This window comes from Azospirillum halopraeferens DSM 3675, assembly GCF_000429625.1.
GTDB lineage: Bacteria > Pseudomonadota > Alphaproteobacteria > Azospirillales > Azospirillaceae > Azospirillum > Azospirillum halopraeferens.
The window spans coordinates 1-40,775 of the sequence record NZ_KE386930.1; the positions used below are offsets into that span (position 1 = coordinate 1).

31 protein-coding genes and 1 rRNA gene are annotated in these 40,775 nt (G+C 72.9%); 20 read left to right on the forward strand and 12 right to left on the reverse strand.

The window, feature by feature from the left end:
- From G472_RS0129450 to G472_RS0129460, 3 genes are all read left to right on the forward strand, one after another.
- Positions 1-415: ribosomal RNA gene (locus tag G472_RS0129450) — 23S ribosomal RNA — on the forward strand; the annotation flags it as partial.
- A 229-nt stretch (positions 416-644) separates the two neighbouring features.
- On the forward strand, positions 645-1,217 hold the full coding sequence (locus tag G472_RS0129455; protein ID WP_029011268.1) for a sigma-70 family RNA polymerase sigma factor: 573 nt from the start codon (positions 645-647) through the stop codon (positions 1,215-1,217).
- Positions 1,214-1,873 (forward strand): ChrR family anti-sigma-E factor, encoded by a 660-nt coding sequence (locus tag G472_RS0129460; RefSeq protein WP_029011269.1) that lies wholly within the window; start codon positions 1,214-1,216, stop codon positions 1,871-1,873. The genes G472_RS0129455 and G472_RS0129460 overlap by 4 nt, the downstream gene beginning before the upstream one ends.
- Here the strand turns inward: G472_RS0129460 and G472_RS0129465 are convergent.
- Together G472_RS0129465 and G472_RS36395 are read right to left on the reverse strand one after the other, a co-directional pair.
- Entirely contained in the window at positions 1,857-4,931 is a 3,075-nt protein-coding gene (locus tag G472_RS0129465; protein ID WP_029011270.1) for an efflux RND transporter permease subunit, read from the reverse strand. The genes G472_RS0129460 and G472_RS0129465 overlap by 17 nt on opposite strands.
- 14 nt (positions 4,932-4,945) lie before the next feature.
- Positions 4,946-6,082 carry an efflux RND transporter periplasmic adaptor subunit gene (locus tag G472_RS36395; RefSeq protein WP_051341571.1) on the reverse strand — a complete coding sequence of 379 codons (1,137 nt, stop codon included), beginning with the start codon at positions 6,080-6,082 and terminating at the stop codon, positions 4,946-4,948.
- Between the two features lie 171 nt (positions 6,083-6,253).
- Between G472_RS36395 and G472_RS0129475 the strand changes: the two genes are divergently transcribed.
- Both G472_RS0129475 and G472_RS0129480 read left to right on the forward strand, forming a co-directional pair.
- A complete protein-coding gene (locus tag G472_RS0129475) occupies positions 6,254-7,510 on the forward strand; it encodes an Hsp70 family protein (RefSeq protein WP_029011271.1) in 1,257 nt (418 codons plus the stop codon).
- Positions 7,511-7,571: 61 nt separating this feature from the next.
- Positions 7,572-7,994 carry a DUF1622 domain-containing protein gene (locus G472_RS0129480; protein WP_029011272.1) on the forward strand — a complete coding sequence of 141 codons (423 nt, stop codon included), beginning with the start codon at positions 7,572-7,574 and terminating at the stop codon, positions 7,992-7,994.
- A 9-nt stretch (positions 7,995-8,003) separates the two neighbouring features.
- On the opposite strand, the gene G472_RS0129485 is transcribed toward G472_RS0129480, so the two are convergent.
- From G472_RS0129485 to G472_RS0129505, 5 genes are all read right to left on the reverse strand, one after another.
- Complete coding sequence (locus G472_RS0129485) at positions 8,004-9,290, reverse strand: TRAP transporter large permease (RefSeq protein WP_029011273.1); 1,287 nt, start codon at positions 9,288-9,290, stop codon at positions 8,004-8,006.
- A complete protein-coding gene (locus G472_RS0129490) occupies positions 9,284-9,796 on the reverse strand; it encodes a TRAP transporter small permease (RefSeq protein ID WP_029011274.1) in 513 nt (170 codons plus the stop codon). The genes G472_RS0129485 and G472_RS0129490 overlap by 7 nt, the downstream gene beginning before the upstream one ends.
- A 73-nt stretch (positions 9,797-9,869) precedes the next feature.
- Positions 9,870-10,862 (reverse strand): C4-dicarboxylate TRAP transporter substrate-binding protein, encoded by a 993-nt coding sequence (locus G472_RS0129495; protein ID WP_029011275.1) that lies wholly within the window; start codon positions 10,860-10,862, stop codon positions 9,870-9,872.
- Positions 10,863-10,911: 49 nt separating this feature from the next.
- On the reverse strand, positions 10,912-11,997 hold the full coding sequence (locus G472_RS0129500) for an Ldh family oxidoreductase (protein WP_245593625.1): 1,086 nt from the start codon (positions 11,995-11,997) through the stop codon (positions 10,912-10,914).
- Positions 11,994-12,737, reverse strand: a complete 744-nt coding sequence (locus tag G472_RS0129505) for an SDR family oxidoreductase (protein ID WP_029011277.1) — start codon at positions 12,735-12,737, stop codon at positions 11,994-11,996. The genes G472_RS0129500 and G472_RS0129505 overlap by 4 nt, the downstream gene beginning before the upstream one ends.
- A 214-nt stretch (positions 12,738-12,951) precedes the next feature.
- Here G472_RS0129505 and G472_RS0129510 point away from each other — a divergent pair, with 214 nt between their 5' ends.
- The 6 genes from G472_RS0129510 (at position 12,952) to G472_RS0129535 (ending at position 19,588) form a co-directional block, all read left to right on the forward strand.
- Complete coding sequence (locus G472_RS0129510) at positions 12,952-13,692, forward strand: substrate-binding periplasmic protein (RefSeq protein ID WP_029011278.1); 741 nt, start codon at positions 12,952-12,954, stop codon at positions 13,690-13,692.
- A 34-nt stretch (positions 13,693-13,726) separates the two neighbouring features.
- Positions 13,727-15,307, forward strand: a complete 1,581-nt coding sequence (locus tag G472_RS36400; protein ID WP_051341573.1) for a methyl-accepting chemotaxis protein — start codon at positions 13,727-13,729, stop codon at positions 15,305-15,307.
- 122 nt (positions 15,308-15,429) lie between these two features.
- On the forward strand, positions 15,430-16,191 hold the full coding sequence (locus G472_RS0129520; RefSeq protein WP_029011279.1) for a 2-keto-4-pentenoate hydratase: 762 nt from the start codon (positions 15,430-15,432) through the stop codon (positions 16,189-16,191).
- Between the two features lie 119 nt (positions 16,192-16,310).
- On the forward strand, positions 16,311-17,732 hold the full coding sequence (locus tag G472_RS0129525; protein ID WP_211100275.1) for an NfeD family protein: 1,422 nt from the start codon (positions 16,311-16,313) through the stop codon (positions 17,730-17,732).
- Positions 17,729-18,505: a slipin family protein gene (locus tag G472_RS0129530; RefSeq protein ID WP_029011281.1), complete on the forward strand. Its 777-nt coding sequence runs from the start codon at positions 17,729-17,731 to the stop codon at positions 18,503-18,505. Before G472_RS0129525 ends, G472_RS0129530 begins: the two co-directional genes overlap by 4 nt.
- Positions 18,506-18,655: 150 nt before the next feature.
- Positions 18,656-19,588, forward strand: coding sequence for an SDR family NAD(P)-dependent oxidoreductase (locus G472_RS0129535; protein WP_211100276.1), 933 nt, complete (start codon positions 18,656-18,658; stop codon positions 19,586-19,588).
- Positions 19,589-19,695: 107 nt separating this feature from the next.
- Here the strand turns inward: G472_RS0129535 and acsA are convergent, their stop codons facing one another.
- On the reverse strand, positions 19,696-21,405 hold the full coding sequence (gene acsA, locus G472_RS36405) for an acetate--CoA ligase (protein WP_051341574.1): 1,710 nt from the start codon (positions 21,403-21,405) through the stop codon (positions 19,696-19,698).
- A gap of 214 nt (positions 21,406-21,619) precedes the next feature.
- Between acsA and G472_RS0129545 the strand changes: the two genes are divergently transcribed.
- The 3 genes from G472_RS0129545 (at position 21,620) to G472_RS0129555 (ending at position 25,170) form a co-directional block, all read left to right on the forward strand.
- Positions 21,620-23,203 carry a gamma-glutamyltransferase family protein gene (locus G472_RS0129545; protein WP_029011283.1) on the forward strand — a complete coding sequence of 528 codons (1,584 nt, stop codon included), beginning with the start codon at positions 21,620-21,622 and terminating at the stop codon, positions 23,201-23,203.
- A gap of 88 nt (positions 23,204-23,291) precedes the next feature.
- A complete protein-coding gene (locus G472_RS36410) occupies positions 23,292-24,278 on the forward strand; it encodes a DJ-1/PfpI family protein (RefSeq protein ID WP_245593626.1) in 987 nt (328 codons plus the stop codon).
- Between the two features lie 28 nt (positions 24,279-24,306).
- Positions 24,307-25,170 (forward strand): LOG family protein, encoded by an 864-nt coding sequence (locus tag G472_RS0129555; protein WP_029011284.1) that lies wholly within the window; start codon positions 24,307-24,309, stop codon positions 25,168-25,170.
- 123 nt (positions 25,171-25,293) lie between these two features.
- On the opposite strand, the gene putA is transcribed toward G472_RS0129555, so the two are convergent.
- Complete coding sequence (gene putA, locus G472_RS0129560) at positions 25,294-28,947, reverse strand: trifunctional transcriptional regulator/proline dehydrogenase/L-glutamate gamma-semialdehyde dehydrogenase (protein ID WP_029011285.1); 3,654 nt, start codon at positions 28,945-28,947, stop codon at positions 25,294-25,296.
- A gap of 127 nt (positions 28,948-29,074) precedes the next feature.
- Between putA and G472_RS0129565 the strand changes: the two genes are divergently transcribed.
- Positions 29,075-29,539, forward strand: coding sequence for an Lrp/AsnC ligand binding domain-containing protein (locus tag G472_RS0129565; RefSeq protein ID WP_029011286.1), 465 nt, complete (start codon positions 29,075-29,077; stop codon positions 29,537-29,539).
- 43 nt (positions 29,540-29,582) lie between these two features.
- Here G472_RS0129565 and amaB read toward each other — a convergent pair whose 3' ends face one another.
- From amaB to G472_RS0129580, 3 genes are all read right to left on the reverse strand, one after another.
- The gene (gene amaB / locus G472_RS0129570) at positions 29,583-31,082 is read right to left on the reverse strand and encodes an L-piperidine-6-carboxylate dehydrogenase (RefSeq protein WP_029011287.1); all 1,500 of its coding nucleotides are present in this window, start codon (positions 31,080-31,082) and stop codon (positions 29,583-29,585) included.
- 46 nt (positions 31,083-31,128) lie between these two features.
- Complete coding sequence (locus tag G472_RS0129575; protein WP_342667970.1) at positions 31,129-32,781, reverse strand: thiamine pyrophosphate-binding protein; 1,653 nt, start codon at positions 32,779-32,781, stop codon at positions 31,129-31,131.
- A gap of 102 nt (positions 32,782-32,883) precedes the next feature.
- Complete coding sequence (locus G472_RS0129580; protein ID WP_029011289.1) at positions 32,884-34,167, reverse strand: NAD(P)/FAD-dependent oxidoreductase; 1,284 nt, start codon at positions 34,165-34,167, stop codon at positions 32,884-32,886.
- 128 nt (positions 34,168-34,295) lie between these two features.
- On the opposite strand from G472_RS0129580, the gene G472_RS36415 reads away from it, so the two are divergent.
- From G472_RS36415 to G472_RS39630, 5 genes are all read left to right on the forward strand, one after another.
- Positions 34,296-35,231, forward strand: a complete 936-nt coding sequence (locus G472_RS36415; RefSeq protein ID WP_051341579.1) for a LysR family transcriptional regulator — start codon at positions 34,296-34,298, stop codon at positions 35,229-35,231.
- A gap of 58 nt (positions 35,232-35,289) precedes the next feature.
- On the forward strand, positions 35,290-36,237 hold the full coding sequence (locus G472_RS39275) for a hypothetical protein (RefSeq protein WP_051341581.1): 948 nt from the start codon (positions 35,290-35,292) through the stop codon (positions 36,235-36,237).
- The gene (locus G472_RS38470; RefSeq protein WP_084536987.1) at positions 36,234-36,851 is read left to right on the forward strand and encodes an RES family NAD+ phosphorylase; all 618 of its coding nucleotides are present in this window, start codon (positions 36,234-36,236) and stop codon (positions 36,849-36,851) included. The genes G472_RS39275 and G472_RS38470 overlap by 4 nt, the downstream gene beginning before the upstream one ends.
- Before the next feature lie 157 nt (positions 36,852-37,008).
- Entirely contained in the window at positions 37,009-38,718 is a 1,710-nt protein-coding gene (locus G472_RS36425) for a catalase (RefSeq protein ID WP_035694224.1), read from the forward strand.
- 131 nt (positions 38,719-38,849) lie between these two features.
- The coding region (locus tag G472_RS39630) for a hypothetical protein (RefSeq protein WP_029011291.1) at positions 38,850-40,775 on the forward strand (1,926 nt) is incomplete at its 3' end.

Consider the following 40,775-nt stretch of genomic DNA (forward strand, 5'->3'; position numbering starts at 1 on the left):
GTCCATATCGACGGAGTCGTTTGGCACCTCGATGTCGGCTCATCACATCCTGGGGCTGGAGCAGGTCCCAAGGGTTCGGCTGTTCGCCGATTAAAGTGGTACGTGAGCTGGGTTTAGAACGTCGTGAGACAGTTCGGTCCCTATCTGCCGTGGGTGTAGGAATGTTGCGAGGATCTGTCCCTAGTACGAGAGGACCGGGATGGACGCACCTCTGGTGTACCGGTTGTCGCGCCAGCGGCACCGCCGGGTAGCTAAGTGCGGACGGGATAACCGCTGAAAGCATCTAAGCGGGAAACCCACCTCCAAACAAGCATTCCCCGAGAGCCGTGATAGACCATCACGTCGATAGGAGGCATGTGGACGCGTGGCAACACGTGAAGCTGAGCCTTACTAATCGCTCGATCGGCTTGATCTCGCCGCGCGCGCCATGCGCAGCAGCAAGCTCGCAACACACGCACCCTACGCTTCGTCCCGTCACAGAACCTTCTCATTGCACACGACGACACCGCGCGCCGGCCTGCCATGGCCGGCGCGCGGTGTCGTCGTGTGCTGAGCAAGCGGCGCAAGGCACGGCAATGAACCGCTTGCTCCGCGGTTCCCGACGGGCTTACCGTGCTCGGGTGGCGGAGGATGGCAGGCGGACCATGCCGGAGAGCGGGAACAGCGAGACGCCGGAGACCGCTCCGGAACGGTGGCTGCTGGCGGTGGCCCGCGATGGCGACCGGGCGGCGTTCGCCGCCCTGTACCGGCATTTTGCACCGCGGGTGAAGAGTTACGCCATGCGCCTGGGCCTCGACACCGGCGCGGCGGAGGAACTGGTGCAGGATGTGATGCTCACGGTGTGGCAGCGCGCCGCCACCTATGATCCGGCGCTTGCCGGGGCAGCCACCTGGATCTTCACCATCACCCGCAACCGCCGGATCGACCGGCTGCGGCGTGAACGGCGGCCGGAGTTCGATCCGGAGGACCCCGCCCTGGTTCCCGATCCCGCCGTTCCCGCGGACAGCGCCGTCGCCGCGGCGCAGGAGGCGGCCCGTCTGCGCCGGGCGCTGAAAACCCTTTCGGCCCCGCAATCCGAGGTGTTGCGCCTGGCGTACTTCGAGGAGAAGTCGCACAGCACCATCGCCGCCGAACGGGACATCCCGCTGGGCACCGTCAAAACCAGGGTGCGCGCGGCGTTGGCCCATCTCCGGCGCAGCATAGAGGAGCAGGTGTGAACGGCCCGTCCCACCATCCCGATGACGACCTCCTCCTCGCCTACGCCGCCGGCGGACCGGGCGGCGTGAAGGCGTTGCTGGTGGCGACCCACCTGGCGTTCTGCCCGGACTGCCGGCGCCGCGTCGCGGCCTTCGAGGCGGAGTGCGGTGCGTGGCTGGAGACGCTGCCGCCGTCCGACGGGACCGACGACGGGCTGACGGCGCTGCTGGCCCGCCTGGACGACCAACCCCGGTCTCCGGCCCCGCCGGTGCCGGCGTCGCGCCGCCGCACCGTTCCGCTCCACAACCCGACGATTCCGGAACCGCTGCGCAGCCGCCTGGGCGGCCCGGTCGAGGGGTTCGCCTGGACGCCGGTCAGCGAGGGCGTCGATCTCTCCGTATGGTCGCAGGCCGACGGCGGGTCCAGCGTGTGCCTGCTGCGCATGGCCGCCGGCCATCCGGTGCCGCCCCACCACCACACGGCGGGGGAAATGCTGCTGGTGCTCAAGGGCGGCTTCCGGGATGAGTACGGGCATTTTGTCCGGGGCGACGTGGCGAGCTATGTCGGCGACAGCGACCATCACGCCGTCGCCGATACGGACGGCGAGTGCCTGTGCCTGTTCCTGCTCGACGGCCCCATCGAGTTCCTGGATGCGCCGGCTACTCCGCCGGCCTGACGCTGCTTGCCGGTACCCGGCCGGCGCGGCGCGGGCGCAGCATGGTGTAGACGGCGGGCAGCAGCAGCAGCGTCAGCACCGTGGCCAGCCCGATGCCCGCCAGGATCACCACCCCGATCACCGCCCGCGCCTCCGACCCCGCCCCGGTGGAGATCACCAGCGGCACCGCCCCGGCGGCGGTGGACAGGGCGGTCATCAGCACCGGCCGCAAGCGCACGGCCGCCGCCTCGATGGCGGCGCTGCGCGGGTCCAACCCTTCCTCCTCCTCCAGGCGGGAGGCGAACTCCAGCATCAGGATGCCGTTCTTGGCGGCGATCCCCACCAGCATGATCAGGCCGATCTGGCTGTAGAGGTTCAGGCTCATCCCCGCCGCCCACAGCCCGGCCAGGGCGCCGGTGACCGCCAGCGGCACCGTCAGCATGATGCCGACGGGCAGGCGCAGGCTCTCGAACTGGGCGGTCAGCACCAGGAAGGCGATCAGCAGCGCCAGGGCGAAGGTGTAGACGCCCTCGGCGCGGGTCTCCAGGAACTCCCGCGCCTCGCCGCGGGTGTCCAGGCGGGCGGACGCCGCCGGCAGTTCCTCGCGGGCCAGGGCCTGCAGGTACTCCAGCGCCTCGCCCAGGCTGTAGCCCGGCGCCAGCCCGGCGGAGATGGTGACCGACCGCATGCGGTTGAACCGGTTCAGCCGGTCCGGCCCCGCCTCCTCGGTCAGGGCGACCAGGTTGGACAGGGGGATGGCGGCGCCGGTTGCGGCGGAGCGGACGTAGACGTTGTCCAGGTCGCGCGGTGCGGCGCGGTCCCCGGGGCGGAGCTGGAGGATGACGTCGTACTCCTCGCCGCGGTCGAGAAAGGTGGTGACGGTGCGCGACCCGAACAGTGTCTGCAACGTGGCGCCCACCGCCTGCACCGGCACCCCCAGCTCGGCCGCGCGTTCGCGGTCGACGGCGACGGCGAGCTGTGGCCGCCGCTCCTCATAGTCGGAATCGAGCCCGACCAGGCCGGGGTTCTCGCCGGCGCGCTCCAGGATGCGGTCCCGCCACACGGCCAGATCCTCGTAGGAGGGGCCGCCGATGACGAACTGCACCGGCCGCCCGCCGCCCTGGCGCCCCAGCGACGGCCGTCCGCGGGCGAACCCGGAGGTGCCGGGCAGGGAGCGCACGAAGGCGGACAGTTCGGCGACCAGCTCCTGCTGGCTGACGTCCCGATCCCGCCAGTCGGACAGGGCGACGATGGCCCGCGGTTCCGGCCGCCAGCCGCCGGCCACCGCCAGCACATTGGCGACCGTGCCCTCCTCCACATGGGCCAGCAGGGCGCGTTCCAGAACGTCGAGATAGCCGGCGGCGTAGTCGAAGCCGGTCCCCGGCCCGGTGTCCAGCAGGACGAACAGGCCGCCGCGGTCCTCAGGCGGCACCAGCTCCTGCGGCAGGGCGCGGTAGGCGACGACGGCCAGCGCGGCGATTCCGGCGAACCCGGCCAGCGCCAGGGCCCGGCGGTCGACCATGGCGGTGACGACGCGGCGGTAGCCCCGTTCCAGCCCGCCGAAGCCGCGGTCCACCGCCCGCTGGACGCGTCCGGGCGCCGCCCGCCGGCGCAACAGCCACACCGACAGGGCGGGCACCAGGGTCAACGCCGCCACGCTGGACACCACCACCGTGCCGGCGATGGTCAGCGCGAACTCCACGAACAGGCGGCCGGTGTCGCCCTGCTGCAGCCCGATGGGAGCGAACACCGCGACCAGCACCGCCGAGGTGGCGACCACCGCGAAGAACACCTGCCGGCCGCCGCGCGCCGCCGCCTCGGCCGGCGGTTCGCCCCGCTCGATGCGGCGCCAGATGTTCTCCAGCACCACGATGGCGTCGTCCACCACCAGCCCGGTCGCCAGGACAAAGGCCAGCAGCGTCAGGATGTTGATGGAGAAGCCGAAGAGGTGCACGGCGGCCAGCCCGCCGATCAGCGACACCGGGATGGTCAGCGCCGGAATCAGGGTCGCCCGGCCGCTGCCGAGGAACAGCAGAATCACCGCCACCACCAGCACCACGGCGATGGTCAGGGTGATCAGCACCTCGCGCAGCGCGTTCTCCACGAACAGCGAGCTGTCGTAGCTGACGCCGATGCTCAGGCCCCCCGGCAGCTCCGCGACGATGCGGTCCAGCTCCGCCCGCACGGCGCGGGACACCTCCAGCACGTTGGCCCGGCTCTGCGCCACGATGCCGAGCCCGACGGTGTTGCGTCCGTTGGCGCGGAACAGCACGTTGGGCTCGGCCGGCGCCACCTCCACCAACGCCACCTCGCCCAGGCGCACCGTCGCCCCGTCGCGGGTCGCCACGGGCAGGCGGGCGAAGGCGTCGGGGTCGGCATAGACGCGCTCCATGCGCATGGTGACGGTGCGCGTCGCCGATTCCAGACGGCCCGCCGGCAGCTCCAGGTTCTCCCGCCGCAGCGCCTCCTCCACGTCGCCGGCGGTGACCCCGCGCGCCGCCATGGCCGTCCGGTCAAGCCAGACCCGCAGGGCGGGCCGCCGCTCGCCCCCCAGGTTGACGCGGCCGACCCCGTCGATGGCGGTCAGCCGGTCGACCACCAGACGGTCCGCCAGATCGCTCAGCGCCATGGGGTCCAGGCTGTCGCTGCGCAGGGACAGCCACATCATCTCGTCGGCGTTGTCGTCGACCTTGGCGACCTCCGGCGCGTCGATGCCGTCGGGCAGGTCGCGCAGGGCGCGGTTGACGCGGTCGCGCACGTCGTTGGCGGCGGCGTCGATGTCGCGCCCCGGATCGAACTCCACCCGCACCGTGGAGCGGCCGTCGGTGCTGGCGGAGGACAGGGACTTGATCGCCTCGATGCCGGCCAGATGGTCCTCGACGATGCGCGAGACGCGGGCCTCCATCACCGCCGCCGAAGCACCGGTGTAGGTGGTGCGCACGGTGACCACCGGCGGGTTGATGTCGGGCGCCTCGCGCACCGCCAGCCGGTCCAGCGCCACCAGCCCGAAGACCACCAGCAGCAGGTTCAGCACCAGGGCGCCGAGCGGCCGGCGCACCGCCAGTTCGGAGAGGGTCACGGAGCGCGCCTCCCCTACTGCGTCAGGGCCGGCGCCGGTCCCGGCGCGGCCGCGGGATCGCCCAGCAGGTCGGCGACCGGCGAGTCCTCAAGGGAGCGGACGTCCAGGCGGTCGCCGTCGGACAGCTTGGCGGCCCCCTCGATCACCACCCATTCGCCGGGGGCAAGACCGGAGACGATCTCCACCCGCCCGGCCTCGCGCTGCCCGGTGCGCACCGCCCGCCGCAGCGCCCGCCCGTCGGCGTCCACCAGGAAGACGTACGCGGACGGGCCGACCGGCACGACCGCGGTGTCCGGCACCACCACGGACTCCCGCGTCCCCGTCACCAGCACCACCTGCATCAGCATGCCCGGACGCAGGGCGTCGTCGGGGTTGGCGATGGTGGCGCGCACCACCGCCTGGCGGGTCAGCGGGTCGATCGTCGTGTCCACCTCCCGCACCCGGCCGGCGAAGGTCCGGCCGCCGTACGCGCGGGTGGTGGCCAGTACCGGCTGGCCGGGCGCCAGCCGGCCCAGATGGTCCTCCGGCACCCGGAAATCCACGTCCACCTCGGTGATGTCGACCAGCGTGGCGATGGGATCGCCGGGGCTGACGAAGGCGCCGGGGCTGATCTGACGGAAGCCGAGCACCCCGGCGAACGGGGCGGTCACCGTGCGCCGCTCCAGCCGCGCCTCGGCCAGCGCGACCTGCGCCCGGGCGGCGTGCAGCGCGGCCTCAGCCTCCTCCAGCGCCGCCGCCGAGGCGGTGCCGCGGGCGCGCAGGGCGCTGGCCCGCTCGTGCGCGCGCCCGGTCCGCTCCAGCTCGGCCCGGGCGGTGTCCAGCTCCGCCTCCTCGATCTCGGTGTCGAGGCGGACCAGCACCCGGCCGCGCTCCACCCGCGCCCCGTCGTCAAAGGCGAGCGTGCGCACCTCCCCCTGGGCGCGGGCGGTGATGACCACGGATTCGCGTGCCCGTGCCGTGCCGACCGATTCGATCCGTTCGCTCACCGCCGCCGTGGCCGCCGGTTCGGCTGTCACCACCTCGGCCGTGCCGCCCCGCGCCTCCTGCGGCGCGGGTGCCGTTTCGTCCGCCGGCCACAGCCGGTCCCGACCGAAGTAACCGCCGGCGGCGGTCAGGGCCAGGACCAGCGCGATGATCGTCCATCGCCCCATGAAGGTCCTCCGCCGCCCGCCGGGGGTGTCGCGTCGGTCCGCCGGGCCTTCCCTTATCTAGTACGGCAACCGGGGGCTGCCATGGCCGGGCGGGTCGCGGGGGTTGCGGCCATTGATCCCGCCGGTGATCCCGGCTATAGGGTCGCCGCCTTGGCCCCTTCGGAGGATCCCATGGCAGCCTGCGGCCTCGACTTCGGCACGTCCAACACCACGCTCGGCGCGGCGGCGCCGGACCGGACGCGGCTGGTGTCCCTGGAGGGGGACCACACGACGCTGCCCAGCGCCCTCTTCTTCGACTTCGCCGGCGACGCCACGGTGTTCGGCCGCGCCGCGGTCGCCGCCTATGCGGAGGGGGAGGACGGGCGGCTCATGCGCTCCATCAAATCGGTGCTGGGCACCGACCTGATCGACGCGGACACCACCCTCAACGGCCGGCGAATCGCCTTCCGCGCGGTCATCGCCACCTTCCTGGGCGAGGTGCGGCGGCGCGGCGAGCGGGCGGCGCAGGCGCCCCTCGACGCGGTGGTGCACGGGCGCCCGGTGCATTTCGTGGACGGCGACCCGGCGGCCGACGCGGCGGCGGAAGCGGTGCTGGCGGAGATCGCGCGGGCCGTCGGCTTCGCCGACGTCTCGTTCCAGTACGAGCCGATTGCCGCCGCCCTCGATTACGAACGCCGGGTGGACGGCGAGGAGCTGGCGCTGATCGCCGACATCGGCGGCGGCACGTCGGACTTTTCCATCGTGCGCCTGGGACGGGAGCGGCGGGGCCGGGCGGAGCGCGGCGACGACATCCTGGCCAACGACGGCATCCGGGTCGGCGGTACGGACTTCGACCGCGACCTGTCCATCGCCGCGGTGATGCCGCACCTGGGCTACGGCAGCCCGATGAAGCGGGCCGGGCTGGTGGCGCCGCGGGCGCCCTTCCTCGACCTGGCGACCTGGTCGAAGATCAACTTCCTCTACACCGCCAAGGCGCTGGCGGAGCTGAAGCGCCTGCACCGCGACAGCGCGCGGCCCGACCTGATCGCCCGCCTGATCGGCGTGGTGGAGCAGCGCCGCGGCCACGCCCTGGCCATGGAGGTGGAGCGCGCCAAGATCGCCCTGTCCGGGTCGCCGCGGACCGTCCTGCCGCTCGACTTCGAGGATGCCTCGGAAGCGGCGGAGCTGGCGGCCCGCGACCTGGTGGAGGCGACCGGGAGCCTGGCGGCGCGTATCGGCGGGCGCATCGACGCCTGCCTCGCCATGGCGGGGTTGCCGGCGGGGCGCATCGACGCGGTGTTCCTCACCGGCGGCTCCACCCTGCTGCCCCACGTGCGCGCCGCCATCACCGACCCCCTGCCCGACGCCCGCGTGGTCACCGGCGACACCTTCGGGTCGGTGGGGCAGGGGCTGACGCTGGAGGCGCAGCGCCGCTACGGCACCGCCTGACGGGGGAACCCTGCCGCAGCCGCGGCGTTGGCCCGGGGGAACCATCGCGGAGGATACCCCCATGGAGCCGGCCCTGAGCCCCGCCCGGCAGGCGGTCAAGCCGGACTGGTTCGACCCGCTGCTGCACGTTCTCGCCACCGTGTTCGAGGGGGCGGGGGTGCTGGTGATCACGGTCGGCACCCTGTCCGCCCTGGTTCTCTTCGCCCTGCGCCTGCACCGCGGCGACGATCGCTCGGACGCCTTCCGCCGTCTGCGCACCGGTCTGGCGCGCGGCATCCTGCTGGGGCTGGAACTGCTGGTGGCGGCCGACATCATCGGCACGGTGGCCGTCCGGGCGACGGTGGAGAACCTGACGACGCTGGCCCTGATCGTGCTGATCCGCACCTTCCTCAGCTTCGCTCTGGAGGTGGAGATCGACGGGCGCTGGCCCTGGCGCAAGGCGGAGGTGGAGCGGCGCCGGGAGGCACCGGCGCCGCCGCGTTGATTCTCCGGATCAAAACCGGCCGAACAGCAGGTTCGGCACGAACAGCACCGCGTCGGGCAGGAAGACCAGCAGCAGGGTTACCGCGGACACCGCCAGGAAAAAGGGGACGGATTCGCGGGTGTACGCGCCCACCGGACACTTCAGGATGGAGCATACGGCGTACATGGCCGCCCCCACCGGCGGGGTGAAGTTGCCGATGGTGGCGGCGACGATGAAGATCGCGCCGAAGTGCACGGGATCGCCGCCGAGGTCGCGCACCAGCGGCAGGAAGATCGGCGTCAGCATGATCACCAGCACCGTGCCGTCGATGACGAAGCCGATCACCAGCGCGAACAGCACGATCAGCACCAGCACGCCCTGAAGGTTGTCGGTGATGCCGAGGATGGCGCCGGCCACCGCCTCGGGCACGCGCTCCAGCACGATGCCGTAGCTGAAGATGGCGGACAGGGCGATCAGGAACATCACCGCGCCGACGTCGGCCAGGCTGCCCTCCAGCGCCTCCAGGATGCTGCGCCGGCCCAGCCGGCGGTAGACCAGCAGGCCGATGACCAGCGCGTACACCACCGCGAAGGCACCGATCTCCGACGGCGTGAAGACGCCCAGGCGCAGGCCCAGCAGCAGGAAGACCGGAAACAGCAGCGCCCAGATCCCGGCGCGCAGGGCGGCGGGCACGGCGCCGCGGGGCAGGGGTTCGGTGCGTTCGGGCGCGTAGCCGCGGGCCCGGGCCGTGAGCGCCACGGTCAGTGCCAGCGCCGCCCACAGCAGCAGGGCGGGCACGAAGCCGGCGGCGAACAGGCGGCCGATGGAGACCTGGCCGATGGTGCCGTAGAGGATCATGCCGATCCCCGGCGGGATGACCGGTGTCAGCACCGAGCCGAAGGCCAGCACGCCGGCGGCGAAGCCGCGGCTCATGCCGCGCCGGATCATGCCGTCGCCCAGCATGCGCGCCTGCATGGCGGCGTCGGCGATGGCGGAGCCGGAGACGCCGCCCATCAGCCCCGACAGGACCAGCGACACCTGGGCCAGCCCGCCCTTCCACCGTCCCGTCAGCACCGAGGCGAGGCGCAGGAGCTGTTCGGTGATCCCGGACTTGTTCATCACGTTGCCGGCCAGGATGAACAGCGGGATGGCCAGCAGCGCGAAGTTCTGCGTCTGGGAGACGGTGACCTGGACCGGGATGGTGAAGGGCAGCTCCGGGTTCTGCACGAAGAACAGCGCGCCGGAGATGCCGATGGCGAAGGCCACGGGCATGCCCATCAGCACCAGCACGACGAAGGCAAGGGAAACGATCAGCATCGGGCACCCTTCGTCGCGGTGTCGCCGGCCGGTGCGGCGTCCGGCGGCTCGCGGAGCAGACGGCGCGCCTTGAGCGCGGTCGTGATCAGCAGGAGCGCGGCGCCCACCGGCAGGCTCATGGTCACCCAGGAGTAGCTGACGCCCGGAATGCCCTGGAAGCTGCGGGCGCGGCCGACGTAGGACATCCACAGCCCGGCGCCGATCAGGAACACCAGGAAGGCGGCGATCAGCCCCAGGTTGACCAGCGCCAGCCGGCGCTGCGCGCCCGCCGGCAAGCGTCCCGACACCAGGTCGATGGCCATCAGTCCGTCCTTGCGCCAGGCCACGTCGGCGCTGAGGAAACAGGCCCAGGCGAACAGGCAGGTGGCGACGTCCATGGTCCAGTTCATGGGCGTGTGCAGCAGCCGCGCCACCCCGCCCAGGAAGATCATGGCGACCATCAGCACCAGGAACGTCCCGGCCACGGTGGCTTCGATCCGGCACAGCCAGCGGTAGGCGGCGGTCATGGCGTGCGGCCTCCGGGTCTGGCCGGAGGTTCCCCCCTCGTGCAGCGGGGCCGAGGGGGGACAGCGGCGAGGCTCACGGCTTGCCCATCTCGCGCGCGACGGCATCGCGGGCTTCGCTGAGGTTCAGCGCCTTGTAGGCGGCGTCGCCGGCACTGCGGAAGGCGTCGCGGTCCACATCCTCCACGATGGTCATGCCGCGCTCCTTCAGCGTCGCCCTGGCCTGCTGCTCCAGCGTCTGCAGGTTGGCCGAGGTCTCGGCGCCGGCCCGCCGGCACTCCTCCACCAGCGCGGTCCGGTAATCCTCGGGCAGGGACGTGAAGAAGGCGTTGGACACCACCTGGAAGTTCACCAGCAGGATGTGCCCGGTCTCGTTGGCGTACTTCAGCACTTCGTAGAAGCGGCCGCCGGGGATGTTGTTGTAGACCAGTTCCACCCCGTCGATGGCGCGCTGCTGGAGCGCGGGGTACATGTCGCCGAAGGCCATGGCGACCGGGGCGGCGCCCAGCGCCCGGATCGATTCCTGCCAGATCGGGGCGGGCGGCGTGCGCACCCGCAGGTTGGCGACGTCCGCCGGTGTGCGCACGGGCTTGTTGGTGAAGAAATGGCGGAAGCCCTGCACCCAGTCGAAGCAGACCACCTTCAGGCCGTGTTTTTCCGCCAGCTCCTCCTGCCACCGCACCATGGTCGGCGCTTCGGCCAGCCGGGCCACGTCGGCGGCGGAATCCAGGAAATAGGGGCCGTTGACCACGGCCATGCCGGGCACGTAGATGCCCAGGCGCGCCGCGTCGGTGTTCTGGCCGACGTTGGCGCCCTGGCGCATCTGTTCGATGATGTCCTCCTCGACGCCGAGCTGGGCGGAGTGGAACACGTCGATCTTCAGGCCGCCGTTGGTCCGCTCCTCCACCCGCTTGGCCCAGTCGAGGAATCCCTGGTGGAAGGGTTCCTTGGGACCGAGCACGTGGTTGAAGCGCAGCTTGAACGTGTCCTGCGCCTGCGCCGCGCCGGCGGCGGCCAGCAGGCCCAGCGCGGCACAGGCGGCCGCCAGCGTCTTGCCGAGAGAAGCCATGTCCGTTTCCTCCTCAGGGTGTTCGGTTCGTTGTTCGAGGGCCCGGCGCTCACGCCGGGTCCGGCACCGCGATGGCGTAGCGCGCCCCCAGGCGGGCGAACGCCTCGGCCGTCGCGGGGTCGATGGGGATACCGGCGACGGCGCGGCGGTCGGCCTCGGCCCATTCGCGGTCGCCGGGCGCCATCACCGTGCCGCCCGGCACCGTGCGCGAGCCGCGCAGGGCCGCCAGATAGCGGGTCATGCCGTCGCGGAAGTCGTCAGCCGGCAGGAATGCCTCCGGTCGCAGCGCCAGCACGAAGGCCCCCATGCCGCGGGGCGTCGACAGGTCCGGTCCGGCCATGGGCAGGATCTCGACGCTGAGCTTCATGCCCGTCAGCACGGCGCTGAGGATCTCCACCAGGCCGGCCAGGCCGGCGCCCTTGAAGCCGAAGGCACCGCCCAGCGGCGCCAGCATGTCCGCCACCTCGGCGTCGGTGGTGTCGCGGCCGCCGGCATCGGAGGCGACACCCTCCGGCAGGGTGCGGCGCAGGCTCCGGTAGAGCTGGATCCGGTTGTAGGGGATGGCGCTGGTGGCCATGTCGAACAGCCAGGGACGCTGCCCCTCCACCGGGACCGCCACCGCGATGGGGTTGGTGCCGTGGAACCGCTCGGCCCCGTCGTGCAGGCGCACGAAGCTGTCGGAGTTGCACACCGCCAGGCCGACGCAACCCGCCTCCGCCGCCGCCAGCGCGAAGGCGCCCGCCGGCCCGAAATGGGAGGAGTTGCGGATCGCCACGGCCCCGATGCCGAAGCGCCCGGCCAGCTCCACCGCCCGTTCCTGCGCCGTGTAGGCGCCCAGCGCGCCGTGGCCGTGGCCGGCGTCGAGGGTGGCGACGGCGCCGAACTCCGCCACCACCCGCACGACGGGGCGCGGGGCCACGCGCCCTTCGGTCATCACCGTGACGTAATGGGGCAGCAGGCGCACGCCGTGGCTGTCGATGCCCAGGCGCGACGCGTGCATCATCGCCCGCGTCGCCGCGTCCGCAGTCGCCTCGTCGGCCCCCGCGGCGAGGAACACGGCGCGGCAGAAGCCGGCCAGCGCGTCGGCCGCCACACGGGCCGAAGGGGCGGGGGCGTCGGGTATCCCGGTGCTCACAGGGTCTGTCCTCCGTCGACGACCAGCAGGCCGCCGGTCATGAATGCGGAGTCGTCGCAGGCCAGGTAGACCGCGGCGGCGGCCATCTCCTCCACGGTGCCGAGGCGGCCCATGGGCTGGCGGGCGACGAAGCGGCGCCGCGCCTCCTCCGGATCCGGTTCGGCCAGGATGCGCGCTTCCAGGGAAGGGGAGCGGGTGGTGCCGGGGCACAGGGCGTTGCAGCGCACGCCCGAGGCGATGACGTCGCGGGCCACCGCCTTGGTCAGCCCGATCACCGCCGCCTTGGTGGTGCCATAGGCGGCGCGGTTGGGCACGCCGGTGATGCTGGACGCCACCGAAGCGACGTTGACGATGCTGCCGTGCCCGCGCGCCAGCATCGCCGGCAGGGCGGCGCGGATGGTGTGGAACATGGACGTCACGTTCTGGTCCCAGCTTCGCGCCCAGTCCTCGGCCGTGCAGTCCATCAGCGTGCCGTTGTGCACCCAGCCGGCGGCGTTCACCAGCACGTCCAGCGGGCCGGCTGCCGCGACGGCGCGCGCCACCGCCGCACCGTCGGTGACGTCCAGCGCCACCGGCGCGATGGCGGGGTTCAGGGCGGGCAGATCCTCCATCTTCGCCGCCGTGCGGCTGGCGGCGACCACGTCCGCCCCCTCCGCCGCGAAGGCCAGCGCCACCGCCCGCCCGATCCCCTGTCCGGCGCCCGTCACCAGCGCCCGTCTGCCCGCCAGCCTGCCCGCCATGGCCCTGTTCCGCTCCGTCCGTCCGATCTTGTGTCCTATGTATACACTAGACATACTTTGGTGGGCGTGCAATCGGAATCGGCGGACGCCGGCGCCTGCGGCGGCGTTCAATCGCAGCGGGAACACAACATTTGTTTAATTAATATCGGGTAGCGTAACCTCGCCGGGGAAACCGGATGTCCGGTGCGTCTGTCAGGCCACGTTCGGGGGGTACATGTTCATCCAACTGTCACGCGCGGCGCGAAGGACGCTCGCCGCGATTGCCGTTCTGGCCGCCGTCGTGGCGACGGCACCCGCATCGGCGGACGGGCTGAAGGTCGCCTATGTGGAATTCCCGCCCTTCTCCCACACCGAGGATGGCCGGCCCAAGGGGTCGCTGATCGACCTGTTCGACGCCATCGCCCGCGACGCCGGCCTGACCTACACGGCGGAGTCGGCACCCGCCCGCCGCATCTTCACCGGGATTCCCGACGGCAGCTTCGACGTCTTCCTCGGCATCCGTACGCCGGCGGAGTTCGAGGGCACCACCCTGACCAGCAAGGAACCGCTGGGCACGCTGGAACTGCGGGCCTGGGGCATCGGCAAGGTGCCGACCATCAAGGCGAAGGAAGACCTGATCGGGATGACCCTGGTGGTGCAGACCGGCTTCTCCTATGGCGGCTGGCGTCCGTGGATGGGCGATCCCGTCAACCACGTCGATCTGGTGGAGGCGCGCACGCCAGAACAGGCGCTGGCACTGCTGCGGGCGGGCCGCGCACCGGTGCTGCTCCAGTACGCACAGTTGATGGATCAGGTGCTCGCCGCCGGCGGCGCCGTGCCGGATCTGGTGTCGAGCGTCGTGTCGGCGCCGGAGATCTACATCGTGCTGTCGAAGAAGACGCCGGGGGCCGAGGCGCTGATGGCCCGGCTGGACGCCAGCGTTGCGAAGCTGAAGGCGTCCGGCGCCATCCGCTGACCGGATCGGGGAACAGGGAAGGGTGGGGGCGGTGATGGCGGTACAGGGCGAGGCCGGGCGGGCGCCCGGCGGCATGGGGCTGCGGCTCCGAACGGTGCTTCTGATCGGGTTGGTTCTGCTCGTCTACCAGGCGCTCAGCATCGGGCTGGGCGTCGTGCGCTCCATGGAGGACGCGCGGGAAACCCTGGACGCGCGGGGCCGCATGATCGCCGCGCTGCAGGCCCGCGCCGCGGCCCTGCCGCTCTACGACCTCGACCTGGAGCAGGTGCGGCAGGTGGTGAAGGCTCCGTCGGGGGATCGCGACTATCTCGGCAGCTTCGTGCGCGACGACAAGGGCAAGATGGTGGCCGAGGACGGCGACGTCCGCGCCGACCGCGGCTATGTGGAGGCGGTGCAGCCCATCGTCGCCGGGGCGGCGGGGCAGGAGCGGCGGATCGGCGACTATGTGCTGCGCCTGCGCACCTCGCGCGTCGAGGCGCGCATCGTCGACGACGCGCTGATGCAGGTGGCGGGCGGTGTGGCCGCGTTCCTGGCGATCATGGCGGCGCTGTGGCTGGTGGTGACCGCCATCACCGGGCCGCTGATGACGATCACCGCGGCGGTGGCGCGGCTGGCCGACGGCGACTACGGCATCGCCGTGCCGGCGCTGGACCGTCGCGACGAGGTGGGCGCCATGGCCCGGGCCATCGACGTGCTGCGCCGCAACGCCGGCCAGCGCGAACAGCTCGAAGCGGAGAAGCAGGCCCGCCGGGCCGAGGATCTGGAGCGGGCGGATCGGCTGACCCGGCTGGCGGCGGAGTTCGAATCCGCCATGCAGCGGGCGGTGCAGGAGGTGTCCGCCTCCTTCGCGCAGATGCAGTCCGCCGCCGGCACCATGCTGGACGGCGCCCACCGGGCCGAGGACTGCAACCGCACCGTGGCCTCGGCCGCGGACGAGACGGCGCGCACGGTGGAGACCGCCAGTGCCGCGGCCGAGGCGCTGACCCGGTCCATCCGCACCATCGCCGCCACGGTGGAGCAGTCGGTCGCCATGTCGCAGGAGGCGTACGGCCGCGTCGACTCCACCCGCCGCACGGTGGAGACGCTGGCCGCGTCGGCCGCCAAGATCGGCGAGATCACCAGCCTGATCAACTCCATCGCCGGGCAGACCAACCTGCTGGCGCTGAACGCCACCATTGAGGCGGCGCGGGCCGGCGAGGCCGGCAAGGGCTTCGCCGTCGTGGCGTCGGAGGTGAAGACCCTGGCCAACCAGACGGCCAAGGCCACCGAGGAAATCTCCGGCCAGATCGCCGCCATCCAGGGTGCCACGCAGCAGACGGTGCAGGCCATTGCCGGCGTCTCGGAAACCATCGCGTCGCTCAAGCAGCGCGCCTCCGACATCGCCGGCGGGATGGAGGAGCAGCTCGCCGCCACCGGCGAGATCGCCCACCAGGTCCGCCGCGTCGCCGACGAGGCCACCACGGTGACCGGCGCCATCGGCGTGGCCAGCGGCGTGTCCGCCGACGTCGCCCGTTCGGCGGGAGAATCGGTTGAGGTGGCGCGCCAGCAGCAGCAGCGGTTCGCCGTTCTCGACGACACCGTCCGCCGCTTCCTGACGGCCATCAAGGCGGGCTGACCCACGGCGGCATCCCCGCCCTGCGGCCGAGCGTCTGGCCGCGGGCGGGGGGATGGGGTAAGACGGGATCGTTCACAACAAGAACGACCTCACGGCAAGAACCACAGGGACAGACGCACCCCATGGACACCCCCACCCGCATTGCGCGCGCCGCCGATTTCCTGATCGCGGCGCGCACCGGGGCTTCGCGCCCCGACGATCTGCCCGAAGACCTGCGCCCGGCCGATGCCGAGGACGCCTACGCCATCCAGGACGCGGTGGTCCGCCGCATCGGCCCTGCCGGCGCCTGGAAGGTCGGCGCCCGTACCCCCGAGGCCGAGCCCAACCGCGCGCCGATCCTGACCTCGGTGATGAGCGCCGCTCCGGCGGCGCTGCCGGGGACCGCCTTCTCCATGCGCGGAATCGAGGCGGAGGTAGCCGTGCGCCTGGGCCGCGACCTGCCGGCGCGCGAAGCCCCTTATGGCCGCGACGAGGTGCTGGACGCCATCGACGCGCTGATGCCGGCGCTGGAGGTGGTGGACACCCGGTTCCGCGACCGCACGGCCGCGGCGCCGCTGTCGCAGCTCGCCGATTGCCAGTCCAACGGCTGGTTCGTTTACGGCGCCCCGGTCACCGACTGGCGCGGCCCGGACCTGCTGACCCTGCCGGTCCGCCTGTGGATCGATGGAGAGGAACGGCTGTCGGTGCGCGGCGGCAACACCGCCGGCGACCCGCTCGCCCTGGTGGTCTGGCTCGCCGAGTCCCTGTCGCGGCGCGGCGCCGGGCTGCCGGCCGGCACCATCATCACCACCGGCACCTACACCGGCATGATCCCGGTGGGGCCGACGGCCACGATCGCCGCGGAGCTGGAGGGGTTGGGACGCGTCGAACTGCGCTTCACCTGACGGTCCGGGGCACGCCTGCCGGTCTTCATCCGTGGATCCGGGGCTGGCCCGACCGGGGTCGCTGACCCAGGTTAAGGGGCGGCCGGGGCGCATGCGCCTTCCGGCAAGGGGAGGAGCCCATGGGCCCCATGGAACGGGTGAAGACCTTCGTTGTCCTGCTGGTCGCAGGGCTCGCGACGGTGCTCGTGGCGGCACTCATGTCGGGGCCCGCCATCCCGGCCGAGCGGGTGGATGCGGCCGGCGGCGCCGTGGTGCTGGACGTGGACGGCCCTATCGGGCCGGCCACCGGCGACTACGTGGTGCGGGGGCTGGAGCGCGCCCGTGATCGCGGTGCTGCGCTGGTGATCCTGCGCATCGATACGCCGGGTGGCCTGGATTCGTCGATGCGCACCATCATCCGCGGCATCCTCGGCTCCCCGGTGCCGGTCGTCGCCTATGTGGCCCCCGGCGGGGCGCGGGCGGCGAGCGCCGGGACCTACATCCTCTACGCCGGGCATGCCGCGGCCATGGCGCCGGCGACGACGCTGGGTGCGGCCACGCCGGTGCAGGTCGGCGGCAGCCCGTTCGGGGACGACGCCGGACCCGGCGACGGTGACGGCGACCGCGACGGCGACGGCGGCGTGCCGCAGCCGCGGAGCGCTGCGGAGCGCAAGATGATCAACGACGCCGTCGCCTACATCCGCGGCCTGGCCGACCTGCGCGGGCGCAACGCCGACTGGGCCGAGCGGGCGGTGCGCGAGGCGGCCACCCTGACCGCCCACCGGGCGCTGGACGCCGGGGTGGTGGAGATCGTCGCCCGCGACATCCCCGACCTGCTGCGCCAACTGGACGGGCGGGCGGTGCAGGTGGGGGAGGAGACGCGCACCCTGCGCACCGCCGGCCTCGCCGTGGTGGCGATGGAGCCGGACTGGCGCACCCGCCTGCTGGCCGTCATCACCAGCCCGAACGTCGCCTACATCCTGATGCTGGTGGGGTTCTACGGCATCCTCTACGAATTCATTTCGCCGGGCGCCCTGTTTCCCGGCGTCGTCGGCGCCATCTGCCTGTTGCTGGCTCTGTTCGCCTTCCAGGCCCTGCCCATCAATTACGCCGGGCTGGGCCTGATCGCGCTGGGCCTCGCCTTCATGGTGGCGGAAGCCTTCATCCCCAGTTTCGGGGCGCTGGGCATCGGGGGGATCGCCGCGTTCGCCATCGGCTCCGTCATGCTGTTCGACAGCGACGTGCCGGGTGTCGAACTGGCCCTGCCGGTGGTGGCCGCGGTGACCCTGGTGACGGCGGCGGCCATGGCCGGCATCCTGACGCTGGCCCTGTCCGGCCACCGGCGTCCCGTGGTCAGCGGCCGCGAGGGCATGATCGGGGCCGCCGGCACGGTGGTGACGGGCGGTGACGCGCCGCGGGTGCGGGCCCACGGAGAGATCTGGGCGGCGCGCGCCGCCGTCCCGCTCCGGCCGGGCCAGCGGGTGCGCGTCACCGGCCTGAACGGCCTGACGCTGGAGGTCGAGCCGGACGAACCACAACACGGGAAAGGAGACGGACCATGACCCAGGCCGCCTACGTGCTCATCGCGCTGGCCATCCCGATCATCGCGCTGATCGCCGTCATGCTGCGCATCCTGCGGGAATACGAACGCGCCGTCATCTTCCAGCTCGGCCGGTACTGGGGCGTCAAGGGGCCGGGGCTGATCATCCTGATCCCCTTCATCCAGCAGATGGTGCGCGTGGACCTGCGCACGCTGGTGCTGGACGTGCCGCCCCAGGACGTCATCTCCAAGGACAACGTGTCGGTCAAGGTGAACGCCGTCATCTATTACCGCGTCATCGACCCGGCCAAGGCGATCATCCAGATTGAGGACTACCACGCGGCGACCAGCCACCTGGCCCAGACGACCCTGCGTTCGGTGCTGGGACAGCACGAGCTGGACGAGATGCTGTCGGAACGCGAGCGGCTGAACCTGGACGTCCAGCGCATCCTCGACGAGCAGACGGACGGCTGGGGCATCAAGGTGTCCAACGTCGAGATCAAGCATGTGGACATCGACGAATCCATGGTTCGCGCCATCGCCCGCCAGGCGGAAGCCGAGCGCGAGCGGCGCGCCCGCATCATCAACGCCGAGGGCGAACTCCAGGCGGCGGAGCGGCTGACCGAGGCGGCCCGCATCCTCTCCGCCGGGCCGGGGGCGATGCAGCTCCGCTTCCTCGGCACCCTGCAGGCGATCGCCAACGAGCGCACCTCCACCATCGTCTTCCCGCTGCCCCTGGAACTGGCCACCGCCCTGCAACGCCTGACCGAGGGCAAGGGGGCGCCACCGGCCTGAGGGCTCCCGGGCACCTCCGGGGCCTCACCGTCTTTCCGGCACCACCGTCACGTCCCGCGGCGATCACGGGTGGGGGACGCAGGGTGCGTCCACCACCGTATGCCTGCCCGCACCGTGAATACCGTGGGCGCCCACGGCCGTGTTCTCCCGATGACGGACTCTCCCTTTCCCCGCAGGAACTTTTCGGGTTCAGGTCAATTGACGGCTGGCGCCTCCCGTCCCGGCGCCGGTCCGGGCAAGGAAGAGGCGGTGATCGCCTGTGCGCTCATCGGGGACCGGGGCTGCGGGCGTGCCCATTCCGGTCTCCGGGAGAAGGGATTCATGAGCCGCATTCAACCGACCGTCGACGAAGTGAGGGGCAAGGTCGCCATCGTGACCGGAGCCGCCAGTGGCATCGGCCAGGCCACAGCCGAGTTGCTGCACGCGCGCGGTGCCCGCGTCGTGGCCGAGGACATCGATCCTGCGGTGGGCGACCTGGAGCGTGACGGGCTGGTGCCCCTGATTGCCGACATCACAAAGGACGGCAGCGCCGAGCGCGCGGTGTCCACGGCCCTGGACCGGTTCGGAAGGCTCGACCTGCTGGTGAACAATGCCGGCCGCATTCTCTACAAACCACTGGTGGAGATGACCCGGGAGGACTGGAACTGGCAGATGGAGACGAACGTCACCGGCGCCTTCCTTCATTCCCGGGAGGCTATGAAGGCCATGATCCCGAACAAATCCGGGGCCATCGTCAACATAGCCTCATACGCCTCCTATTTCGCCTTTCCCGGCATTTCCGCCTATACGGCATCCAAGGGCGCGCTGGCCCAGCTCACCCGCACCCTGGCATTGGAAGCCATCGACCACGGCATTCGGGTGAACGCCATCGGTGTCGGCGATGTGGTCACCAACCTGCTGAACCACTTCATGGAGGATGGCCGCGGCTTCCTGGCTGAGCACGGGAAGAACGCGCCGATCAAGCGGGCCGCCGACCCGGCGGAGATCGCGGAGATCGTCGCCTTTCTGGCATCCGACAGGGCCAGCTTCATCGTCGGCTCCGTCGTCATGGCGGACGGCGGCATGAGCGTTCCCGTGGGTTGATCGATCAAGGCGCACGGTGCCCGGAGCCCATCCGCGCACCGTGCGCCGGCAGCCGACCCGCTCGGGCGTCGGGGCATCCGGCAACCGGCGCTGCCGGACCCGCCCGATCAGCGCCGCCCGTCGCCGTTGCCTTCCAGCGTCGACAGGTCGCCCTCGGGAAGGCCCAACTCCCGGGCTTTCAGCAGGCGGCGCATGATCTTGCCGCTGCGGGTGTGGGGCAGGGCGTCGCGGAACTCCAGCGCCCGCGGCGCCACCGCCGGTCCCAGGCGGGCCCGGGCGTGGCCGATCAGGGCGCGGGCCAGCGCCTCCGACGGGGTGTGGCCGGCCTTCAGCGTGACGAACGCCTTGACCGTCTCGCCGGCGATGGGGTCGGGGACGCCGATCACCCCGGCCTCGGCCACCGCCTCGTGCTCCATCAGGACGCTTTCCACCTCGAACGGGCCGATCAGGTGGCCGGCGGCCTTGATGACGTCGTCGGCGCGGCCGACGAAGCGGAAGCAGCCGTCGGCGTCGCGCACGCCGAGGTCGCCCGACAGGTACCAGCCGTCGGCGAAGCAGCGGCGGTAGCGCTCCTCGTCGCCGAGATAGCCGCGGAACATGGACGGCCAGCCGGCGCGCAGCGCGATCTCCCCCACCGTGCCGGGCCCGTCGGCGACGCGCACGCCGCCGCCGGGCGTGCGGGTGACGATGGCCGCCTCGATCCCCGGCTCGGGCCGGCCCATGCTGCCGGGCCGGACGGGGGCGTCGACGGCGCAGGCGATCATGATCGCCCCGGTCTCGGTCTGCCACCAGGTGTCGCGGACGGGCAGGCCCAGGGTGTCCTGCGCCCAGGTCACGGCCTCGGCGTTGAGGGGCTCGCCGACGCTGGCGATGACGCGCAGGGCGGGTCGGTCGTAGCGGCGGGCCACCGCGGCCCCGGCCTTCATCAGCATGCGGATGGCGGTGGGGGCGGTGTACCAGACGGCGACACGGTGGTCGCGCAGGATGGCGTACCAGCGCTCCGCATCGAACTCCCCGTCGTCCACCAGCACGGTGGCGCCGGCCGCCAGGGGGGCGACGATGCCGTAGGAGGTGCCGGTGACCCACCCGGGATCGGCGGTGCACCAGAACACGTCGTCGGCGCCCAGCCCCAGGGCGTGCCGGGCCGTCGCCAGATGGCCGACCACCGCCCCGTGCACATGCACCGCCCCCTTGGGGCGGCCGGTGGTGCCGCTGGTGAAGTGCAGCAGCGCCATGTCCTCCGGCCCGGTGGGGGCGCAGGGGGTGTCCGGGTCGGCGGCGGCCAGCGCCGGGTGCAGGGCCACGGTGCCGGGCCCCTCGTCGCCGTCGGCGGCGCCGTCCACCAGCAGCACATGGCGCAGCCCCGGCAGGGAACCGCGCAGGCACGCCACCTTGCGGCGGTACAGGGCGCGGGTGGTCACCAGCACCCGCCCGTCGCCCGCCGCCAGACGGGTGCGCACCGGCTCCGGCCCGAAGGCGGAGAACAAGGGCGAGAGGACGCAGCCGGCTTTCAGCGTCCCCAGGGCCGCGGTGTACAGGTCGGGCACGCGGCCCAGCAGGGTGAAGACGCGCTCCCCCCGCTCCACCCCGAGCCGGTGCAGCAGCCCGGCGAAGCGGCCCGACAGGCCGGAAAGCTCGGCGTATGAGACCGTGCGCACGGTGCCGTCGCGCCCCGGGCAGCGCAGGGCCACCCGGTCGCCCCGGCCGCGGGCGACGTGGCGGTCCGCCGCCTCGTGGGCGATGTTCAGCCCGCCGCCCGGCAGCCCGTCCACGCCGGGCCGGGCGCCGTCCCGCTCGTCGCCGATGCCGTGCACCATGCTCCACCTCGCCGCTTGCGGCCCGCCATCCTTGCTAGCCGGGCGGGCGGGGGATGTCCATGCGGCAGGGCATCCCGACCCGAAAGAGGCCGGATGCCCTACGGTCGGCGTTCCGGTTGCGCGCTTGCGGCGGGGGCGGGCGCATCCTATCGTAACCTTAACGGGAGGCCCGCGCCTCCGATGCCTACCCACTGCCCGGAAAGGGTTCGATACGATGCTTCAGACGCCCCGCAGCCTGCGCGGCATGGTGACCTCGCCCCATCATCTGGCGAGCGAGGCGGGGTTGCGGGTGCTGCGCGACGGCGGCAACGCGGTGGAGGCGGCGGTGGCCGTCGCCGCGACGCTGGCGGTGGTCTACCCGCACATGACCAGCATCGGCGGCGACGGGTTCTGGCTGATCGCCGAGCCCGGCGCGGACCCGGTGGCCATCGACGGCTGCGGCGCCACCGGCGCCGGCGTGGATGGCGCCCTTTACGCCGGCCGCGACGCCATTCCCTGGCGCGGGCCGCTGGCCGCCAACACCGTGGCCGGCACCCTGTCGGGCTGGCAGGCGGCGCTGGAGCGGGCCGCCGGCTGGGGCACGGCGCTGCCGCTCGCCCGCGTCCTGGAGGACGCCATCGCCCACGCCGAGCACGGCTTCGCCGTGACCGACAGCCAGGCGGAGCTGACGGCGGCCAAGCGGCCGGAACTGGCGGACGTCAGCGGCTTCGCCGATCAGTTCCTGACGGACGGCCATGCCCCCGCGGCGGGCAGCGTGATGACGCTGCCGGCACTCGGTGCCACCCTGCGGCGCATCGCCGAGCGCGGCCCGCAGGATTTCTACACCGGCGAGACCGCGCGCCGGATCGCCGCCGACCTGGCGCGCGCCGGCGCCCCGATCACCGCGGCCGACCTGGAGCGGCACCGGGCGCAGGTGCGCCGGCCCCTGTCGGTGGCGGTGCGCGGTGCGCGCCTGTTCAACTTCCCGCCGCCCACCCAGGGCATCGCGTCGCTGCTGATCCTCGCCCTGTTCGACCGGCTGGGGGTGCGCGAGGCGGAGGGCTTCGACCACGTCCACGGGCTGGTGGAGGCGACCAAGCAGGCGTTCCTGGTGCGCGATGCGGTCGCTATCGACCCCGCCCATTGCCCGCACGACCCGTGGAGCTTTCTGGCCGAGGACGCGCTGGCGCGGCTGGCGGGGCGCATCGACCGCGCCCGGGCCCTGCCCTGGCCGGCGCCCCCCGGCGGCGGCGACACCGTGTGGCTCGGGGTGATCGACGGGGCCGGCCGCTCCGTCTCGATGATCCAGAGCATCTATTTCGAGTACGGCTCCGGCGTCGTGCTGCCGGAGACGGGCATCGTCTGGCAGAACCGCGGCTCCAGTTTCCAGCTCGCCGACGGGGCGGTCAACGCGCTGATGCCGGGGCGCAAGCCGTTCCACACCCTGAACCCGGCGGCGGCTCGCTTCGACGACGGGCGGACCATGGTCTACGGCACCATGGGGGGCGAGGGGCAGCCGCAGACGCAGGCGGCCGTGTTCTCCCGCTACGGCATGTTCGGCCAGCCGCTCCAGCAGGCGGTGACGGCGCCGCGCTGGCTGCTGGGGCGCACCTGGGGCGAGCAGAGCGTCAGCCTGAAGCTGGAATCCCGCTTCGACCCGGCGCTGGTGCAGGCCCTGCGCGACGCCGGCCACGACGTGGAGGTGCTGGCGCCCTACACCGCCACCATGGGCCACGCCGGGGCCATCGTGCGGCGGCCCGACGGCGTGCTGGAAGGGGCGACCGACCCGCGCAGCGACGGGGCCGTGGCGTCCTTCTGAGCAACCCCGGAGCATCCGGAGATCCGCGACCAAGGGCGGTCCGTGCCTGTTGATGAAGCGGCACGGACGACAGCGGAGGATTCGATCGATGACGGGCAAGCGGATACTGATCGTCACCACGTCCCACGACCATCTGGGCGACGGCGACCACAAGACCGGGCTGTGGCTGGAGGAACTGGCGACCCCCTGGTACGCCTTCCTCGACGCCGGGGCGGAGGTGGTGCTGGCCTCCGTCGCCGGCGGCGCCGTGCCCTTCGACCCGCGCAGCCTGCCGGCGCAGGCGGGGCGGGGCGGCGAGCAGCCGGAGGAGCGGCCGGACACGCCGGCTTCGGTGCGCCGCTTCCTCGACGACGAGCGGGCGGTGCAGGCGGCGCGCTCCACGCCGTCGGTGGAGCAGGTGGCGGGCGAGCCGTTCGATGCCCTGTTCCTGCCGGGCGGCCACGGCACCATGTGGGACTATCCGGCCAGCGACACGCTGGCCCTGCTGGTCGGCTCCTACGCCGACGACGGCCGCATCGTCGCCGCGGTCTGCCACGGTCCGGCCGGGCTGGTGGCGGCGAAGCACAACGACGGGCGCCCCATCGTCGACGGGCGGCGGGTCAGCGCCTTCACCAACTCCGAGGAGGAGGGGGTGGGGCTGGCGCAGACCGTGCCCTTCCTGCTGGAGGACCGGCTGCGCGAGCTGGGCGCCCGGTTCGAGCGGGGGCCGGACTGGCAGCCCTTCGCCGTGCGCGACGGCACCCTGATCACCGGCCAGAACCCCCAGTCGTCGGAGCTGGTGGCCCACCATGTGCTGGTGGCGCTGGGCCTCGGCCTCGACCCCGACCTGACGTCGGAGCAGCGGGTGCGTGAACGCGCCTATGCGATCTGGGAGGCCGAGGGGCGTCCCCACGGCCACCATGAGGATCATTGGGCGCGGGCCATCCGCGACGTCAACGCCGCCGGTGCGCGCCCCGGCACGACCCCGGCACGCGGCGTGCAAAGCGGCACGGTGGTGGAAGGGGCCGACAGCGGCGGCGAGCGCACGCTGGGCGGCACCGGCTCCACCGGGACGCTGCGCACGCCGCGGCCCTGACCCTCTCGAAACCCTTCCGGAGACCGGAATGTCCGACAGCATCCCCAACCACAGCTCCGCAAGCTTCCGCCTGGCCTTCGAGGACCGCGACTTCATGATGAGCGCCTCGATGCGCGGCGTCCGGTTCATGCTGGAATACGCCAAGCCGGAGGAGCGCCTGCAAGCCTGGGGGGTGCGAACGACCATCGTCGCCTTCGGCAGCGCCCGCGTCCCCTCGCCGGAGCAGTCGCAGGCGGAGCTGTCGGCCGCCCGCACGCCCGAGGAGCGGGCGCGGGCGGAGCAGCGGGCATCGCGGGTGCGCTGGTACGAGGAGGCGCGCCGCTTCGGCCGCCTGGTGTCGGAACGCGGCGGGGCGCTGGCCCCGACCGCGGACGGCCAGCGCGACAACGTCATCGCCACCGGCGGCGGTCCCGGCCTGATGGAGGCAGCCAACCGCGGCGCCGCCGACGCCGGGGCGCCCAGCATCGGCTTCAACATCACCCTGCCGCGCGAGGAGCGGCCCAACCCCTATTCTACCCCCGACCTGACCTTCCGCTTCCACTACTTCGCCATCCGCAAGATGCACCTGGCCATGCGGGCCAACGGGCTGGCGGTGTTCCCCGGCGGCTTCGGCACGCTGGACGAGGCGTTCGAGATCCTGAACCTGCAGAACACCAACAAGGCCACCCGCCTGCCCATCGTCCTGGTGGGCCGCGACTACTGGAACGAGATCATCAACTTCAGGGCCCTGGTCGACCACGGCATGGTCAGCCCCGAGGACGTCGAGCTGTTCGACGTGGTCGACACCGCGGAAGAGGCCTGGGACGCCATGATCCTGCGCGGCCTCAAGCGCGGCTCGCCGCCCCTGGGCGCCGCCGGCACGGGGATCGAGGCGGGGCAGGACGCGGACTAATACGGCCGGAAAGAGATCCGTTCCATTTGGTTTCCGGCCGTGAAGCCCGACAGATCAATGTCTTGCATTGATCGATAGGGGCAGACCGACGGCATCAGAATGATGCCGTCGGTCTGACGCCCGTCACCCCATCGCCATCAGGCTGGCGTTGCCGCCGGCCGCGGTGGTGTTGATGCTGACCACCCGCTCCTCCAGCAGCCAAAGCGGGTCGCCATCCGGGCCGTCGAGCGCCACCAGGGGGCCGGGAGCCTCGGCGAGCCGGCGGTCGAGGGCGGCCAGGCGTTCGGCATCGCCTTCGGCCAGGGCCGCGGCGACGGGGGTGCCGGGCGGGCGCAGGCGGGCCGCCAGGTCCGCCGGCAGGCCGTCCAGCGCCGCCGCCACCGCGGTGTCGGACACCTCCACCACCGCGTCGTTGCCGGTGGCCAGGACGGCCCCGAACAGGGTGAGCAGGCCCGCCGCCGTCTCCGGCAGCAGCCGGACGCAGCCGCGCGGGCGCACGGTGTAGAGGTTGCGCTCACCCACCGGACCCGGCAGTTCCAGCGTCGCGCCGAGGGCGGAGCGGGCGGCGTACGCCTCGCACCGGTCCGCCGCCTCCGCGTGGCCGCGGCCGCGCAGCCAGGCGGTGTACGCGCGCGCGGGCGCCAGGGCCGCGGGGTCGGCGGTCAGGCCGGGGGCGCCGGCCGGGCGCCGGGCGGTGAGGCGGTGCAGGTACAGCGGCCCGCCGGCCTTGGGGCCGGTGCCCGACAGACCATGGCCGCCGAAGGGCTGCACGCCCACCACGGCCCCGACGATGGTGCGGTTGATGTAGAGGTTGCCGGCGGGGGCGCGGGCGACCACCCGCTCCACCGTCGCGTCGATGCGGGTGTGCAGGCCGAAGGTCAGGGCGTAGCCGGTGGCGGTGAGGTCGTCCAGCAGCCGCTCCAGCCCGTCGCGCCGGTAGCGCAGGACGTGCAGCACCGGCCCGAACACCTCGCGCTCCAGCTCCGCCACCCGGTCGATCTCGATCAGGGTGGGGGCGACGAAGGTGCCGCGGGCGGTCTCCGGCGGCAGCGGCAGCGCCTCGACCCGGCGGCCGCGGGCGCGCATGGCTTCGATGTGGCGCAGGATGCCGTCGCGGGCGCCGGCGGTGATGACCGGTCCCACGTCGGTCGCCAGCCGGTCGGGGTTGCCGACGCTCAGCTCCGCCATGGCGCCCCGCAGCATGGCGAGGGTGCGGTCGGCCACCTCCTCCTGCACGCAGAGGATCCGCAGGGCCGAGCAGCGCTGCCCGGCGCTGTCGAAGGCCGAGGCCAGGGCGTCGGCCACCACCTGCTCCGCCAGGGCCGAGGAATCGACGATCAGGGCGTTCTGCCCGCCGGTCTCGGCGATCAGCGGGATCGCGGCGCCGTCGGGACCCCGCCCGGCGAGGCTGCGGCGGATCAGCCGCGCCACCTCGGTGGAGCCGGTGAACAGCACGCCGCGCGTTGCCGGATGGGCCACCAGCGCCGCCCCGACGGTGCCGTCGCCGGGCAGGAGCTGCACGGCGCCCGGCGGCACGCCGGCGGCGTGCAGGATGCGAACCGCCTCCGCCGCCACCAGCGGCGTCTCCTCCGCCGGCTTGGCCAGCACCGGGTTGCCGGCGGCCAGCGCCGCCGCGACCTGCCCGGTGAAGATGGCCAGCGGGAAGTTCCACGGGCTGATGCACACCACCGGTCCCAGCGGTGATCCCAACGGCTCCTGCGCGGCGCGGGCACCGTAGTAGCGCAGGAAGTCCACGGCCTCGCGCACTTCCGCCACGGCGTTGGCGGCGGTCTTGCCGGCCTCGCGGATCAGCAGGCCGATCAGGTCGGCCGTGCGCGCCTCCAGCGCGTCGGCGGCGCGGCCGAGCGCCGCGGCGCGCCCGGCCGGCGGGGTGGCGGCCCAGGCGGGTGCGGCGTCGGCCGCGCGGGCGAAGGCCGCGGCGACATCGGCGGCGGTGGCGGCGACCACGCTGCCCACCACGTCGCGGTGATCGGCGGGGTTGCGCACGGGCTGCGCCGGGCCGGTGGGCTCCCCGTCCGCCGGCAGGGGTGCCGCCCGGCGGGCCGGTGCGGCGCCGGCCGCCAGCGCGGCGGCGAGGGTGCCCAGAACCGCCTCGTCCGCCAGGTCGAGCCCGGCGGCGTTGGCGCGCTCCGCCCCGTACAGGACGCGGGGCAGGGCGATGCGCGGGTGCGGGCTTCCCGGCGGGGTGATCGCCAGGGCCTCGTCCACCGGATCGGTCACCAGCTCCTCCACCGGCACCGCGGGGTCGGCGATGCGGTTGACGAAGGAGCTGTTGGCGCCGTTCTCCAGCAGGCGCCGCACCAGATAGGCCAGCAGCGTCTCATGGGTGCCCACGGGGGCGTAGATGCGGCAGGGCCGCGCCATGGGGCCGACCACCTCCTCGTACAGGCCCTCGCCCATGCCGTAGAGGCACTGGAACTCGTAATCGCCGGGCCGGAACGCCTCGCCGGCCAGGGCGTGCACGGTGGCCAGCGTGCGGGCGTTGTGGGTGGCGAACTGGGGGAAGACCGCGTCGGGGGCGGCCAGCAGGGCGCGGGCGCAGGCGACGTAGGCGACGTCGGTGTGGACCTTGCGGGTGTAGACGGGGAAATCGGCCAGCCCGTCCACCTGGGCGCGCTTGATCTCGGCGTCCCAGTAGGCGCCCTTGACCAGGCGCACCATCAGCCGGCGGCCGCTGCGCCGCGCCAGGTCGATCAGCAGGTCGATGACCGCCGGGCAGCGCTTGCCGTACGCCTGCACCACGAAGCCCAGCCCGTCCCACCCCGCCAGTTCGGGGTCGAAGCACAGGGCCTCCAGCAGGTCCAGGGACAGTTCCAGGCGGTCCGCCTCCTCGGCGTCGATGTTGAGGCCGATGCCGTAGCGCTTCGCCAGCCGTGCCAGATCCGCCAGCACCGGCAGCAGTTCGGCCATGACGCGCTCCGCCTTGGCGCGGGCGTAGCGGGGGTGGAGCGCCGACAGCTTGATGGAGATGCCCGGCCCGTCGATCGGCCCGGCGCCGGCGGCGGCGGCGCCGATGGCGTGGATGGCGGTCTCGTAGTCGGCGCGGTAGCGCTCGGCGTCGGCGGCGGTCAGCGCCGCCTCCCCCAGCATGTCGTAGGAATGGCGGAAGCCCGCCGCCTCGCGCCGGCGGCCGTGGGCGATGGCCTCGGCGATGGTGCGGCCGGCGACGAACCGCTCGCCCAGCAGGCGAATGGCGAAATCGACGCCGCGGCGGATCAGCGGCTCGCCGCCGCGGGCGATCAGCCGGGTCAGCGCCGATGACAGGGCGTGGTCGGCCGCGGCGGCGGTGAGCCGGCCGGTCACCAGCAGCCCCCAGGTGGCGGCGTTGACGAACAGGGAGCGGCCGGAGCCGAGATGGGCGCGCCAGTTGCCGCCGGCGATCTTGTCGCGGATCAGCGCGTCGCGGGTGGCGGCGTCGGGGATGCGCAGCAGCGCCTCCGCCAGGCACATCAGCGCCACCCCTTCGTCGCTGGACAGGCTGAACTCGCGGATCAGCCCGTCGACGCCGCGCGCCGGCGGCTTGGCGCGCAGCGCCGTGACCAGCCGGCGCGCCGTGGATTCCGCCAGCGCCGCGACCTCCGGCGGCAGGGTGGCCCGGGCGATCAGGGGCGGCACGCACACCGGCTCCGGCACGCGGCAGGCGGCGGTCACGGCGTCCCGCAGGGCGTCGCGCCGGCGCAGCGGGCCGGCGAAGGACGCGAAGGGGCGGGGGTCGGCCGGCGGAGCCGGGTCGGAGGAAACGGCGGTGCTGGTCATCGTCGCGGCGCTCCCGGCGGCGCTGTGGAGGTGTGGGAGAAAGGCTAGGGTGGGGAAGGCCGGATTTCCATGGACGGAATTGCCGGGGCTGCCGTAGAAAATCCGGCCAAACACGGGATGGGGCGCGATGACGACGGATCTGGATCGGATCGACCGGCGCATTCTCGCGATTCTCCAGGTCGACGGCCGCATCGCCGCGGTGGACCTGGCGGAGCGCATCGGCCTGTCGCCCACCACCACGGGCGAGCGGCTGCGGCGTTTGCAGAAGGAGGGCTACGTCACCGGCTTTGCGGCGCGGGTGGACCCGCAGCGGGTGGGGCTGGGGCTGCTGGTGTTCGTGGAGGTGCTGCTGGACAAGACGACCCCCGACGTCTTCGACCGCTTCGCCGCCGCCATCCGGCGGGCGCCGGAGGTGCTGGAGTGCCACATGGTGGCCGGCGGCTTCGACTATCTGGTCAAGACGCGGGTGGCGGACATGGCGGCTTACCGCCGCTTTCTGGGCGACGTCCTGCTGTCCCTGCCGGGCGTGCGCGAGACGCGCACCTACGCGGTGATGGAGGAGGTGAAGAACGACGGGCCGCTGCCGTTGTGAGGGCGTCGCGCCGGGTGGGGGGCCCGGCGCGACACCCCTGCCCCTACACCTCGAACCGGATGCCCTGGGCGAGCGGCAGGGCGTCGGAGTAGTTCACGGTCGCGGTCTGGCGGCGCATGTACGCCTTCCAGGAGTCGGAGCCGGATTCGCGGCCGCCGCCCGTCTCCTTCTCGCCGCCGAAGGCGCCGCCGATCTCGGCGCCGCTGGGGCCGATGTTGACGTTGGCGATGCCGCAGTCGGAGCCGGCGGCGGACAGGAAACGCTCCGTCTCCCGCACGTCGGTGGAGAAGATGCAGGACGACAGCCCCTGGGGCACCGCGTTCTGCAGCGCGATGGCCTCGTCCAGCGTGTCGTAGGACAGCACGTACAGGATGGGCGCGAAGGTCTCGTGCCGCACCACGGCGGTCTGGGCCGGCATCTCCACGATGGCCGGTCGGACGTAGCGGGCGTCCGGCCAGCGGTCGGCCAGCACCCGTTCGCCGCCGGTCACCGTGCCGCCGTCGGCGCGCGCCGTCTCCAGCGCCCGCTGCATGGCCTCGAAGGCGTCGGCGTCGATCAGCGGCCCGACCAGGGTGCCGGCGTCCAGCGGGCTGCCGATGGGGATCGAGGCATAGGCGGCCTTCAGGCGGGGCAGGAGCCGCTCGCGCACGTCGCGGTGGACGATCAGGCGGCGCAGCGTCGTGCAGCGCTGGCCGCAGGTGCCGACGGCGGAGAACAGGATGGCGCGCAGGGCCAGGTCCAGGTCGGCCGACGGGGCGACGATCATGGCGTTGTTGCCGCCCAGTTCCAGGATCGAGCGGCCGAACCGTTCGGCGACCGCCACCGCCACCTGCCGCCCCATGCGGGTGGATCCGGTGGCGGACACGACGGGAAAGTCCGGGCAGGCGACCAGCGCGGCGCCGAGGTCGCGCCCGCCGACGGTGACCTGCAGCAGGTGCTCCGGCGCGTCGGCGCCGAAGCGGGCGGCGGCGCGCTCGAACACGCGGCGGCAGGCCAGCGCCGTCAGCGGCGTCTTTTCCGACGGCTTCCACACCACGGGATCGCCGCACACCAGCGCCAGCGCGGCGTTCCACGCCCACACCGCGACCGGGAAGTTGAAGGCGCTGATGACCAGGCAGGGCCCCATGGGGTGCCAGGTCTCGCGCATCGCGTGGCCCGGCCGTTCCGAGGCGATGGTCAGGCCGTAGAGCTGGCGCGACAGGCCGACGGCGAAGTCGCAGATGTCGATCATCTCCTGCACCTCGCCCAGACCCTCCTGAAGGATCTTGCCGGCCTCCAGGGAAACCAGGCGGCCCAGGTCCTCCCTGGCGGCGCGCAGCTCCTCGCCCAGCAGGCGGACCAGCTCGCCGCGGCGGGGGGCCGGCACGGTGCGCCAGGCGTCGAAGGCCCGCCGGGCGTTCGCCGCGATCTCCGGCACGGCGGCCGGGTCGGTTTCGGCGACGCGGCCGATGACGGCCCCGTCCACCGGGGACCGGACGGTCAGGGTGCCCGCCGCGGCGGCCGGGGTCAGGTCGAAGCGGGCGAGAATGGCGTCGTGCTGCACGGGTGAAGACTCCATCGGTCGGCGGGGGGTGCCCGGAGGGGCGTGCTCAGCGCGGCCGTCCGGCCGCCCGGATCTCGGACAGGGTGCGGTTGGGGGTCAGCGCCTCGGGGTCGATGCGCAGGTGGAGGATGGCGGGCAGGCCGGACGCCTGCGCCCGCGCGAAGGCGGGGCCGAAGTCGGCGTCGCGCTCCACCGTCTCGCCATGGCCGCCGCAGGCGCGCGCCAGGGCGGCGAAGTCGGGGTTGCGCAGGGCGGTGCCGCTGACGCGGCCGGGATACTCCCGCTCCTGGTGCATGCGGATGGTGCCGTACATGCCGTTGTCGATCACCAGCACGATGACGGCCGCTCCCTCCTGCACCGCGGTGGCGAATTCGGGAAGCGTCATCTGGATGCAGCCGTCGCCGGCGAAGCAGACCACGGTGCGCTCCGGCTGCGCCAGCTTGGCGGCCACGGCGGCCGGCAGCCCGTAGCCCATGGAGCCGCTGACCGGGGCGAGCTGCGTGCCGAAGCGGCGGAACCGCCAGAAGCGGTGCAGCCAGGTGGCGTAGTTGCCGGCGCCGTTGGTCATCACCGCGTCCTCCGGCAGGTGGGCGCGCAGCCAGCGCATGACCGCGCCCATGCGCAGCGCCCCGGGGGTGTCGGGGGGCTCGTCGCTCCAGGCGCGGTAGTCCGCGTGCGCCACCCGCGTGTGGTCGCTCCGGCCCGGCGGCGGGGCGGGCAGCCCTTCGGCGGCGTCCAGGAAGGCGCCGGGCGTGGCGTTGATGGCCAGCGCCGGGCGGTAGACGCGGCCCAGCTCCTCCGCCCCGGGGTGGACGTGGACCAGGGCGGCGGCCGGTTCCGGGATGCCCAGCAGCTCGTAGCCCTGGGACGGCACCTCGGAGAAGCGTCCGCCCAGCAGCAGCAGCAGGTCGGCGTCGCGCACCCGCGCCGCCAGCTTCGGGTTGATGCCCAGCCCGACGTCGCCGGCGTAGCAGCGGTGGGTGTGGTCGAACAGCATCTGGCGGCGGAAGGTGACGCCGACCGGCAGATCGAACCGCTCGGCGAAGCGGTGCAGGGCGGCGACCGCGTCCGCGGTCCAGCGCGAGCCGCCGGCCAGCACCAGCGGCCGGTGCGCCCGCTCCAGCAGGCCGGCCAGTTCGGCCATGGCGGCGGGCGACGGGGCGGGCTCCGCCGCCCGCGCCGCCGCCGCCGGGGCCGCGTCGGCGGTGCCGGTCAGCACGTCCTCGGGCAGGGCCAGGACGACCGGGCCGGGGCGGCCGGACAGGGCGGTGTGGAAGGCGCGGCTGATCATCTCGGGGATGCGGCGGGGGCTGTCGATCTCCGCCGCCCATTTGGCCATGCCACCGAACATCCGGCCGTAGTCCACCTCCTGGAAGGCGTCGCGGCCGCGCATGCCCCGCTCGATCTGGCCGATCAGCACGACCAGGGGCGTGGAATCCTGCTGCGCCACGTGGATGCCGGCGGCGGCGTTGGTGGCGCCGGGGCCGCGGGTGACCATGCACACGCCCGGCCGCCCGGTCAGCTTGCCCGTCGCCTCCGCCATCATGGCGGCCCCGCCCTCGTGGCGGCACACCACGGTGCGGATGGGGGAGTCGTGCAGGGCGTCGAGCACCGCGAGGTAGCTCTCGCCGGGCACGCAGAACACCCGTTCCACCCCCTGCGCCTCCAGCGCCGCGACGACCAGTCGGCCACCCGTCATCATACCCGTTCTCCCCCCTCGTTCGCTGCGGCCTTCGGCGTGCCGTCCCACCCGTATGTCAGGACGGCACCCGGCAATGTCAAAAGACGTGCCCCGGCGGATTCAAAAACGTGCCCCGGCAGCGTGGGCGATCTGCGCGCCGACCTCGTACCAGGCTTCCCGCGCGGCGCGCCAGCGGGCCGGCTGCGGGTCGGTGACCGGCAGGGGCAGGGCGCTGTCCGGCAGGCTGCCGGACAGGTGCTGCGCCAGGCAGCGCCCGAACACCGTGCCGGGCGCGATGCCGCGGCCGTTGTAGCCGCTGAACCCCACCACCCGCCGGGCCAGCCGGTGGAAGCGCGGCAGGTGGTTCGCGGTCATGCCGATCCAGCCGTACCACTGCGTCTCGAACACCGTGCCGCGCAGGGCCGGGAACAGCCTGGCCAGCGCCCGCCGGCCCCAGCCTTCGTGGATGGCCCGGCCGCCGCCGCGCAAGGCGCCCACACTGCCGAAGACCAGCCGCCCGGCCCGGTCGAAGCGGAAGGAGCTGAGCACCGCGTTGGTGTCCCACGCCCCCTGCCGCTCCGGCAGGATGGTCCTTTGCAGCTCCGCGTCCAGCGGCGGCGTCGCCATGTTGAAATAGGGGAGGTGGACGAGTTCGGCGCGCACCTGCGGCCAGGGGCCGGCGGGGCAGGCGTTGGTCGCCACGATCACCCACGGGGCGCGCACGCTGCCGCCGGGGGTGTGCAGGCGCCAGGCCGTCCCCTCGTCGACGGCCGCCGTGACGGGGCTGCCGGTGTGGATGCGGGCACCCGCCGCCATGGCCGCTGCCGCCAGCCCGCGGGCGTAGGCCAGCGGCTGGATGGTGCCGGCGCGCCGGTCGAGCAGGGCCCCGGCATAGGTCCGCGTCCCCGTCAGGCGGGCGGTGTCCGCGGCGTCCAGCAGCTCCACCGGGGCGCCGCGGGCCTGCCACTGGCGGGCGCGCTCGCGCAGTTCCTCCAGCCCGCCGCGCCCCGCCGCGCAGTGGAGCGTGCCGCGGTGCTCCGCCTCGCAGTCGATGCGGTGGCGCCGCACCAGGTCGAACACGGCGGCCGGGGCGTCGCCCAACAGGTCGAGCAGCCGCGGCCCGTAGACCGGCCCCAGTTCCGCGGGCAGCCGGTCGGGCATCACCCACATGCCGGCGTTGACCAGCCCGACGTTGCGGCCGGAGCCGCCGAACCCGATCTCCGCGCCCTCCAGCACCGCGACGGTGGCGCCGGCCTCGGCGAGGTGGAGCGCCGCCGACAGGCCGGTGTAGCCGGCACCGACGACGGCGACGTCGGCCATGGCGTCGCCGGTCAGGGCGGCGGTCGTCGGCGGCGGCGGGGCGGAGCACTCCCACAGGCCGTGGCTCAACGGATCGTTCTGCATGCGGGCTGGCCCCTGGTCATGACCGGACCGCATCATCCTGGCGCGCCCGATCCGTTGTTTCAAACGATGGTGGCGTGTAATGTCATGAGCAAACGGAATGACCCTGGCCGCGACCGGAGGCGGCACCGATGACCATCGTGCGGCGGTTCCTGCCGTCCATGGCGCTGCTGTCCGCCTTCGAGGCGGCGGCCCGCCACCAGAGCTTCACCGCGGCGGCGGCCGAGCTGAACCTGACCCAGAGCGCCGTCAGCCGGCAGATCCGCGCCCTGGAGGAGGTGCTGGGGGCGGAGCTGTTCGTGCGGGAGCGGCAGACCGTGCGCCTGACCCTGGCCGGGGAGCGCTACGCCCAGACCGTGCGCGAGGCGTTGCAGCACATCTCCGCCGCCACCCTGACCTTCCGGGCCAACCCGCGCGGCGGCACGCTGAACCTGGCGATCCTGCCGACCTTCGGCACGCGCTGGCTGGCGCCGCGCCTGCCGGGGTTCCTGGCCGGGCATCCGGGGATCACCGTGAACCTGACCACCCGGCTCGCGCCGTTCGACTTCCGCATCGACGCGGTGGACGCGGCCATCCATTTCGGCGCGCCGGACTGGCCGGGGGCGGAGCTGGACGACCTGATGGGCGAGACGGTGGTGCCCGCGTGCAGCCCCGCCCTGCGCGACCGGCTGCGCCCGGCCGGTCCGGAGGACCTGCTGGACGCGCCGCTGCTGCACCTGGTGTCGCGCCCCGACGCGTGGGAGCGCTGGTTCGAGGCGGCGGGGGTGCCGGCCAAGGGTGTGCGCGGCATGCTGATCGACCAGTTCGCCACCGCCGCGCAGGCCGCCACCGCCGGCCTCGGCGTCGCCCTGCTGCCGCGCTTCCTGTTCGAGGCGGAACTGGCCCGCGGCGACCTGGTGGAAGCCGTCGCCGCCCCGGTGGAGAGCCCCGGCCGCTACTACCTCGCCTGGCCCGGCCGGCGCGAGGGCTACCCGCCGCTTCAGGCGTTCCGCGACTGGATCCGCGCGGAGGTGGCGGGGCGGGGCGAGCGCACCGCTTCCGCAACAGGCGTTGACGCAGCGTGTTGATAGGCGCATCTATCAATGCAATCCGTCAACCAAGGCGCTTGCCATGATCACATCATTCATGACCGCCTCGACGCCGCCGCACGCACCGGAGCCGGCCGCGACGGCCGCCGTCGGGTGCCATGTCGATATCGACCGGCTCACCGACATCACGACCAGGGTGGAGGCTGCGGCGACATTGCTGAGCTTCGCACTGGCATCGACGGGCATCGAAGCACGGCTTCCCAAGCCCGGGCGTGCCGCTGTCCCGGACATTCCCGCGTCGGCACTGTGGTCGTGGGAGGTGACGCGTGCGTGCCGGAACCGGTTGAACGAAATCTCCGCCGCAATCCACAGCCTCTCGGCCGCGTCCGGGGCGTTTTCGCCCACCCGACCGGCGGCGTCCGCAATCGGCTGGCTGCTGCCCCTGACCTCGGCCGGCAGGCACCTGGGCGTTCTGATGGAACGGGACCGGGAGAAGGGGGTCAGGGAACTCATCACTCAGTTGGGCGTGGTCGACCGGGAACTTGAAGCCACGCAGAAACTCATCGTCACCGTGTCCAATGCCCTGGCGCCGGATCACAGGGATGGCGGAACCGATGGAGCGGGCTTCGCCGGTGCACGCGATGCGCTGCTGGAACGTGCGGGTGGCTCCCTGTCACTGACCGAGGCGGCCGCCGCCATGGGCATCAGCAGGCAGGCGCTGCACCGCCGGATCCGGACCGGCAGTGCATTGGGGATGATGCGCGACGACGAGATCGTCATCCCGGTGGTCCAGTTCGTCGACGGTTCCGGTACGGCGGCGGGCAAGAAGGTGGTGCGACCGGGCATCGCCCCGGTGGTGAAACTGTTCGAGACGTCCGGGGCGGGCCCGTGGTCGGCGCTTCAGTTCCTGATCGACACGGACCCCAATCTGGGGCGCCCGCCCGTCGAGGCGCTTGCCACGGGTGATCCGTCGGCGGTGAGGGCTGTCGAGCATGCGGCCAGGGCCTATCTCGGCGAGGAGAATGGGGGGGAGGAGGGTGGATGACGGCACCGGCCTTGCCGTTTCCACGGGGCCTGAAGTCGGAAACCATTCCGGCGGGAGCGGCGCTCGTCCGAATTCACCGGGACGACAACGGTCCGATCTGGTTCGGTCCCGGGCCGGGAGCACCGCCCGCCTACAGGTTCGATGCGCCCGGCGGTGAATACCGGACGCTTTATGCCGCCGCAGCCCTGGAAGGTGCGTTCGTCGAGACGGTTCTGCGCAAGCCGAAGGGGCGCATCCTGAAGCGGGAGTTCGTCGACCGCAGGGTGTGGACGTCGCTTGCCCCGACCCGCCCTCTGGCCGTTGCGAAGCTCTACGACGAAGGTCTGCTGTGGCACGGCACGGATGCCAACGTCAGTTCATCCGATGACTACGGCGAATCCCGGCGAATTGCCCTCAGCCTGTATGCAACCTTCACCGATCTTGACGGAATCGCCTACAGGGCGCGCCACGACAACGGAGAGATCTGCTACGCCCTCTTCGATCGGGTGTCAGCGGCCGAACTCGATCCCGGTCCATCGGCCCGTTTCCGGGACGATCCGGCGATGGTTGATGCCCTGATGCGGCGCTACGGCGCCGTGTTCGACACCGGCGCACCCCTGCCGCCGCGTCCGTGATGGGCCGGGCATGAACACCGGCCCATCCGGATACCCCCGTCCGGACAGCCTCGACTCCCACAGGTTGGAATTATTCTAACTGATGGCGCCGCCCGTGCCGACGACCGGGCGCGGTGACGGTCCGCCCCACGCCGCACACACGACAAGGGAGAGAACGATGGCACGCAAGCCCGACGCCGACGAACGCGTCCTGACGAACCGCCAGGGACACCCCATCACCGACAACCAATCGCAGCGCACCGTGGGGCCGCGCGGCCCGGCGACGCTGGAGAACTACCAGTTCCTGGAGAAGATCACCCATTTCGACCGGGAGCGCATTCCCGAGCGCGTGGTGCATGCCCGCGGCTTCGTCTGCTATGGCGAGTTCGAGGCGACCGGCAAGATCGGCGAGGAGCCCGCGTCCACATACACCCGCGCCAGGCTGTTCCAGACCGCGGGCAAGAAGACGCCGCTGGCCATCCGCTTCTCCACCGTCATCGGCGGCCGGGATTCGTCGGAGGTGGCGCGCGACCCGCGCGGCTTCGCGGTGAAGTTCTACACCGAGGACGGCAACTGGGACCTGGTCGGCAACAACCTGGCGGTCTTCTTCATCCGCGACGCCATCAAGTTCCCCGACGTCATCCATTCCCTGAAGCCGGATCCGGTGACCTTCCGGCAGGAGCCGAACCGCATCTTCGACTTCATGAGCCAGACGCCGGAATCCATGCACATGCTGACGCACCTGTTCAGCCCGCGCGGGATTCCCGCCAGCTACCGGCACATGGAAGGGTTCGGCGTCAACACCTACAAGATGGTGAACGCCGCGGGCGACACGGTGCTGGTCAAGTACCACTTCCATCCCCGCTGCGGCGTCGCCAGCCTGACCGCGGCCGAGGCGGCCAAGGTGCAGGGGGAGGATCTCGGCTCCGCGTCGAAGGACCTGTATCAGGCGATCGAGCGCGGCGAGTACCCGCAGTGGGATCTCTACGTCCAGATCATGGAGGACCACGACCACCCCGAACTGGACTGGGACCCGCTGGACGACACCAAGATCTGGCCGGAAAAGGACTTCCCGCTGCGCCACGTCGGCGTCATGACGCTGAACCGCAACGTCGAAGATTTCTTCAATGAGAACGAGCAGATCGCCATGGGCACCGGCGTGCTCGTCGACGGGCTCGACTTCTCCGACGACAAAATGCTGGTGGGGCGGACGTTATCCTACTCCGACACGCAGCGCTACCGGGTCGGTCCCAACTACCTCCAGCTTCCGGTGAACCAGGCGAAGAACGCCCGCGTGGCGACCAACCAGATGGGTGGCCAGATGTCGTTCCACCGCGACCTGGCGCCGGGGCAGAACCCGCACGTGAACTACGAGCCGTCCATCCACAACGGCCTGCAGGTGTCGGCGCGCGAGGCGCCCAACAACCCGCCGGAGATCCGCGGCCGCCTGACCCGCGCGGTGCTGGAGCGCCGCAACGACTACGCCCAGGCCCGCGCCCGCTACTGCACCATGATGGCGTGGGAGCGCGACGACCTCGTTCTCAACATGGGCACCCTGCTGGGGCAGTGCGAGCGCGACGTGCAGGAGCGCATGCTGTGGCACCTGTTCATGGTCCACGACGATTACGGCGCCCGGGTCGGCAGGGCGCTGGGCCTGACGGCCGACGACGTCCGCCACCTGGCCCCCCTGCCGGGGCAGGTGCTGACCGACGCGGAGCGCAAGCGCCTGGCATCCCTCGGCGCCAACGGCGACACCATCGACCCCACCGTGTGGGGGCAATGGACCGGTTCCGTCGTCAACCACATGGTGACGGCCGCCGACGTGCTGGGCGGCCTGCGCACGCCGCTGTCCAGCCAGCCGCCGCAGCAGGGCCGCGCCGCGGAGTAGGCCGGTCGTCCCTCCTCCGGCCCGGCCGGAGGAGGGCCCGGCGGCGCGGCACGGCATCGGCGTGTTCGGCTTGCCGGTGCGTGCGAGGGATGTATAGTGGCGCATCGTCAACCCGAAGCGATCGCTGCGTCATGCCCGATGATGCCCTGCGGATTGAGATCCGCGACATCCTGCTGTGGGCGGAGCGCGCCGAGAGTCGCGCCGGACTTCCCGAACTGGTGCACCGCCTGATCCGCGAGACCGTGCGCGTCCGCCTCCTCGACCTGCCAACGGGCGATGTCGTTAAATATCCGGGCTGGGACGGGGTGGTGGTCGCCGACCGCTCCGCCTTCGTGCCCGAGGGTCCATCGGCCTGGGAAATGGGGGTTGGCGCGAATCCGCGCGCCAAGGCCGACGACGACCATGCGAAGCGGCTTGCGAACCCCCTTGGCCTCGACCCGGCGCAAACCGCCTTCGTCTTCGTCACCGCCCGGGAATGGCCGGGCAAGCGTGCCTGGGCCAAGGCGCGGCGGGCCGAGGGGGTGTGGAGGGACGTTCACGTCCTGGACGCCGGCGACCTGCACCAGTGGCTCACCGACGCCCCCCGTGCTTCGCTGTGGTTCGCGGCCGAACAGTTGGGCCGCCCGGCCGCCCGCGACGCCTTCGTCGAGCCGACGCGCGACTGGCGTCCCGAGGCCCTTGCCGTCGACAAGAGCCCCCTGGCGTGGCTGACGTGGAACGCCCGCCTCACCGACCTGATCGGCCGCGACGCGGAGACGGCGGACCTCCTGGCCTGGGCGCGCAGCGGCGGCGGGGTGAGCGTGCGCCTGCTGGCGGGCGAGGGCGGCACCGGCAAGACCCGCCTGGCCCACGAGGTTGCGCAGACGCTGGCGCAGGACCCCGGCTGGGCCGCCGGCCTGGTGCCCGCCGACCGGCCGCTTCCCCTGGACGCCGGGCGCGCCGGCTGCCTGCTGCTGATCGACTATCCCGAGGAACGGCGTGACGCCCTCGCCGCCCGCCTGCGCGAGGTGGCCGCGGCGGCGGCCGACCCGGACCGGCCGGTGCGCGTCCTCCTGCTCAGCCGCCGCGGGCCGGAGGAGTGGGACGCCGCCTTGCAGGACAGCGGCGCCCACCTCCGCGCCGCGCCGCCCCTGATTTTGGGCGAGCGGATGGACCCGGCCGCCGCCCTGGCCATCTTCCGCTCCGCCCTGGCCCGCGTGCCGCGCCCGCCCGGCGCCGCCGCGCCGCAGGAGGTGACGGAGGAGGCGTTCCGCGCCTGGCTCGACCGGGTGCCGATCAACCACCGGCCCCTGCTGATCGCCGCCGCCGCCATCCAGGCGGTTGCCGACCCCGCCCGCGCCGTGGTCGACCTCACCGCCGCGCAGGTGGTCGACGCCCTGGCCGACCGCGAGGCCCGGCGCCTGCGCCGCCTTGCCGAGGCGCACGGCTTCGCACGGGACGCGCTCTGCCGGCTGGCCGCCCTGGCGGCGGTGCGGGGCGCGCTGGACGGGCGCCTTCTGCGCCGCCTTGCCGCGCCGGACCTCGACCTCGGCCTCGGCCCGGCGACCGGCCTGATCGACCGGCTGGAGCCCACCGGCCTGCTGGCGGCCGGCCGCTTCCCGGCCCCCCGGCCGGACATCGCCGCCGCCGCCCTGACCCTCCGCACCCTGGCCGCCCGTCCCGATGACGCGCCGGAGTGGCTGTGGGCGGTGGTCGAGGACGCGCCGACCGAGACCCTGGCCCGCCTGGAACGCCTGAGCTACGACATCGACGTGGTGCTGGGCCACCACGCCCGCGGCTTCTCCCGCTGGCTCACGGCCATGGTCGACGGCCGGGTGGACCGGGCCACCGTGGTCGACGCCCACCTGCCGCCGGTGGACCTGTCCCCCACCGTCTCCCCGCTGGCCGCCGCGGCGCTCCGCGTCCGCATCGACGCGGGCATCGCCGACCGGGCGGAGTTGGCGGGGGCGCTGAACAACCTGTCGGTCCGCCTGTCGTCCGCTGGCGACGGAGCGGGGGCGCTGGCGGCGGTGCGCGAGGCGGCGGGGCTGTACCGGGACCTGGCGACGGCGAACCCG

Coding starts and splice junctions, on each gene's coding strand:
- G472_RS36400 (WP_051341573.1), top strand. CDS start 13,727: ATGGCGGTACAGGGCGAGGCCGGGCGGGCGCCCGGCGGCATGGGGCTG.
- G472_RS0129455 (WP_029011268.1), top strand. CDS start 645: ATGCCGGAGAGCGGGAACAGCGAGACGCCGGAGACCGCTCCGGAACGG.
- G472_RS38470 (WP_084536987.1), top strand. CDS start 36,234: ATGACGGCACCGGCCTTGCCGTTTCCACGGGGCCTGAAGTCGGAAACC.
- G472_RS0129480 (WP_029011272.1), top strand. CDS start 7,572: ATGGAGCCGGCCCTGAGCCCCGCCCGGCAGGCGGTCAAGCCGGACTGG.
- G472_RS0129475 (WP_029011271.1), top strand. CDS start 6,254: ATGGCAGCCTGCGGCCTCGACTTCGGCACGTCCAACACCACGCTCGGC.
- G472_RS0129520 (WP_029011279.1), top strand. CDS start 15,430: ATGGACACCCCCACCCGCATTGCGCGCGCCGCCGATTTCCTGATCGCG.
- G472_RS0129505 (WP_029011277.1), bottom strand. CDS start 12,737: ATGGCGGGCAGGCTGGCGGGCAGACGGGCGCTGGTGACGGGCGCCGGA.
- G472_RS0129555 (WP_029011284.1), top strand. CDS start 24,307: ATGTCCGACAGCATCCCCAACCACAGCTCCGCAAGCTTCCGCCTGGCC.
- G472_RS0129565 (WP_029011286.1), top strand. CDS start 29,075: ATGACGACGGATCTGGATCGGATCGACCGGCGCATTCTCGCGATTCTC.
- G472_RS0129575 (WP_342667970.1), bottom strand. CDS start 32,781: ATGACGGGTGGCCGACTGGTCGTCGCGGCGCTGGAGGCGCAGGGGGTG.
- G472_RS0129490 (WP_029011274.1), bottom strand. CDS start 9,796: ATGACCGCCGCCTACCGCTGGCTGTGCCGGATCGAAGCCACCGTGGCC.
- G472_RS0129495 (WP_029011275.1), bottom strand. CDS start 10,862: ATGGCTTCTCTCGGCAAGACGCTGGCGGCCGCCTGTGCCGCGCTGGGC.
- G472_RS36410 (WP_245593626.1), top strand. CDS start 23,292: ATGACGGGCAAGCGGATACTGATCGTCACCACGTCCCACGACCATCTG.
- G472_RS0129535 (WP_211100276.1), top strand. CDS start 18,656: ATGACGGACTCTCCCTTTCCCCGCAGGAACTTTTCGGGTTCAGGTCAA.
- G472_RS0129545 (WP_029011283.1), top strand. CDS start 21,620: ATGCTTCAGACGCCCCGCAGCCTGCGCGGCATGGTGACCTCGCCCCAT.
- G472_RS36415 (WP_051341579.1), top strand. CDS start 34,296: ATGACCATCGTGCGGCGGTTCCTGCCGTCCATGGCGCTGCTGTCCGCC.
- G472_RS0129485 (WP_029011273.1), bottom strand. CDS start 9,290: ATGCTGATCGTTTCCCTTGCCTTCGTCGTGCTGGTGCTGATGGGCATG.
- G472_RS0129525 (WP_211100275.1), top strand. CDS start 16,311: ATGGGCCCCATGGAACGGGTGAAGACCTTCGTTGTCCTGCTGGTCGCA.
- G472_RS39275 (WP_051341581.1), top strand. CDS start 35,290: ATGACCGCCTCGACGCCGCCGCACGCACCGGAGCCGGCCGCGACGGCC.
- G472_RS36395 (WP_051341571.1), bottom strand. CDS start 6,082: ATGGGGCGATGGACGATCATCGCGCTGGTCCTGGCCCTGACCGCCGCC.
- G472_RS0129510 (WP_029011278.1), top strand. CDS start 12,952: ATGTTCATCCAACTGTCACGCGCGGCGCGAAGGACGCTCGCCGCGATT.
- acsA (WP_051341574.1), bottom strand. CDS start 21,405: ATGGTGCACGGCATCGGCGACGAGCGGGACGGCGCCCGGCCCGGCGTG.
- G472_RS36425 (WP_035694224.1), top strand. CDS start 37,009: ATGGCACGCAAGCCCGACGCCGACGAACGCGTCCTGACGAACCGCCAG.
- G472_RS0129530 (WP_029011281.1), top strand. CDS start 17,729: ATGACCCAGGCCGCCTACGTGCTCATCGCGCTGGCCATCCCGATCATC.
- G472_RS0129580 (WP_029011289.1), bottom strand. CDS start 34,167: ATGCAGAACGATCCGTTGAGCCACGGCCTGTGGGAGTGCTCCGCCCCG.
- putA (WP_029011285.1), bottom strand. CDS start 28,947: ATGACCAGCACCGCCGTTTCCTCCGACCCGGCTCCGCCGGCCGACCCC.